We start from the raw sequence: 57,144 nt of genomic DNA on the forward strand, positions 1-57,144 counted from the left end.
ATGCCCAACATCAAGCCGCTTGGACCGACACCTAGCGAACTGAAGAAACACGTCGCCACAGTTCACGTAAGCGGTGAGTTGTCCTTGCTCGAACGCAAGATTGTGAACGTCCTTCTGCTTAACGCGTTTGACGATCTCCTCACGAAGAAGCGTCACAGCTTGCCAGTGGGCATCCTTTGCACGATGCTGGGCTTCGACAGCAAGAACCACGAAGCGTTGAAGCGCGCATTGTTGAAGGTCATGTCGACACCAATCTCGTTTGATCTTCTACACGACGGTGGCAAAACCGACTGGGAGGCATCGCCGCTCATTGCGTACGCCGGCATCAAAAATGGTCTCTGCTCATATGAGTACAGCGACTGGCTCGCGGGGAAACTTGCGAATCCCGATATTTATACCCTGATCAACATCAACGTTCAGCGTCAATTTAGCGGCGGGTACGCGCTGGCACTTTACGAGAACTGTCTCCGATTCAAACGAACGGGATCAACAGGTTGGATATCAGTGGAGACTTGGCGTCGTCTGCTTGGCGCAGATGCGAGCATGTACGATGAGTTCAAACACTTCTCAGCTGAGGTGATCAAAAAGGCAGTGAAAGAGATCAATCAAGTCTCGAACATTGTTGTCACACCGGAGTACAAGCGAGAGGCAAGGCGTGTGGTTCAGATTCGCTTTCTCGTCGAAGATAATCCTCAGAAGTCAATGTACGACAATGGGGAAGACGCAGAACAAAAAGCTATTCGGGAATCCGAAGCATTCAGACGCCTGACGCTCCTCGGTGTCGGAGACAGACTCGCGGTGAGCTGGATCCAACAGGAGCCGGATCGCGCGTTACAGACAGCGATTTACGTAGAAGGGAAAGCAAAGAACAAGCAGATTCGTGGGAGCGCTGGAGGCTATGCACGGACCGTATTCGAGAAGGGCACTCGAATAGACGCAGGAGGAGCCAATGCCAGCGTGCCAACGGTAGTTGCTGCAACGCCTCAATCTGCCGAAGCTTCGGCCGAAGAGCGCGCCAAGCAGACGACCGCGAAGATCAAATCCCTGTCTCTGGAGGAAAAACAAAAATTTGCAGCGGAATATATGGCCGAAGGCGGTAAGGGCAACACTTACCAGCCGGAAACTGGGACATTCAAAAACGCGTTGGAGCGTACCGCTTACACCTCATGGCTGCGCTCAAAGATCACTGCTTTGGAAGAGTGACGTCCCAAGAAGCCGTTGTGGAAGTTCACGCCGCAAACTCAAAAATTCGGGACGTAGACGCGAAGATAGTCTTCGTCCGGCTTTGATACGACGCGTACCTGATCTGAGAGAGTAGTCCGCGGATGGTCCCGCCGGCTTGCAATGCTACCAAGATCGAGCGTAAATGAGGATCATGCGAACCGCGTTATGCCGACGGTGCATAACGACAGGGCTGGCCACGGATCACACGTACCCTACCTCGAAAAGGTAGCCAAATTTGGGAGCCTTGTCGACTTCCTGCGCACAGACCGGGTTCCGGCGATCGGACCATTGCTGAGCGGCAATGGCCCCGGCGACTCGACACGCATGGGCGTTGGTGTCAGGTCGAACTGAGCGTTAGCAGGCTCATAACCAATGACACCTGGTCGGCATCCGCTGCGATGACGGCATTAACAATCTGTTCAATTTCGCCTGCCCGCGGCGCGATGCTCGCAAAATCGGCCGAATCGATACGAAGGTACTTCTTGCCTCTCACGACGCTAATCCGCACAGACCTACGTAGGGCCGGTTTGCCGGTTGTGAGGACTGCAAGGGCATCTGTCACCGTGGTCCCATGAGAAACGCTCTTCGCTCTCTCGGAAATCACGTTTTCGCCAAGCTCTCTTATCAGTCGACGTATTGTTTCCTCTTCAGCGGCCGACAGGTGCTTGTCGACAAAAAACCTGAGTACGCTTTCCGGTAGCCGAGAAATCGCCAACATTCGTGACACTTGCGCGGCCGACACGCTTAGTCCCGTGGCTAATTCCTTTTGGTTCCGCCACAGGCCGCGCGCGATCATGATTGAATAAAACTTCGCCATAACGATGACCGGCGGCTTCGACACGAGCAGTTGCTTGTGTACGGCCACAGCCGTTTTCTGGTTCGGAATCTCGCGGGCGCTGAAATCGAAGTTCATCCTCTAGATCCATAACTAGTCGCGACAGTCGGCGAGTGATTGCCAGTTATCAAAGCCATACGCACGCTTCGGTCAACCAACAGTCACGCACATCCGCTTCAGAAGCGCATCGACGCAATCGCGAAGTTCAGCTGATGCTTGCCCGCTTGGCTTTGAGACTATGATGGGATGAGCCCCCAGTCCCGCGAGACCTTCCGAGAATTCGTCGTTACGTCGGATCGAGCGCTCAAGCCACGCGTCACGGTGGGCCTGCGTGATCGTCGACAACTGCCCCATAACGTGCACAGGATTCGGATCGAAGAAGTTGCCGACGAGGATGAGATCTGGTGTCCGGTGAAACCGATCTTTCGTTTCAGTCAACACTTCGGAGAGATACGACAGAGCCTTGGTAGAAGACTTCGCGATCGAGACGGGCGAGATCACGTAGTCGGATGCTAGCAGGGCGCACGACGGCACTGTCAAGTTGACGAGCGCAGGGTAAGTGTCATTCTCAAGCGTAGGTATCCTTACCAGAGGAGTCGTTCAGCGCCGGAGACAGTCCAGCCATACCATGTGGCGAGGCGTTCTTTCAATATGGCACGGTGACATTCCGCGTTCATCCGATGTCTGGGTAACGCGAAGTGCTGCCGGATCGGACCGAAGCATGAGAGAAACGCCTGCGTGCGACGCGCGTCACGAAAGCCGCACATTTGGCGCTCGCGCCTGCGGGTTGGCTGATGGCTATTCTCCGCGCGGTTGTTTATGCGTGCAGCTGCTTTGACGAAAACGTGCTTGACCTGCGCGAGTTCGGGGATGTCAGCCTTCGCTGCCGGATAACTGCGCAGTTGATCCGTAACGATCTTGCGCGGCACCGGGTTTGATCGCAGCAGTCGTCGAAAGAAGCGCCTGGCCGCGGCCTTGTCGCGCCGCTTTTGTACCAGCACGTCGAGTTCTGCGCCATGCTCGTCAACGGCGCGCCACAGCAGATACGGCTCGCCGCGCAGTGTCACGAACATCTCGTCAAGGTGCCACGCTCGTCCCGGCCTGCGCCGAACTGCCTTGGCGCACCTGGCGAATCCGGCACCGAATTTGTCACACCAGCAACGGATCGTTTCGTACGTGACCACGACGCCGCGCTCGAGCAACAACTCCTCGATGTCGCGCAGGCTCAGGCTGAACCGGAAATACCAGCGAACCGCGCAGCTGATAACGACGGCAGGGAAGCGGTGGCCGTGATAAGGCGATTTCGTTTTGTTCATCGCTTCATTTTACCGCCGCCTGTCTATCAACTTGACACAGCCACAAGCAGTCGTTCTAGACCGCCGCAACCGCTTCATCGTCTGCTACGACGGGCGCTGCATTGCAGACCGATGGGGGCGTGAAAAGAGCGCCTGTTAGAGCAACGGCGCCAGCGGAAAGCCGGTCTCGCAATTCGGACCGGCTCCGACCCGTGGCGCTGCTGAAACAGCAGCTTCACCACTGATGATGCACGTGAGGCGCTATCTTCTCCAGATAAAGCGCGCGAAGTACAGCCATGGCCGAATCACTCAGGGGCGGCAATTCGCTTGCCTCACTGTTGCCCCTGGCTTGCGCCGCGTTCTTCGCCCCAGGGATGACGGTCGTCACGCCCTGGTTCATGAGAATCCAGCGCAGCGCAAACTGCGCCATCGTCGTATTCTGCGGAAGGAGTGAGCGAATTTCGTCGACGGCGTCCAGAGCGATTTCATACGGAACGCCCGCAAAGGTCTCGCCCTTGTCGAAGGACTCACCGTTCCGATTGAAAAGGCGATGATCATTGGCGGCAAACGTCGTCTCGCGCGTCATCTTTCCGGTGAGCAGACCGGATGCGAGCGGCACACGGACGATCACGGCGACGCCCCGTTCATGCGCTTCCTGGATGAACCGGGTCGGCCTCTGTCTAAAAATGTTGTAGATGATCTGCACCGACTTCACGCCCGGATATTCGATCGCCTTCAGCCCTTCTTCGACTTTCTCGACGGACACTCCGTAGCAGCGGATCTTTCCCGATACGACCATACGGTCCAGTGCATCGAAAACTTCAGGCCGGTAATAGACCTCCGTCGGCGGGCAGTGAAGCTGCACCAGGTCGAGGCACTCAACGTCCAGGTTCTTTAAAGACCGGTCCACGAAAGCATTCAGATTCGCCGCCGTGTAGCCGTCCGCCAGATGCGGGTCAAGCCTGCGACCAGCCTTGGTCGCAACAAAGGGGCGTGTCCCCGTTCGTTCCTTGAGCACGTCCGCGATGATCCGCTCCGAACGGCCATCGCCATAGACATCGGCCGTATCGATGAACGTCGTGCCGTTGTCGAGTGCCGCGTGCAGGGCTGACTTTGCATCGCTCTCTGCGACGTCGCCCCATGAGCCGCCAATTGCCCAAGCGCCGAATCCGATTTCAAAGACACTGCTTTCGGTATTCCCGAACTTTCGCTGTTTCATGCTGATTCTTCCTTCATGGCATCAGTTGTCCGCCGTTGACCTCGATGATTTGCCCGGTGATGTATCCCGACATCGCGCGCGACGCGAGGAACAGGAATGCGCCGACGCATTCCTCCGGCAATCCTTCTCTGCCCATCGGCACCGTCGCTGTCTGCGACGCGCGGATGTGCGGTGGCGTGTATTTGTCGTGAAAGGGCGTTTGTATCAGTCCCGGCGATACCGCGTTGACCCGGATGCCGTCGTCAACGAATTCCTTCGCATGGCCACGAGTCAAGCTGCTGACAAAGCTTTTCGACGCTGCGTAAAGCACCGCGCCCGCGCCGCCGCCCGTTCGCGCCGCGATGGACGTCGTATTGATGATGTAGCCGCCGGCCGCTTTCAGGAACGGATAGGCCGCAGACGTTGCTTCCCAGACCGATCTCGCGTTGAGACTGACGACCTGTTCAAAATGGCTCGCCGATGCGCTGACGGAGGCCAGCCGTCCCAGCATGCCGCCGGCGTTATTAATGAGCCCATCAAGCCCGCCTAGCTTGTCCGCCGCTTCTTGCACGACGCGCGCTGCCTCGCCCGCCTCGCTCACGTCACCCTGAATCAGGCGGATACGGTCCGGCAATTCCGCGCGCAGCGCTTGTGCAGCCGCTTCGCTTTCGTGGAAATGCGCGACCACGTGGGCACCCTGTGCCGCGAACGCCCGAACAACAGCCGCGCCGATTCCGGTCGACCCCCCGGTAATGAGAACTTTCGTGTCCTTCAGGTCGCCAATCTGCATCTGCTCAAGTCCAGGCATGGGATGTCCTCCGAACGGATCTGTCTAAGCGCGGCGCGCTACCGCACGCCACAGGCATCAAATCGGGAAAATAATGACATAGCGTAGAATGAAGCAGGTTCACTGAAGCGATGAATCGCATTCACCATGTCAAAGAACGACCGCATCGACTTCGCCGACCTGAAGCTGTTTCTCGCCATAGTCAGATGCGGAAGCTTCAGGCTCGCCGCCATTGAAGCAGGACAGACGCCCTCGGCTGTTAGTCACGCAATGCGGCGGCTGGAAGATCGGCTCGGTGCGAAGCTGCTGAACCGCACGAGCAGGGCGGTGTCGCCTACGGAGACGGGGCTCGATCTCGCTTCGCGGTTGCAGGACGGGTTCAACCAGATCGGCTCCGCACTTGAAACCTTCGAAGCGCCTGGAACGGCGAGGCTAGGATCTCTTCGCCTGAATGTTTTCGCAGATGCGGCTCACCTGCTGATCGCACCGGCATTGCCGGAATTCGCACGAGTCTGTCCCGGGGTGCAGCTCACAGTGGTTGTCGACAATCGTCCGATCGATATCGTCGCGGAAGGCTACGACGCTGGAATTCGCTACGGTCATCATGTTCCGGAAGACATGATCGCAGTGCCCCTCACTCGCCGGCAGCGATGGGTGATGGTTGCGTCGCCCGCGTATCTGAAGAAGCACGGTACGCCTCGCCAACTCGGCGAACTCGTGAACCACCATTGCCTACAACTTCTGCTCGGCGACAATTCCAGCTACCGCTGGGAAGTCGACGTTGCCGGGAAAAAAAGGGCTATCCGGGTGCCAGGAGCCATTACGATCAACGACACCGTGACGACGATCAGCGCGTGCAAAGCCGGAATGGGGATAGCGTACGTTCTGGAGGCCCGGATCGCTGACGAGCTTGCGCGCCGTACTCTGAAAGTGGTCCTCGAAGAGCATGCCTGCGCGGAGGATCCCTTGCATATCTACTACAGTAGTCGTCGCTACAACCATCCCGCCTTGCTTCGACTGATAAACATCATTCGCGAACTGCAGTCGCTTCCGAAAATTGCAAAGGCGCGTGGTTGAGCCGGGAATGCAGTGCTCGTGGCAGCGGCGCGCGTCTGCAAACGCCGGGAGGGTGCCACAGGTCAGTTCGACTACTGGCGTGCGGTGTCGTGCGATCGCATTTTGCCGTAAAGCGCGACGCGGGCGCACCGCTTGACCATGCGCTACGCGTACAAACGAACTTGCCGGCCGCACCGCCGATGTAGGCAAGCGCCAGGGCCGTTCCCGTCAGTTGTGGCGATACGCCTTTTGCCTTGAGCAGAAATGGCAGGAACGTGAGGAGCCCCATGCGCACGGCAGTATCGAGCCCGCCGATGGCGAACAGCGGACAGGCTGCCGGTTGATGCGCAGCGACGGTTGCTTTCAGCGCCGTTGCCCATTCGGCCGCCCGCCGGCGATCACCCGTTCCAGCGACATCTTCAGGTGACGCTGCATGCTCGCCTGAGCCTGGATCGGATCATGCGCTTCGAGCGCTTCGAGGATCAAGCGATGCTCATCAGGCACCGCGCCCCATGTGCTCTCGTTTTCGAAATGGCCGCGCAGCTTTTCGGACAGCGGGCTGTGTCGTGCATCGAACAGTGAACTAACGGTGCGCACCAGCACCTCGTTGCCGGTCATCTGCGCGATCGCGAGATGAAATGCGCGGTCGGCGGCGACGGGAATCCGTCCCGCCGAGACTTCGCGCTGCATTTCGTCGTATAGCGCGCGCAGGTGCTTCAGGTCCTTCGCTTTGCAAAACGGTGCGACGCTCGCCGCGATCGAGCCTTCAATCACACAGCGCGCACGCATGATGTCGAGCAGGCTGTCGCCGAGTTCGGCGCGCGACAAGGGCTCCTTGCCGTGCGTCTGCGGCGTTGCGCACACATAGACGCCGGAGCCCATGCGGATTTCGACCAGCCCTTCCAGTTCCAGTGCAACCAGCGCCTCGCGCACCGACGGGCGCGACACCGCAAGCGCTGTCGCGAGTGCGCGCTCCGAAGGCAAACGGCTGTTTGGCGCGAACTCCGGCTGCGCGATCAGATCGCGCAGCTTCTCCGCGATCTGCAGATAGAGGCGGCGAGGGTCGGCGGGTTTGTCTGTCACAAGCTTTCCTGACGAGGTGGCGCGGGTATTCGCCGTTGGGCGAGCGCCGATTGTAGATCGAAGGGTGCTGCCCGCAAACGAGCGACGCGGCGCGACAGCGGACGTTCGTCCAACCCGGGATTTCCCGAATTTTCCGATAATTGGCTTGACCACTTACCGGTGGCATTTTAATTTGTCATATCTGGTAAGGCCAGATGGATTCTGGTGTGCGGCGCGGCTACCGCACGGCGAAGTTCATCGTGCTGCTGCGCGCGCCCGGCGGAGGCGCCACGCCGTTGACACTGCTGCCGTGTGAGCGGGTGCCGTGGAACGGCGATGCGCTGCGCGCCGCAATCGCATAAGTCGCCCGCATTGCGCGCGATCAGGGAACCGGTCCCATATTCGATCACGGAGGAGACATGCCATGCGCAAAATGCGTTGGGTGGTGATTTTTCTAAGCTTTCTGGCGATTGCGGTGAACTACATCGATCGTGCGAACCTGGCGGTTGCGGCGCCGGAGATCGAAAAGGCGCTGGGCATCGGACCGGCGGAGATGGGCTTCATCCTGAGCGGCTTTTTCTGGACCTACGCGTTGATGCAGATGCCGTTTGGCTGGTTCGTCGATCGCGTCGGCGCACGTATCGCGTTGCCGCTCGCCGTTGGCTGGTGGTCCGTGTTTACCGCGTTGACCGCGGCGACAAGCAGCGTTGCGGGGATGTTCGGCTGCCGGCTGCTGCTCGGCGTCGGCGAGGCGGGCGCGTATCCGTCGTGCGCGAAGCTCGTGAGCCAGTGGTTCCCTGCCAAGGAGCGCGCGCTCGCGACGAGTATCTTCGATAGCGGCTCACGTGTCGGCTCCGCGCTGTCGATTCCCGTCGTCGCGCTGATCATCAGCTCGGTCGGCTGGAAAGCCGCGTTCGTCATCACGGGTGCGCTTGGCGCGGTATGGATTCTCGGCTGGTTCGTGATCTACCGGAACCCCGAGCCGCGCGATACGGGCAGCTCGAAAGCGGCCGCCAACGCGCCCGGCGTCACCAGACAGCGCCAACGCGTCACGTGGGGCTCGCTGTTTCGCCACCGCACGCTGTGGGGAATGATGCTCGGCTTCTTTTGCCTGAATTTCGTGATCTATTTTTTCATCACGTGGTTTCCGAGCTATCTCGTGCAGACGCGCGGCTTCTCGCTGAAATCGCTCGGCACGCTCGGGATGATTCCGGCGCTGATCTCGATCCCGGGCGGCTGGCTCGGCGGTTATGTGTCGGATGCGCTGTTCCGGCGCGGCTGGAGCCTGACGACTGCGCGCAAGACCTGCATGGTCGGCGGCATGTTGTTGTCGTCGGTGATCACGCTGTCGGCATTCACGGCGAACGTTTATCTGATGCTCGCGTTCTTCGGCATCGCGTACGGCAGTCTCGCGTTTGCCGCGGCCAGCATCTGGTCGCTGCCGGGCGACGTCGCGCCGACGCCGGACCATGTCGCATCGATCGGCGGCATTCAGAACTTTGCGTCGAACCTCGCCGGCATCGTGATCACGACATTCACCGGCGTGATGGTCGCCATGACCAAGGGCTCGTTCACGATTCCCCTTGTCGTGGCCGGTGGCTTCTGTTTTCTGGGCGCGTTCAGCTATCTGGTGATCGTGGGCCGCATCGAACCGCTGTCCATTGCTTCCGATTCCGAAGAAGCGTCGACGCGGGTGACCTCAACGATCTGACGTAGCGGGCAGCCGCCCCGCAATTCATTCCATTCGAGGCTTTCTCATGTTGACTCAAGCTGGCAGCGCGCCCCAGGTGATTCGTCTGCATCCGAACGACGATGTGATCATCGCGACCCGGCAACTGTTGCCCGGCACGCGCATCGACGCAGAAGGACTGGTCGTGACAGGACTCGTTCCGCCCGGCCACAAGATCGCTACGCGCGATATTGCGAAGGGCGAGCCGGTCAAGCGCTACAACCAGATCATCGGTGAGGCGCGCGAAGCGATCGCGCGCGGCCAGCACGTTCACGTGCACAACCTCGGCATGTCCGAATTCTCGCGCGATCATGCGTTCGGCGTCGACACGCATCCGACCGACTACGTCGCCGAGCCCGCGCACTTCATGGGCATTCGCCGCGACGACGGCCGCGTCGCGACCCGCAATTACATCGGCATCCTGACGAGTGTGAACTGTTCGGCCACGGTCGCGCGCGCGATCGCCGATCACTTCAGGCGCGACGTGCGCCCCGAAGCGCTCGCCGACTTCCCGAACGTGGACGGCGTCGTCGCGTTGACACACGGACTCGGCTGCGGAATCGACATGCAGGGAGAGGGCATCGCCGTATTGCGTCGCACGTTGGCCGGCTACGCGGTGCATCCGAACTTCGCGTCGGTGATGTTCGTCGGACTCGGCTGCGAGACCAATCAGATCGACGGCGTGCTGGAAGCGGCCGGGCCGGCCGGCAAAGAGATGAAGCTGCGCAGCTTCACGATTCAGGACAGCGGCGGCACTCGCAAGACGATCGAGCGCGGCGTCGCGCTGGTCAAGGAAATGCTCGCCGACGCGAACCGCGTTGAACGCGTGCGGGTGCCTGCGTCGCATCTGTGCGTCGGTCTTCAGTGCGGCGGTTCGGACGGGTATTCGGGCATTTCCGCGAATCCCGCGCTAGGCGCGGCGGTCGACCGGCTGGTGCAGCACGGCGGCACCGCAATCCTCTCGGAGACGCCGGAGATCTACGGCGCTGAGCACCTGCTGACGCGCCGCGCTACGAGCCAGGCGGTGGGCGACAAGCTGCTCGCGCGGATCGCGTGGTGGCAGGACTACTGCACGCGCAATGGCGGCGCGCTCGACAACAATCCGTCGGCCGGCAACAAGGCGGGCGGCCTGACGACAATCCTCGAAAAATCCCTCGGTGCGGTCGCGAAGGGCGGCACGACGAATCTCGTCGAGGTCTACGAGTATGCGCAGCCTGTCGACGCAAAGGGCTTCGTATTCATGGACTCGCCCGGCTACGATCCCGTGTCGGCGACGGGGCAGGTCGCCTCGGGCGCGAACCTGATCTGCTTCACGACGGGGCGAGGCTCCGCATATGGATGCGCGCCGTCGCCTTCGCTGAAGCTCGCGACCAACACCGCGCTGTGGGAGCGGCAGGAGGAGGACATCGATCTCAACTGCGGCGGCGTTGTCGACGGCACCGCCAGCATCGACGAGCTGGGCAAAGCGATTTTCCGGATGATGCTCGACTGCGCATCCGGCACACGCTCCAAAAGCGAGCTGCATGGCTACGGGCAAAGCGAGTTCGTGCCCTGGCAGGTCGGCGTGGTGACCTGAGAAACGATGCGCGGTACAGAGACGAATAGAAGAGGAGAACCGAATTGAAACGCCGCCTTTATTCAGGTCGCGACGTGAACCGCGCGCACAGCATCGACGATCTGCGCGCGATGGCACGCAGGCGGCTGCCGAATTTCTGTTTCGAATACATCGAAGGCGGCGCTGAGGACGAGGCGACGCTGCGCCGCAATCGGGACGTGTTCGACGAAATCGCGTTTTTGCCGCGCACGCTCGTCAATGTCGAACACCGCAACCAGAGCAGCACGCTGCTCGGTCAGCGCACGGCGTCGCCGTTCATGATCGGCCCGACCGGCTACAGCGGACTGATGTTCCGCGAGGGCGATGTGCAGCTCGCGAGCGCGGCGGCGGCGGCCGGCATTCCGTTCGTGCTGAGCAACGCGTCGACGGTTGCGCTCGAAGATGTCGTGCAACGCGCGGGCGGCCGGGTGTGGATGCAGGTCTACATGTATCGCACGCGCGAGTTCGTCGCAAAGCTCGCGCAACGCTCGCTTGCGGCCGGAATTGAAGCGCTGGTCGTCACGACGGACAGCGCGGTGTTCGGCAAACGCGAATGGGATCTGCGCAACTACATCAAGCCGTTGATGCTCGACTGGCGCAACAGGTTCGACGTGCTGGGCCACCCGCGCTGGATGAGCAACGTGCTTTGGCCAAGCGGGATGCCGCGCTTTGCGAATCTCGGCGACCTGTTACCGCCGGGGCAGACCAGCGTGAAGGGTGCGACGATTACGCTGGGTCAGCAGCTCGATCCGTCGCTGTGCTGGGACGACATCCGCTGGCTGCGTGATCTGTGGCCCAAGCGCCTGGTCGTGAAGGGCGTGCTGGGCGCGCCGGACGCACTGCGGGCGATCGAGGCCGGCGTCGACGGGATCGTGCTGTCGAATCACGGCGGCCGGCAGCTCGACGGCGCGGTGTCCGCGATGGACGTACTGCCCGAAGTCGTCGATCAGGTGCGCGGACAGCTCGCTGTAATGCTCGACGGCGGGTTCCGCCGTGGCTCCGACATCCTGAAGGCCATGGCGCTGGGCGCCGATGCCGTGCTGCTCGGACGGGCGACGACCTACGGCCTGGGCGCGGCCGGCGAGTCGGGCGCCGCGCGCGCGATCCAGATATTGCAAACGGAAGTGGATCGCGGGCTGGGTCTGCTCGGGTGCAGCGATATTGCCGCGCTGGATCGCAGCTATCTTCGCTGGCGGTTGCTGAGCGCAGCGCAATCGCGGGTGCACGCTGGCAGCGCGCACGATCATGCGATGTCACTCGCGTAACGGCCAGGACACGGCCAGGACACGGCGAGGACGCGGCCAGGCGGCGACGAAAAACGATTAGCGTGCTTGCCGGCACACCTGCTGCAACGCCATTCGTTACCGGTAACTGATTCGAATTGCACACGCTAACACCAGTCGCTATACTGGGCTCCGCAATCGGTGGCCTGACCAAAATCGATTGGCCTGACCGCAGCACGAATCAACGCAGACTGGCGAACGGCGCGTTGTCGATCAAGTCATGGCGCGCGAAGAAGAACGAAAGGAGATGACACGATGTTCCGTAAGGGAATGAAGATCAGGGCCGCGCTCGCGCTCGCCGCATGCATGGTCGGGAGCGCGGCGCACGCGCAGGTCGCTTCGGGCGACACGTCGCAAAAGAAGATCGCGTTATCGAACAGCTTCGCCGGCAATGCCTGGCGGCAGTCGATGCTCAAAAGTTGGAACGCGATTGCCCAGCAAGCGGTGAGCGACAGGAAGATTGCCGCCGCGCCCGCGTTCACAACCGCGGAAAATCAGGTGACCGAACAGGCGCAGCAGGTGCAGAACCTGATACTGCAAGGCTATAACGCGATCGTGATCGACGCCGTATCGCCCACCGCGCTCAACGGTACGATCAAGAAGGCATGCGCGGCGGGCATCGTCGTCGTGTCGTTCGACGGCGTCGTCGACGAACCGTGCGCGTATCGCGTGAACTTCGATTTCAAGGGCTGGGCAGAGCAGGGCGTCGATTATCTGGCGAACCGGTTGAACGGCAAAGGCAACATTCTCGAAGTGCGCGGCGTGGCCGGCATTTCCGTCGACAACCTGATGCATGAGGGGGTGCTCGACGGACTCAAGAAACATCCCGGCCTCAAGCTCGTCGGCTCGGTGAACGGCGACTGGACGCAATCGGTCGCGCAAAAGGCCGTCGCGGGCATTCTCCCGACGCTGCCGCAAGTCGACGGCGTCGCGACCGAAGGCGAGATGTCGTTCGGCATCGCGCAGGCGTTCAAGGCGGCCAATCGTCCCACGCCGCCCATGATCATCGGCAGCACCTATCCGGAACTCGAATGGTGGAGCGAGCAGACGAAAACGGGTTACCAGTCGCGCTCGCTGTCGAACCCGCCGGGCGCGGTCTCGTTCGCGTTCTGGGTCGCGCAGCAGGTTCTCGCAGGCAAGCAGATCCCGAAGGACGTGACCATCAACGTACCGCTGCTCGCAATCTCGCAACAGGAGTTGCCGGCGAAGCTCGCCGCGATGCCGAAGGGCGCTATCGCCGACGTCACCTACACGTTGCCGCAGACCGTGGCCTTGCTCGACAAAAAGTAAGCGCGCTCAGGCCCGATCCGGCGCGATCGGGCGCGTGCGCGACGCCACGCATGGAGGCATGTGAATGGGCGCAACATCAAGCAACGGTCAGCCGGGCGCGCTGATTCGCTTCGAAGGCATCGGCAAGACCTTCGGCCGGGTACGCGCGCTGGGCGACATCGACTTCGCGTTCATGCGCGGAGAATGCGTCGGCATCGCGGGACATAACGGCGCGGGCAAATCCACGTTAATGGCGGTGCTGGCGGGCGTCTATGCGCCGACTCAGGGACGCATCGACGTGGACGGACAACCGGCGCCGCATTACGACGCCAACGCCGCGCGGCATGCGGGCGTGCGCTGCGTGTTTCAGGAGTTGTCGCTGTGCGCGAACCTGACGGTCGCCGAGAACATGACGATTGTGCATCCGCAATTGCGCGGGGCCGGATGGCGTCGCAAGGCAACCGCATTGATGCACAAGAAGCTCGAAGAAATCTTTCCCGGCAACGGGCTGAAGGGCAATGAGCTGGTTTCCGATCTGACGCTCACGCAGCAGCAGATGGTGGAAATCGCGCGCGGCTTCACAGTGACCGATGCGCCTGTCCGCCTCGTGATTCTCGACGAGCCGACGTCGTCGCTCGATGCGCATACGGCCGATCAGCTGCTCGCATTCGTGCGTCGCGCGGCGCAATCGGGAATCACGTGCGTGCTGATCACGCACATGCTGGGTGAAATCGAGCGCGTCGCAGATCGTGTGGTCGTGATGCGCGATGGCGGAATCGTCGGCGTGCTGCCGCGCGACGCGGTGAGCCACGCGGCGATCATCCAGGCGATGGGTCAGCAGCTCGAAGCGGACAAGACGCCTTCTGCCGCGCGCGTGCGCGACGCACGCGGCGACGAGCGCGCTTTCCGCTGGAATGTCGGCGCGCATAGACGGACTTTGATCGAAGCGTCGCGCGGCGAGATCGTCGGCTTCGCGGGACTCGCAGGCCAAGGCCAGACGGAAGCGTTGCTGTCGATCTACGAGGCCGCGACGCGTCGCGGCGCAGGGCGCGTGAAAGCCGCTTTCGTCGCGGGCGATCGCGGCCGCGACGGCGTGTTTCCGGTCTGGTCGATCGCGCAGAACCTCGACGTGCGCTGGCTTTTCGGCGGCGCGAAGTCGAAGCGCGGTCTCGTCGATCGCACGGCCGGGCGCGCGCTCGTCGAAGCGTGGCGCGCGAAGATCGGCATACGCGGCGCGCCGATGAGCGCGAGCATCCTGTCGCTGTCCGGTGGCAATCAGCAGAAAGTGCTGTTCGCACGCGCGCTTGCGTCGGACGCGATGCTGATCCTGATGGACGATCCCACGCGCGGCGTGGATGTCGGGACGAAGCGCGACATCTATCAGCTCGTCCACGACGAAGCGCAAAAGGGCCGCACCTTCATCTGGTACACGACCGAAAACGATGAGCTGTCGCATTGCGACCGGACCTATGTATTCCGCTCGGCCGCCGTCACGCGCGTGCTCACAGCCGACGAATGCACGGAAGAAGCACTGCTTGCAGCAAGCTTCGAGGAGCAGGCCGCATGACTCTCGCGCACTTTTCCATTCAGAGCACGCAGGCCCGCCTGCGCGCGCTGCTTCCTGCAATCTCGCTGATCGCGGTGCTCGTGCCGATCCTGATCATGCAGCCCGCGGTGATGAGCTATTTCGGCTCCAGTCTGCTGCTCAATCTGGCGGTGCCGATCGTACTCGCGACGCTCGCGCAGCTCGCGATCATCACCGTGAACGACCTCGATCTGTCGATCGGTTCTTTCGTGAGTCTGGTGGCGTGCATCGGCGCGACGCTGCTGGTTAAGGAACCGTGGCTCGGTGTGCTCGCGCTGATCGGCTGCGTGCTCGCGTATGCAGCAGTCGGCGCGCTGATCGAGCTGCGGCAGATACCGTCGATCGTCGTCACGCTCGGTCTGTCGTTCGTGTGGAGCGGCCTTGCGATCGTGCTGCTGCCTTCGCCGGGCGGCACGACTCCCGGCTGGATCGGCACGGCGATGAACTATCAGACACCGTTCATCGCGGCGCCGATCGTGTGGTCGGTGGTGGTCGCGATCATCGGGCACGTGCTGTTGATGCGCACCTCGGCCGGCGTTCGCATCCGTGGCGCGGGCGGCAATCCGCGCGCGATGCGCCGCTTCGGCTGGTCGCTCGTGCGCAGTAAGGCGACGCTGTACGGAGTCGCGGGCATCTTCGGCGTGCTGTCGGGTCTGTCGCTGCTCGGCCTCACGACTTCCGCCGACGCGAATCTGGCGCTGCGCTACACGCTGCTGTCCATCGCGGCGGTGATACTCGGCGGCGGCGAATTCATCGGCGGGCGCGTGTCGGTGATCGGCGCGGTGCTCGGTGCAATCACACTGACGCTCGCGGCGTCGTTCCTCGCCTTCCTCAATATCTCGGCGGACTGGCAGGTCGGCATGCAAGGCGCGATCCTCGTCGTCGTGCTGTCGTTGCGCGTGCTGCTGCAACGCGGGGAGCGCCAATGAAATCGCAGCTAACCGGCAGGGCAATCGGCGCAGACGAAACCGCCTGGTCGCGCTTGCGCAGCGTTCAGGCGCCGTGGGCGTGGTCGTTCGTCGGCGCGGTGCTGGTGTGGTTCGGCATCGTCGGCGTGTTCGGCTTCGGCATAGCCGCCAATGTCGCGCAGACGGCGCTCACCTACGGCGTGTTCATGGTGCTGGTCGGTCTCGGGCAGATGCTCGTGATCACGTCGGGCGTCGGCAACATCGACCTGTCGGTGCCGTCGACCATCGCGCTCGCGGGCGTGATCGGCATGCACGTCATGGGCGGGGCGAACGGGCGAATCGTGATCGGCGTCGCGGCCGCGCTCGGTGCCGGTGGCGCGGTGGGCCTTGCGAATTACATGCTGATCAGGCTGTTGCGCATTCCGCCCATCATCGCGACGCTGTCGTCGAGTTTCATCGTCCAGTCGATCGCGATCACGCAAGGGCGGCAGCTTCCGCCGCCGCCGCCCGCGCTCGGTGCGTTCGCGACCGGCCGTTTCCTGAACGTGCCGTATATCGCGCTCCTTGCGCTTGCACTGTCGGTCGCGCTGGCGGTGCTGCTGCATCGCGCGGTGTACGGCCGCAAGCTGTCGGCGATCGGACAGAACGCACGGGCCGCGTGGCTCGCGGGCGTCGACGTGCATCGTACGCGCTGCCTCGCGTACGTGCTGTGCTCGATGATCGCGGCGCTCACGGCGCTTCTGCTCGCGGCGACCTCGGGCGGCGCGTCGCTCGACATGGGCGTCGAGTACATGCTGATTTCGATTGCCGTGGTCGTGATCGGCGGCACGCTGGTCGCCGGCGGCAAGGCGACGATCGTCGGCGTGTGGGGCGCGTCGATGTTCCTGTTTCTCACGAACGCCGCGCTCAACGCGCTCGGCGCGGATGCGGGCGTGCGATCGATCGTCTATGGCGTGCTCATCATCGCGGTGACCGTCGCGGCCGGCGGAAAGACGGTGCGGTGAAGAGGTGCCAATCGCTTTTCCGATTCACGTCAAGAACGAGAGGGGAGATGAAATCCAGCGACTACGAAGTGCATGATCCGCGTTTCAGGCTGCTGCTTCAGCCCAATGCATTCCTGAGCCGCCTGACAGATGAATGCCTGTGGGCCGAAGGGCCAGTGTATTTCCCGGCGACCGACCTGCTCATATGGAGCGACATACCGAACAACCGGATGCTGCGCTGGGCGCCGGGCATGGGCCTGGGCGTGTTCCGCGCGCCGTCGAACTACAGCAACGGCAACACGCGCGATCGTGAAGGCCGGCTCGTCAGTTGCGAGCACGGCGCGCGGCGCGTGACGCGCACCGAACACGACGGCAGCGTGACCGTGCTTGCGTCGCGCTTCGAAGGGAAGCGCCTGAATTCGCCGAACGATGTCATTGTTGATTCGAACGGCAACATCTGGTTCACCGATCCTGACTACGGAATTCTGAGCGACTACGAAGGGTATCGCGCACAGAGCGAGATCGGCCGCTGCAACGTCTACCGCATTTCGCCCGACACCACGCGGGTGGAACTGGTCAGCGACGACTTCGTGAAGCCGAACGGCCTCGCGTTCTCGCCGGACGAATCGCGCCTCTATATCGCCGATTCGGCGGCTTCTCACGACGACGAGGCGCCGCGTCATATCCGCGTGTTCGATGTAGCGGGCGAGGGTCGTTTGCGCAACGGTCGCGTGTTCATCGAAATGCGAAGCGGCGTGCCGGACGGCATGCGCGTGGACGAGCACGGCAACGTGTGGACCAGCGCGGAAGACGGCGTGCACTGCTATGCGCCGGACGGGGCGCTGCTCGGCAAGATTCTGATCCCCGAGGTCGTCGCAAATCTCACGTTCGGCGGCATCAACTGCAATCGCCTGTTTATCGCGGCGACCTCGTCCATGTATTCGCTTCACGTCGCTGTGCGCGGCGCGGGGCGGTGAAACTCACAACATCAAAACCCGGAGACGAACATGAAGATGACAGCAATCGCGGTGGCGCTGTGTCTGGCCGCGGCATCGGTGGGCGCATCGGCGCAGGTTGCAACGGGCGATACGTCGGCGATGAAGATCGCGCTGTCGAACAACTATGCTGGCAACAGTTGGCGCCAGCAGATGCTCAAGAGCTGGTCGAACGTGGCCGATCCCGCGGTGAAGCAGAAGGTCGTTGCGGCCGCGCCCAGCTTCACGACGGCTGAAAGCCAGGCGACCGAGCAGGTCCAGCAGATCCAGAATCTGATCCTGCAAGGCTACAAGGCGATTGCCGTCGATGCGGTTTCGCCGACCGCGCTTAACGGTGTAATTAAGCAGGCGTGCGGCGCGGGCGTGACGGTCGTGTCGTTCGACGGAATCGCGACCGAGCCGTGCGCATACCGCATCGCGGTCGACTTTCAGGGTATGGGCCGCATGCAGGTCGATTATCTGGCGAAGCGTTTGAACGGCAAGGGCAACCTGCTGGAAATCCGGGGGCTCGCGGGCGTCTCGGTGGACGACGAGATTCACCAGGGCGTCGTGGATGAACTGAAAAAGTATCCGGGGCTGAAAATAGTCGGCTCGGTGCATGGCGACTGGACGCAGACCGTCGCGCAAAAGCAGGTCGCGGGAATTTTGCCGACGTTGCCGAAGATCGATGGCGTCGTCACCCAGGGCGGCGACGGATTCGGCGCCGCGCAGGCGATCAAGGCCGCAGGACGGCCGACGCCGATCATCATTCTCGGCAACCGTCAGGAAGAGCTTGCATGGTGGGCCGATCAGAAGAAGAGCGGCTACGAAACGATGTCGGTGACGATTCCGCCGGGCGCGTCGACGTTCGCGTTCTGGGTCACGCAGCAGATCCTGGCCGGCAAGAAGGTGCCACACGATATCCGCATGCCGGTTCTCGAAGTGAAGCCGGGCGAACTCGATGCCGTGCTCGCAAAGACGTCAGCGGGCGCGCTTGCGAATAAGGAGTATACGCGCGACGAGGTGGTCGCGGTGGTCGATGGGAAGAAGTGAGCGCAAGGCAAGTAGCGTGAACCGGCAGATCGCGAGTCGCCCCCGCTGGCAGGACCGCGATCTGCCGCATGCATCGGAAGCAATGCCAGTCGCTATGGTCCAATCTGAAAACGGGGACACCGCATGTCGCCCGTGCCTGTGGTCACACGACGCTTGAAAGACCGGTTCGCTCACGGCTTGTGACTTACTTTGTCACTCACTTTGTGACTTGCGATAAGCCGCAAACTTCGACGTCTTGCCGACGCCGGGATTGAAGCAATTGCGCGGATCGAGCTTCTGATATAACCCGGCAAGCGTCGCGAGCAATTCGGCGAACAGTCTCCTGGTTACGTTCGCCGATGACCAGTTCAATACCGGAAACACCAGGTGCGCCACCGTCAGCAATACTTCCAGAATTGGAACAGACGGAAGCAGTAAGCTCGTCTCGCGCCAGGAGACACGCTATGGCGCATGTCGAGACACCCCGTTCTCAATAACGTTCACCTTCCCGTAGACAAAGTGGGCGAGCGGATGGTTGTCAACGCGGAACCGCTGCGTTCAATTTTCAGTTGATTTGGCACCCCTTCCTGGAAAGACGCGTCTTGAAGGAGCCCGCCAGTCGATAGACGGCGGGGCTTTTGCATTGATGCCGACGCGCAGGCTCCTCTCGAGTTCTCCGGCTATGTCTTGTATGCTGAATTTGTGTCGGAGAACAAGTTTCAGATATTGGTGTGAAATTTGTCCTGCATGTTGAACGTATTCCACACCACCTGTGCCAATCGAGCTATTTGCTTGCCACGCTTTGCGAAGCAACTGCAGGCTGCGCTCCAGGTATTCCTTGAGTATCTCCGACTGGTCCAACGCCTTACCCAGCCCGGAGATGGACATCCGCTTAAGGACCTCTACGTTCGAATCCGTGCGAACTGAGGTCGGTCCGAACGCGTAGACGCCAACGGGTTAAGCAGCGACCTGATTCAGATAGTATCGCTGCGTGAATGCTACAGGTGACAGGTAGTCAAGTCGAGCTTGCGGGCGTTGCCTGTTATAGAAGATCTCAATGTATTCGCTGATGGCTCATCGTGCGTCTTCGCGTGTGGCAAAGCGTCGATGATAGACCAGCTCACTTTTGAGCGTGCCCCAGAACGACTCAATCGGTGCGTTGTCGAAGCAGTTTCCTCGTCGGCTAATTGATGTCTGCATGTGGAACTGGCCAACGAGCTCCTGATAGGGCGGTGTCAGGTTGGTGGACAGACAACGGTGGAATGAAGCGATGAACAAGACGAAATCGCTTTATCACGGCCACCGCTTCCCTGCTGTTGTCATCAGCTGCGCCGTTCGCTGGTATTTCCGGTTCAACCTGAGCCTGCGCGACATTGAGGAGTTGTTGCTTGAGCGTGGCGTCGTGGTCACGTACGAGACGGTCCGCTGCTGGTGCGACAAGTTCGGCGCGGGATTCGCCCGGCGCGCGAAGTTGGTGCGGCGGAAGTCGGGCAGCACCTGGCACCTTGACGAGATGTTCGTGACACTGCGAGGCGAGCCGTATCTGTTGTGGCGTGCGGTCAACGAGCATGGTGCCGAGCTCGACGTGCTGGTACAAAAGCGCCGTGATAAGGCCGCCGCGAAGCGCTTCTTCAGGCGGGTGCTGCGATCAAACCCGGTGCCGCGCAAGATCGTTACCGATCAACTGCGCAGTTATCCGGCGGCGAAGGCTGACATTCCTGAACTCGCTCAGGTAAAGCACGTCTTCGTCAAAGCGGCTGCCCGCGTGGCCAACCGCGCCGAGAACAGCCACCTGCCAACCCGCAGGCGCGAACGCCAGATGTGCGGCTTTCGTGACGCGCGTCGCACGCAGGCGTTTCTCTCATGCTTCGGCCCGATCCGGCAGCACTTCGCGTTGCCCAGACATCAAATGAACGCGGCATGTCATCGCACCATACTAAAAGAACGCCTCGCCACATGGCATAAATGGGCTACCGCAACCGCAGTCGAACGAGTTAGCTGATAAGGATACCTACGCGGTATACAGACACGTAGCCTACGCACCTCAACTTGACAGTGCCAGGCGGGGTATTTGATGCCTTGTCGACGGTACCGGAAGTCGAATGTATCGAGATTGGAAGCAGTGCAATTTGGCGCGGCGTCTGGATAAAGGAAGGAACGAAAGACGGCCCCAGAAGCGTGCCAGATCGTGCACCTGTGCCAAGGGGCACGGCCTTATTGTGACCGCAGGGTGCCGACGACGCGCGGCAATTTATGGAGTTCGCTGAACGTGTGGCCGGGCATCTGCTGAAGGCAGGCGAAGCGGACAGCAAACGGTAGGAAAACAGAATGTTCGAAGAATTCACGATCAAAAAGTCCGCCGAGCAGGCCGAAGCATGGCTTCAGGCCGTAGTCACCGCGAACGGTGGACCGGCGCACGTCTCCTATCCCGAAGACTGCGAAAGAATCGTCCAGCACTTTTCGCGGGTCGGCGGCGCCGTCAGCGATGAAGAAGCGGCGATCGCGCAGCGAACAGCGCCTTGCACATCATCGCCATTGGGCGACTGAGAACCGACCATCGCACCAAGCTTACATGGCGAAGCGGGTCAGCGAGGGTCACTTCAAGCTGGAGGTTATCCGCTGCCTCAAGCGCTACATCGCCCCCCGAGTCTTTTACCTCATACGGCAGTGAAATCGCGAGATCGGCAGTATGCAAATTGCCGCTTGACACTTAGAAGGGCATCCAAGGCTGTCATCATACATTCGTTGCCTTTGGCAGGCGCTGTCGCGAAGCAGGTGTGCAGCCTTCAATGGGGACTGCGGGCGATGCGTATGACAACGCGATTTGCGAGTTGTTCTTCGGAGCACTCGAAGCAGAACTGCTCTGTCGCGAGCACTCCGCTACTTACGAGCAGGCGCGGCGGCGCATCTTCTTTTTTCTGGAAGGCTGGTACAACATCCGTCGCCTACATAGCAGCATCGGCTATTGCTCGCCCCTCGAATTCGAAAGTCTGCATGCGCAAGAACAAAAATCCACGTCTCGCCGGTTTCCCACCGGCGGACAGCGTCATGGTCGTGACAGGCGAAACCGCCGCCCGTGGACAACCCACGACTCAACGCGCAAAGGAGGATCCATATCGTATTAATCCAACTGCAGATCCGTCGACGCGGGTCAACTTCATCTATCTCTTTGCTATCGCGCCGGGGACTGAGTGGACGATGTGCACGCGTCGATGCCGATAGCATCCACGATTTCTTGCCAGATGCCGCTTCGCCGCCATTCCAGCCATCGGTTATAGCAAGTCTGAGCCGCCGGATATTCTTTTGGCAGGTTGTGCCAGCGTTCGCCCTGATTCAGGACCCATAGGATTCCATCAACTACGCCTCGTCCGTCTGCCGGCTTGCGGCCTTGTCGATTGACATTCTTCGGGGAAAGATGTTCGATAGCGGCCCATTGTTCGTCGGAGATCATACTTGGCTCCTGGCTATTTTCTTGTAATTAGGGGTCTATCAAAAACTTTTAGCAATCTTCGAGATGAGTCAAATGTGAGTCATTACGCTTGGTTCTAATCCAGTTTGCAAAGATGGGACCTTGTTGCGTCGGGATGACATGCAATATTGCCGCACGGCACTTTGACGCACTGATTCCGTGGTGGTATCCGTAGAGCGCTTTCTCCACTCGTACGACACGCTCGCGGTGTTCGTCTGAGGTGCAGCGTCTCACGTGTAGTCCGTACTGGCGTGCACGCGCAGTTTCCCAAGAAGTGGAAGCTTGCGACCGACGAAACAAAAAACAATGTGCAACGCTTTCGCGACCGAGTTGCGCTGCCTTAACCTGGGAGAAGCCAGATCCGAAGCGACCTTGCAGTTCGTCAAATCAGAGTCTGAAGGCCATTTTCTATAAATTTGCCAAAATGGGAGGACGCAGCGTGTGCGTATGTCCTCCAGCGGAACGTAGCCCTAGACAACCAATACGACTAATCCAATGCGACCAGGAACTCAAAATCAGAACAGTTCGTCACGAAGCAGGCAGACCCGCTTCGTCGCGACTGTCCTCGCGTTCTTTTCGCTCGGAGTGCTTGCAGCATGTGCATCGCTCACAGGGGGCAAGAGCGGAAATCCGCACGTTCCTGAGCCCGCGAGGCCGGTTGATTTGAGCCGCTACACGGGCCGGTGGTACGAGTTAGCGCGCTATGAAAACCGGTTCGAGAAGGGTTGTGAGAGCGTGACCGCCGAATACGCCATGCGCAATGACGGGCTGATAGCCGTAACGAACCGCTGCCGCGAAGGCGACGTCGATGGACCTGTTCGGGTGTCAGACGGTCGTGCGAAAGTCGTGCAGGATTCGGCGAATGCCAAACTTAAGGTGTCGTTCTTTGGACCTTTTTATCTTGGAAATTACTGGGTACTAGATCATGCGGATGACTATAGCTGGTCAATCGTGGGCGAGCCCAGCGGTCGGTATCTGTGGATTCTGACGCGTGCCGAGCAACCGGCCCCAGCACTTCGTACTGACCTGGTTGGTCGAGTTGCAGCGCTCGGTTACGACACGTCCATGCTAAGGCTGACGCAACACTAAACCAATCCGGCGCGGCTCCGCAGGTGTGGGTCGCCATAGGTGTGGCCAGCACCCGCACGGGGATGCTTGATACGCCGCGCCCGTGCCGGATATTCTTCACGCGTCTCTTTATTGCGTCGCTCGCCTTGAACGCTGCTCAGTCCAACGGCGTGAGGCGGCTTGCTCGCGTAGTTCTCCGCGAGAACTGCGTGCAGCGTTGCGGATCGACCTCTCGCTGCAGTCGTATCGACAAATACGCCGCTCTCAAACACTGCTGCGATGGCGGGCAGTGGCTTCAATGCGTTTTGCATCTTTTGAAGGCGCGACGCGTGGCGCCCTAAAGTCGCAGCGCAAATACCCGTTATATTGGCTGTCAGCGCTCAATCCGGCACATCGATTGGACGCACGTCAGACGTGCGCACTGTCGTCCCCGCCGATCCGAGACGCGGCCCGATCCTCCGTGATCCGCCCGCTTCGTTCTTGCGTCTCGACGCATTCCACCTAGTCTCGACAATGACCGCACCTGCCCGTGGGCCACAAACGGCCCCCAAACAATTGAAACTTCGACACGTCGCAACGGCTGCTGCACTGATAATGCTGGCCTTGCTTGTGGTATTCGGCGTGACACTGCGCTCGACTTCTTCGCGAGGTGCCGCAGAGGACCGACTGCGCAAAGCAGTTGCCGCCTCTTCAGAGCTTGAGACACTGCTCACACAACACGTGGCCGCGAACACCGACTTTGTTAGCGGCGTCCATACGGCCGGCTTCAGCTCGCGCGCCTGGCCCGTGCGACGCGCCGCGGCTGTTGCCAGCGCCTACGAACGGCTCGAAGCCGATGACCGACACACCTGAATCCGTGCGAAGCGTCAAGGAATTGCGTCGACTTAGCGCTAAGTGGCCGGAACAACTCGACGCGGCGGCTCGCAGTGTCGCCTTGGCAGGTGAGACGTCGGCCATTGACGCGAGCCTTCTTCAGAGAGCGAACGAGACTTTTAGCTCGATCATGAGCATTCTGACGACGCTGAGAACCCGCGAGCGCGATGAGATTGCCCAGATGCAATTCAATTCTCAATCTGAACTCGCGGGGCAAAAAATATTTCTGTCCGTGTTAGAGGCATCGGGTGCGCTACTCCTGGTATTGCTGCTTTACACCAGTCATCGCGCGGCCCTTGCACGGGCGAGGGCAAAGGTTGTAGCGTCCGAAGCCGAGCGGCGCTTCGAGGAGTACTTCGAAAATCATCCCGTCGCGATGCTCATCTACGACGTTGACACGTATCTGATTTTGACGGCGAACGCAGCCGCGCAACGACAATATGGCGCATCGCTGCAGCAGCTTCGAGAGATGCGTATGGATCAACTTCGTCCTGCGGAGGAGGCAGAGCCATTTCGGCGGGACCTCAAGCAGTATGTTGAGTCCGGTGTTCAGGGTGGTTCCGGAGGATTACGTCGGCACAGGCGCGCCGACGGCACGACCATCTTCGTGGATATCGCGTTTCATCTTCTCGACTATGCTGAGCGCAAGGCCTGCTTTATCTCTGCGCGAGACGTGACGGACTATGAATGCGCAAAGGAAGCGTTGCGTGTACGCAGCAGCGCCCTGGAAGCATCGAGGAACGCCGTTCTCATATCGGAGAAGTCCGCCGGTACGAACATCATCACGTACGCAAATGCGGCGTTCGAGAGCATCACCGGATTTCCCGTGCGCGAAGTCATCGGTTTGGAACAGTGGTCGGTGCTGGGCTGTGAAGTGACGTCACGCCAGGCTCGCTCCGTCCAGCTGGCAATGCACTCAGATGCGGCGGAGTCGGCCCTGCTCGAATGCCGCCGGCGCGACGGAACGCCTTACTGGAGCCAGCTACAGGTTGCGCCTGTGCTGGGCGAATCAGGACGTCCAACACATTGCGTCACCGTGTTCAACGACGTATCGGAACGCATCCGGGACCAGGAGCAGTTACGGGCCCAGGCCCATCAAGATCCACTGACCCAGCTTCCAAACCGACTTGGCCTGAACGCACGACTAAACCCGTTGCTCAGCCGTGCGCGACGCGATAACGAACGGATTGCCCTCGTTTTCCTGGATCTGGACAATTTCAAGGTCGTCAACGATTCGCTGGGACACACAGCCGGAGACGCGTTGCTGCACGAAGTCGCGCGCCGCCTGTCCAGCTGCACCGGCCCGCAGGAGTTTGCCGTAAGGTACGCGGGCGACGAGTTCGTGGTCGTGTTGTACGGTCGCGGCGACATCGACGAATTTGTGGCGGCCGCCCAAGAGATGCAGGCAGGTTTGAGCCAGGACGCCCGGATCGAAAACAGCGTGGTGAGTCCGCAAGCCAGCATCGGAATTGCCGTCTATCCCGACCACGCGCAGGACCTTGAAACATTGCTGCGCTGCGCGGACTCCGCAATGTACAGGGCAAAATTCGTCGGACCGAGCGGCCTGCAAATCTACGACGAAGCCATCGCGCGGGAAAACAGCGAACGCGTCGCCGTGGCGCACGACCTGCGAAATGCTCTCGCCAGCGGAGCGCTTTCTCTCGCCTATCAGCCGCGCCTTTCATTGGAAACGGGGCTTGCAAATGGATTCGAAGCCCTGGTTCGCTGGAACGATCCTGTACGCGGATCGGTTAGTCCAGCCATGTTCGTGCCGATTGCCGAAGAGAACGGACTCATCACGGAAATCGGCGAGTGGGTGTTGGAACAGGCTTGCCGGCAGACAAAGATATGGGCGCTACAGCATCCGGATATCGTTGTCTCGGTCAACGTGTCGCCTGTTCAGTTCTTGCGTTCCGACCTGCTGTCAGTGGTTACCGAAGTGATCCAGCGAACCGGGGTGAATCCGCGCAACATAGAAATCGAAATCACTGAAGGTGTGCTCATGGCAGTGCAATCGGTCGCTACGCTCCGCGGCTTTCGCAAAATAGGTCTGTCGGTCGCGATCGACGACTTCGGTTCCGGATATTCTAGTCTGGGATACGTTCGCAGCTTCATGGCGGACCGCCTGAAACTCGATATGTCGTTTGTTAAGGGGATCGGGCTATCGACTGCAGATGAGGTGATTGTCAAGGCTGTCATTGCCATGGGGCGCACGCTGGGCATGCAAGTCGTCGCTGAGGGTGTCGAGACTCACCGCCAACTCGAATTCCTGATCGAAAACGGCTGCGAGGAGATTCAGGGTTACTGGTACGCGCGTCCGACGGATGCCGCTCGCGCCACGGCCTTTCTCGACAACCCGCGTAAGATCGCACGAGTGAGCGACGGCAAAGACCGATGTGTTCCCCGGCGCGAGTCTGGTTAGGCACCGGCTCGCTCTTGACTGGAAAATTTGATTGTTGAACGCAGCGCCTGATAAGGTTGTCCCGGCGCACCCCTTAGCCAGGGTGGTCTATAAAACTAGCGGTGCAGTGGCTCAACGCGCCTTGCCCATTTGCCGTCCTATCAACAACGAGACTCCTCAGGCATCGACTCATGCGACGATTGCTGATCGGCTTTGTCGGATTTGCAACGATGCAAACGGTTCTACGTCCAGCATTTCTCGGTTCGGTTGTCATGTGCGCTGCTGCACGTGTGTAGCCCCGATTGGGTGTCTGTCCAATCGTCGCGGTTCAAGAATCCTGCGCGAAGCATACCGCTCAGCCTATAAAGAATCGACATCGCTTCACATAATCGCGCAACTAACTGTCTGGCGGCCAACCAGGCAATTCCGCTTCGCCAGAAGACCCGCCGACAGGAAAGCGAGCCCTTTGGGGCGACGGGGCTCGTCAGCCAACTCGCCGGTCGCCGGACCGACGCGTGTCGGTAGGGGCGTCCGGTCCGCCAGCATCGGGGACGTTATTGCTCAAAGGGAGACTGACCGATGAACAAACGCGAACGGATTAATGCCGTTGCGGCTACCGTGGGCGAAAACAAGGCCAGCATGGATGAAGCCACCGATGCCATCCTCGACGCCGTGACGGCCGCAGTGACGCGCGGCGAAACCATCCAGCTGATCGGATTCGGCTCGTTTTCTACGGCGGCGCGCACCGAGCGTACTGGGCGCAATCCTTCTACCGGCGAGACCATTACGATTCCGGCGGCGAAAACCGTCAAGCTCACGGCGGGCAAGGCGTTCAAGGACGCAGTCAATGGCCGGTGATGTTGACCGGATACATCGGATGAGCCGGCTGATGTGACGGTGAGCAAATCGAATGATCGTTTTCGGCCATGCGGCATGCTCTGTTACCGGACTCCACGTAATGTCGACTGTTCCGAAGGATGCAGGTTATCCCTGACTCCCGGTGCGTGTTGAAGCCCTCCGCCGGTATCGGTCGTGGGGCATTTTTTTCGCGGCGAGAATTTCTCAGGGGAGGCTTGGAAGGGATACCGGGTCGAAGCATGTCTAAGCCCGCTGCGACCGCGCAGCATACTGTTCATGGATCTGGCCGACGAGTGGCACGCAATAATCAAGACGCCCGCCAGTCGTAAAAAGTAATGCCACGGCTTTCTCGGTGGAACTACTCATGTCCATGCCCGGCATGGACGCCCCTTACTGCGCGAATGCTATTCCGGTGGTGAGACCAAGGTAGCCATTACGCAGACGGCGAGAGTTCGTTTAACAAAACGGTCTTTCATGTTCATTCTCTGCTGCTTGCCATTTAGCGGCGTTGCTGGGAACGGTGCTCGGCCAGAGATGCATCACTACCGTGAGCGTCATGTTCGTGACTGTTACCGTCAGCTGAGTGCTCGTCACGCTTCATCATGCGCATCATCTCAACACCGCCTGTAAGGAAAAGACGGTCGTCAAAACGATGAAGACGATGCCGAAAACGATATTCAGGACGGTGGTGTAATTAAGGGTGATGGCGGCATCGAGGACGGCGGTGCGACGCTCGTGTGGTACCCACCCCAACAGTTGAAACAACCCCTCGACAATGAGGGCAGCCACGACCATTGCGATGTAAAACGTCGCGGTCATGAAGACGGTCATCCTGCCGCCGTAATATTTCCGATAGATGTTTATGATTGGGAGGATGATGAGGTCGCCAAATATGAACGATGCAACGCCTTCGAAGCTGATGCCTCCCTTCCATAGAACCGCCGCCAACGGCACATTTCCGACGGAACAGGTGAACGATGCGATAGCGATGAGAGGGCCAACGAACGCACCCCAAACCATCGCGAGCGTGGGGTGGTTTGCCAGGAAGAATGTCCGCCAGAAGCTATCTGGCACCCATGCCGCGACGGCACCGGCAACAAGTAATCCCACACCAATGTCCCGCCACAGCATGGTCCAGTTCATCACGTAACTGTGGCTGATTGCCTTCCAGCCGTCTCGTGATGTCAGGCGCTCTTTCCAGGTACCTTCCTGCTTACTCATCGACATGGCAGCATGCCCCTCCATGCTGCCCGCCTCACCTTTGTTCGCCTGGTCGATAGCGCATCGCTTCAGGGAGCGCGGCAGATAGAACCGAAACAGTAGCGCCAGCACGACAATCATGACGGGACCGCCAATAAATTCGGCGGCGGCAAACTGCCATGCGATGAGTACCCACATGAGCACGCCTAACTCCAGTACCAGATTGGTAGCGGCGAACTGAAAAGCCATTGTGGCAGTGAAGTCAGCACCTTTACGAATCATGGAGCGCGCCATGGCAACGGCTGCATAGGAGCAGGATGACGATGCAGCACCGAACAGGCTTACAAGGGTTAATGAACGTGGCGAGTCATCCGGCAAGAGCCTGGACATCTCGGCCTTCGATACCGTGACTTCAATGACGGCGGAGAACAGGAAGCCGAGGCTGAGCCCCCAGAAAATCTGCCACAACATTGTGAAAGACATCCAGAGGGCGTGACCTGTTGCGCTGAAAATCTGCATTGGAACCCCTATGGCGCGAGCACGTGCGAGCGCGCCGTCGTCACCTTTACAGCGTTTTGACGTCCCGAATGGTCTGCCTGGCCGATGGAGCAAGGCCGGCCGCCGTCATCGCTCCGACTAGTGAGAGGCGTTCTCAACATGCTGCTGCGTGCGAACCTGAATCGCTACATCGCCAGCACCCAGCATGCCTGGCGTCGAAGGCCACGAACCCACCATCATAGAGTTAGGCACTGACACGCCCGTCACAGAGCGTGCGAACAGTGCGGCATTCATTCAGTCACTGTCTGATACGGCCACGCTCGCCCTGGTTATCATTTTCGTCACTGGTGCATACAATGGCTGGCGCTGTGTGAATACACCAAGGAGCCTGCTCACGTCGGCATATGGGCAAGCGTTGCTGCTCAAGTTGGTGCTCGTGCCCATCGGTGCCACGCTCGATAGGCATAATCGGGTCATCGAGATGCCGAGTCTCCTTGTTTCTCAGGAGGGCGTGCTCGAAAACAGCCCTCAACGGCTGAACCGTTTGCCGCCGTGTTGCATGTCGAGTCCCTTATGCTCATTGCGGGGCTGGTCGCGGCAGCAGCCCTTGCGTCGAGTCCGCTACCTGGGACCACTTGAAGCGCGGGAACGTCGCTATCGGGCAGTCGCCGCTTCAAACGAGCCGGAAGCGGTAGCACCCGACGAGTACTCACAAAATGCAAGGTGTCAAATGGATGCTCGACAGGAACCGTCTGCGCGGTCCATGACGTTGCAACTCACGTGGTGGATTGCTTCCGTCATTGTCGCGCTCAGCGTTGCGGCGACCGGTGCGTCCTTTGCTGCCGCGTATCACGAGGCGAACAGGCTGCAAGATGGCCATCTCCGCGAAATCGGTGCGCTCATTGATACTGGGAAACTTGTGCTCAGAGCCCCCATGGCAGTGTGGGAAGGCAGCAGTCGCGATTCAGGCGTGAGACTCGTCATTTCGAGTTTGGGTAAGTCCTCACCCGGCATGAGCGCACCGATTGTCATTCCGGACACGCTTTCCGACGGACTGCACGACCTTGACGCCGAGGGCGGGAATTGGCGTGTCAGTGTACGGACATTGCGTACTGGCGAGCGAATCGCTGTGGCGGAACGTTCAATGGTGCGCGACGAAATAGCAAGGGACGGCGCTCGGAGAACGCTGTTTCCAATGCTCGCCCTCACCCCCGTTCTGGTGGCGGTGGTTGCATTTCTGGTCCACAAAATGTTGTCGCCTGTGGCGCGTCTTGCCAGCGCTGTGGACAAACAGGACGATGCAACGCTCGAGGCGTTGTCGGAGCAGGGCATTCCAAAGGAATTGCTGCCCTTTGTCAGTTCGATAAACCGACTTATCGCAATAGCACGGTTTGATTTGCTACTTCTCCCGCATCCGGGACTTTGCGGCGCTATCTGATGAGAGAAGGTTGTGTTCCGCACCTACGCGAGTTGACGTTTTTATTCCCGATTCGATGGTAAATAAAAGCGTAACCGGAATGCCGCTTTAGCCCGTGGTTGCGGTGCCAAGGTAGTGACAGATTCATTACGGTCTATGCGTGACGCCTTCGTGACATCACGTTTCTGCTTTCAAAAAAAAATTGTGTAAGCACTGGAAAAATCTCGGTCTCGTTTCACAAGCAAAGAAACCGATCTCCTACACGCGACGACGGTTAAAAAATTGTCCCTTGGTTCCTTCGTAGAGGCGCGACCGGTCATGCTCGACAAGATTGATAAGCAGCTGCTTGCACACATTCAGGAAGATAGCTCCCGATCGGTGTCGGACATCGCACAGGCAATTCCACTCTCAACGACTCCATGCTGGCGCCGGCTGCAACGCCTGCAGAAAGACGGCTATATCCGCAAGCAGGTCGCGCTGCTCGATGCGAACCTGTTGAATCTCGCAGTGACCGTCTTTGTGGAGATCCGCGTTCCCGCACATTCGCCAAGTTGGCTCGCGAAATTTTCAGAATTCACGCGGAGCAGTAACGAAATCGTCGAGGTCTATCGGCTTAGCGGCCACGCGGACTATCTGCTGAAGGCGGTGGTGCCCGACGTCGCAGCGTTCGACAGCCTATATAAACTCTTGATCGCCCGACTAGATCTTGCTGACGTGCGGTCCGCCTTTGCGATGGAAACGATCAAGTGCACCACGGCACTGCCTCTTGATTACGCAGACAGATGACACTGCTGGGTGGCGTCCTATGACGGTCCAAGTACCGGAAAAAAATTTTCCGCGAACCGACAAAACGACACAAACGTTGGAAACTCTTTTCAGTTTTGTCTTTATATGCTTGGCTCGAATTGATCATGTGTTGATCCAGATTCGAACCGAATTGTGCATCTCAAATGAAAACATACTACGGGCGGCAAAGTGAACCTGATCGTGGCGAAAGCGACAAGCCGCGAACATTGTTGATGATACCGCGCCCAGAACACATGGCAGCCGCTAAGCAAGTGGGGATAGCGCGGCACGAAGCCACACAGACGCGCTCCCTGTGGCGTCGGGTTACGGCGCTTTTGGTCGCCCTCTCCATGCATGTCGTTGCCATCTATTTCGTCACGGCTCAACGGGTCAATGTGGGGCTATCGAGCCGCGGGGGCGGTAATTCGACGCCCATTAGCGTATCGCTCATCGCGCCCCCCGCGCCCCCCGCGCCCCCCGTCGTTGCTCCGAAGTCCATAGCGAAGCCGAAGCACGACACCGCACCGAAGATTTTGGCGACGCGGCGCGCTTCGGTTCACACGGTTCTTGAGCACGATAGCGAGCGGCTGACGACGCCGCTGGCAGCACCACCGCAGACAACGCCAGAAGCTGTGCCAGCCACTTCCGCGCAGACGATACAGGTAGCACACTCAACGCCGAGCAACGCCGGCCCCGACGACAGCAAATTTCTTAACCTTCCCAAAACGATTGGAGACGCGGCGTTACGAGAGTTGGCATGTCGCATTCCGAGCCCAAATTATCCCGCGCGGGCAAAGCGTCTTGGTGAGAGCGGCATCGTTAGGCTTCGCATCCAGATCGGAACAGATGGCCGCCTCTCGGGCGTGAGTGTTGCGCGCAGCAGCGGCTTTCCCGAACTTGATGCGGCTGCTCTCGATGCTGTGTCAGGCGGTGTGTGTGAACCCTTTCGCCAGAACGGCGTGCCAGTCGTCGTGACGGCAGAACAGCCGGTCGGCTTTGATCTCGACCACTAGCGTTTCGGTCTTAATTCTCGTTCTCGGAGTGAGCTGATGCAACACTATGGAATTAGCAACGTCTGGCTCAGTGGCGATGCCGTCACACGCGCCATTGTTATCGTGCTCGCCGCGATGTCCGTCCTCTCATGGGCCGTTATTCTTGCCAAGGGTGCGGGACTCACTCGACTGCGGCGGCAAACCGCCTTGGCGGAGCGCCGGTTCTGGACGGCGCCGAGCTATGAAGAGGGAATCACGCTCCTCGGAGCGCAGATCGATAATCCTTATCTTGAACTTGCCCTCGCCGGACGGGAGGCAAGTGAACAGGTGTTTGACGAGCGGCAACTGCTGATCGGCAGCCTTAACCGAAACGACTGGATTTCTCGATGCCTCAAAGTTTCGCTCGATGACTTTATTGCGCGGTTGCAACGTGGGACGGCGATCCTTGCTTCAGTGGGAAGCACAGCGCCGTTTGTAGGGCTGTTCGGCACGGTTTGGGGCATCTACCACGCTCTTATGGCGATAGGTCTTTCGGGTGAAGCAAGTCTTGATCACGTGGCAGCACCTGTGGGTGAGTCGCTGATTATGACCGCCTTCGGTCTGTTTGTGGCGATTCCGGCTGTGCTCGGACATAACGCTGTTTCCAGAGGTAACAAAGCGGTCGTCCACAAAGTCGTGAGGTTTATGCACGAGCTGCATGGGTACTTCGTGGTAGGTGGAAAGGCTACTGGGAAAACCGCCGCGGAGCGCAGACCCCACTCCGTCTTAAAACAGGTTGCCGTCACCAGCGAACAAGACGCTTTGTAAGCGTCATAGCCAGCCCGAGGAGGTTGAATGTCGATTCTCACGGATAACGAACACGGCGACGGTCTCGTCGGCGACATCAATATGACGCCGCTGATTGATGTGATGCTGGTCTTGCTCATTATCTTCATTGTGACCCTGCCGGTCATGAATCACGCTTTGAAGCTGGATCTTCCGAAGGAAGTTGCCGCAAAAGATTCTACGAAAGATGACGCTGTGGACATTTCGGTCGACATCTCCGGTGCGATATTCTGGAATAAAGTTGCTCTAACCGATTCGCAACTCGCAAATAAAGCAACAGAGGCAGCTTCTAGTGCGCAGCCTCCCACGGTTCGAATCTATGCTGACCGTCACGTTGAATACGAGCGCGTGTTGCATGTGATGTCGATCGCTCAGGCAGCAGGTTTGACGAACCTCGAGTTTGTGACTGCACCCACGTCGATGCAGGCAGGACGGCAGAACTAAGACAAGAAGAGATTCGAATAACAAAGAAGAGCAACATACGTCTGAATGCACTATATATAGGATAACGAATGAAAAAGGCAGGGGTTAGAAAGTTCAAGTTTACGAAGTTGAGTATCCATCTGTTTCTTGCTTTTCATGCTTCACTACTTGTTGGGATTGCGAATGCCCAGAGTACTACCGCGGCGAGTTCAGTCATTCAATATGACGTAGCGGCGGGTCCGCTCGACCGCGTACTAGTCGCGATCGCCTCAGTAAATCGAAAACCAATCTCGTTCGATGAAAAATTGGCTAGTCGTTACTCTAGCCCTGGGGTCAAGGGCTCAATGACTGTTGAGCAAGCTATCGATCATGCACTCATCGGAACCGCTCTCGAGAGAGCAACCACGCCGGACGGTGCTTTGACGGTAAAGGAAAAGCAAGTCCGGGAACAGAAAAATGCTGGGTCCGCGGAAGGTACTGCACCCGTCTTGCCAGCGATTACAGTGCATGATTCAACGACGAAGTCGGACGTCACGAGCTTTACAGCCCCAACGACCTCCTCGGCGACCCTAACCGATACGCCTGCCAGCGAAACGCCAATGTCAGTACAAAGTGTCACGCAGGGCGTCATGAGAAGCCAACAGGCGACCACCGTGACTGACACGCTCCGCAATGTGAGCGGCGTGTCGGTGGTGGGAAGCGGGATTGGACAGGCAACCGTAGAAATTCGTGGATTTACAGCGCCCGTCTCCACAGACGGATTAGTCACCAACTCAGCGGAGGGCAACGGTTACACGAGCGGCCTCGACATCCCACTGATTGGCGTTGAGCGGGTGGATGTTGTCAAGGGCGCAGACTCGATCATCGCGGGTGGGACTAACCCAGGGGGCGTGGTTAATGTGATTCGCAAGCAGCCTCAGGCAGATCCGGTCTACGAGCTTCAGACCCAGGTTGGCTCTTATGGTGAGGCACTTTTGGGTGCCGATGCAGGTGGAGCGCTGTCGAAGAACATGAACTTGAACTATCGATTTGTTATTAACGGCGAGCGAACGGGCGAATCCTATGGTGGCGCGGTTGGTGAGCGGAGTCTATATATCGCCCCCTCGATTGGCTATCAGACCGCACAGACAAACTTCGTGGTCGGCCTTGAACAAAACACGGAGCACGAAGCCGCGCCATATTATTCGGTATTTCTTGATGGGAAGATCGCGCCAATTAACCACTCGATAGGCACCGAAGACGATCATTTGCGCGTAAATTCGACAAATGTTTACTACAACCTCTCCCAGCAGATCGTGCAGGGTTGGACTTTGAAAAGTAAGGCAGCCTACAACACAGAGGTCGAAAGCTTTGGCGTGACTGAAACAAGCGGCTCCTTCCTTGATGACGAGGGCGATGCAGTCTTCGTGCCTTTGTCCGGGTCCATACGGCAGCGAGCGTGGAGTTTGCAGAATAGCGTGGAGGGCAAGTTCTCGACTGGTCCTGTCTCTCATGATCTGGTGTTTGGTTTCAACTATCAACGCACGCTCGTTAATGCGGGGGCAGGTGTTGATGCCGCAGGCGTTGCCATTGCGAACATCTACACGTATTGGCCAACTGAAGACATCGTTCCCGTGGGTGAATACACGCAGCAGAACGGCTACTCAAACCAGTTCTACCTGCAGGATCAGATGAAATACGGGCGATTTCGTCTCCTGAGCAGCATTTCGCATGGCCAGTCATGGAGCCAAACCTCCACTAGCAGCTCGACGAACAGTGCGTGGAGCCCGAATGTCGGGCTGCTCTATCAGCTGACTGATGACATTGCCACATACGCGAGCTATCAAAAAACCTTCACGCCGCAGGGCAACATTCTCTTGGTGGGCGGCGCCGCGGCTTCAGCTGAGACCGGGGTAAATACCGAAGTGGGTGTCAAGGGTGAATTCCTTGACGACAAGTTAACGGCTTCCGCCGCGTTATATAGGACGCAGCTAAAAAACAGAGCAATTGCGGATGGAGCCGTCCCAGGCTACAACATGATCGACCCGGTCGGCGTCGTTTCAAAGGGCGTGGAAATTGACGTAAGCGGTCAAATCTCTCCCGGGCTGAAGGTCGTAGCTAACTATAGCTACAACGCGCAGACTCAGCCATCGGGACCCGATATCAGATCGGCGTACACCGATCCTCGTCATAGACTGTTTGTCTGGGGGGAGTATGCGTTTCAATCGGCCATGCTGTCGGGGTTCGGCATCAACGGTGGCGTAACGATCAGAAGTTCCTATACGACGGGTCAAAGCACATCGACCAGCCCAATCTATCGGATCGGTGGGCAGGCAATTGTGGATGCCGGTGTATTTTATCGGAAGAGAAAATGGGTTACATCATTCGGCGTGCGTAATTTGTTTGATCGGGCGCAGATCGGGCCCGGCGCGTTGGACAGCTATGTCCCAATTCTCCCTGGCCGCACTTTCCTGCTGACGAGTATTTACCAGTTCTAGCCAGCCCATGTAGCCCTGTAGAGGCCGTCGGAGCCACGTGCGCCGGCCTCGGATCGCCTCGAGCAAAGCACGATGACTGTTCAAATCAACGAAACCCCATTTAAAACAGGTGCATTCAAGGGGTGGCGCGCATTGATAACGCCATATTGGATGTCGGCGGACAAGAAAGTAGCGCTTTGCCTGCTCGCGGGCCTGGTCTTTCTAACCCTTTCACAGACGTATGCCCGCCTCGGTCTGACCGTCTGGATGGGGCGCTATCAACAAGCAGTGGTCAAGTACGATCGCGATGGGCTACCGCTGTTGCTCGCTGCGTTCATCGGTCTGCTGTTTCTCCTGGTTTCCATCGGCGTGCTCCGGAATTTTTTGAATACCACGCTTGCGCTGCGTTGGCGAACTTGGCTGACCCGGCGCCTCCTTGACGACTGGCTGTCTCATACAGGTTTCTATCGAATAGAGCAGGCGCAACTCGTTGATAACCCCGACCAGCGGATCACAGAGGATATTGACCAGTTCGTAATGACAACCCTGACCCTGAGCTTCGGTCTGTTCGAGACGATAGCGTCTGCGGCTGTGTTTCTTAAGGTGCTGTGGGCGAAGTCCGGGAATATCAGCATCGGATTGTTCGGGGGCTACATGAATCTACCACATTACATGGTGTGGTTTGCCGCTATCTACTCGGTACTCACGTCGGTAGTTGTGCAGGTCTTAGGCCGTCGTCTGAAATCCTTGACGTTTCGCAGGCAGCAGGCCGAGGCAAGTTTCCGTTTCATGATGGCTGGTGTGCGGGCGCATGCAGAGCAGATCGCCCTGCTGGGCGGTAGTCGGGAAGAGGTCGAGCGCCTGACCGAAGCGTATGGTGCTGTGCGCCAAAATATTTGGCAAACGATTCTTTTCAACCTTCGTTTCGAGCCTGTCACGCTGGCCCTAGCACTTGTATCGACGGTTGTTGCAGAATTCGTGCTATTGCCAAGGTATCTCGCTCATGGGATCTCGTATGGCGATATGGTTCAGCTGTCATCGTCCTTTGGTCTTGCCGTGGGTTCACTGCAGTGGTTTGCGGTGAATTTCACGAATGTGCAGCAATACCGCGTTATCGTCACCCGGCTACAGGGACTAAAGGAGGCGATAGGAGGCGGCGTCACCTCGCGAGGGCCACGATATGTGCGGCAGCCGAAAGCGTTAATCTCCACGCATTCACTCACGCTCGCGACGCCACAAGGCCACGAGTTGGCACGCAATATCGATCTGTTGGTTCGGCCTGGACAGCGTTGGGTCGTGACTGGGCCGTCTGGATCCGGAAAAAGCACATTACTGCGTTGTCTGGCAGGAATTTGGCATTACGGATCAGGAGTCGTCACGATGCCGGTCGGCTCAAAGGTTTTTATTCTGCCTCAACGCAGCTATTTGCCTAACGGGAGTCTAAAAGGGGCGCTTTGCTACCCGCAGCCCGCAGATGCGTTTAATGACGACATATGCGATGCGATGCTTGCCGATTGCGGGCTCGCTCATCTCCGTACCGCGCTACATTCGACGGATCGATGGGACGCACGTTTGTCGCCCGGCGAACAGCAGCGACTGGGATTTGCCCGCGCACTGCTCCAGCGGCCGGACTTTTTGATGCTCGATGAGTCCACGAGTGCGCTTGACGAAGAGAACGAGCGCCGAATGTATGAACTCATCGTTGAGCGCCTTCCGAAGGCAGCTGTCATCAGTGTTTCACATCATCGGGCCCTTTACTCGTTTCATACGCACAGCATCGAAATGAGCGCCGTTGGTCCTCCGCGCGTCTCACTTATGGGATGCGGCCCCGGTCATTACCTTATGGAGCAAATCTAATGAGATCCAATTACCTCTCGGCAACTGACGAAACGTTCGAGGACATAGTTCTAAAGTCGGACGTACCCGTTTTGCTCGATTTCTGGGCGCCTTGGTGCAGTCCATGCCTCGCACTCGGCCGTGTACTCGATGTGCTGTTGCCAGATTACGAGGGAAAAGTCGTGCTGGTAAAGGTCAACTCCGACCAGAATCCGAAGCTCTGTGAGAAGCATAAGGTACGAGGCATACCGCGATTGAGCCTTTACCGGAATGGCACGGAGGTCGAACTCATCGAAGAGCGTACGCAGGGCCGCCTCGAAAGATTTTTCGACGAGCGCTTTGGCTAAACGGTCACGGAGCAAAGATACATTCATTCAAAAACGAGGGATTGATATGTTTTCAGCATTTCCCGCTACCGAGCGAGAAACAAGGTCGGAACTGCAGTTCCGTTTGGCAAATAATCTCCGACGTACTCTTCCGTCCGCGATGGCCCGTCGCGCCGAAAAGCGCGCGCTATATGAGCAACTCTTTACGGAACATGTCAAGTCGGGTAAGCCGCCGAAGGAGTTTCACAGGATGCGTCCCAATATGAATGTGCCGGACCCGGACACATTAGTGCTCTATTGCCTCTTCGACGCCGACTTGTCTCCGGACGAGCAAGTCAGTGCCACCGGCATTCCCCTGTCGGCGTTAGCGCTCTACAGTGCTCTGTTCGAGGCCATGGTGACAGATGGATATCTTCGAGAAAGACGTCAACTAAGCAAAGAGGGTTTGCTGACGGAGGTCGAATTTGCGATTCAATGGATCGAAGCGCTACGCCCCGGCCAAGATGTTTCCATATTGACGACGCGTTTCGTCCTTACTCTGTTGACCGACGCTCAGTACGGGGTACTTCGACTTGCGATGAACTCCCGCGTCGCGGATTTGCTTACGGCGGTCAGCCAACTGCATGTGCGGGTGTTGGCTGGTGGGATGGTGAGCCGGAACGAATGGAAGGATCTTCGGCGAACCCTTGCTCAACAAGCGGATGAGTTGCGCGACTCCGGAGACTTGAACGATTTAGATGAAATGTTGCTGTCTTTTGCAGAAAGCGCCGCGACCGACTGCACGACCTTCTGTGGTATCGGTGAGGAGCTGGTGGTAAATTTCGCGAGGATGCAGGGGTTGCACGAAACGCCACAGATCCAATATTCTGACGATGAGGAGGCGCTCGCAAGACGGTTGGAGGACCTCAGGGGGACGGATATAAACACTTATCGCAATCTTTCAGAATCGGAACTCGCGAAAGCCATCATTGCGAAAAAGGAGGATTACGCGATTGGCGTCATCGATAAGCTAGGAAGAGAAGAGCGTCGACTCGCGAAGGTTTGGCTGGACCTCGCGCATTCACAATAATGCGCGAGCGTTGAGGCGCGACGGCACTGAGACTCGAATCTCGCAAAGGCGGAGCTTGGTGTCCTGTTGCCGGCGCAGCAGTGGCACCCTTGCATGGATATCTCCTGCGGACCTATCCTTACAACTTCCATTTGGTTGCACGCATCAATTTTAAAGTGTTACCTTTTCGCCCAACCGTAGATTTGACGGTGTCGGAAGAGGTACAGGCGTCAGCGCTGTGATGGTCGGGGCATGGGTAACATATGGAAAGTGGCAACAAGGGGCAGAAAAACCGCGGTCAGTCGTCGGGCGATCGCGCGCGGCTACTCAGTGATGAGTTCCGGCGTAGCTACCAATGGCTTAAGAATCGGCTGCGGCGCAAGGTGGGATGTCAGTCGACGGCTGAAGATCTGAGTTCTGAGGCCTTCGTCCAGTTTGTTCAGATACCTGACATTCATGCTATCCAGGAGCCCCGTGCCTTACTGACTACCATTTCGCAACGACTGGTTTTCGAATTTTGGCGCCGTCGAGACCTAGAGCAAGCATATTTGCGTGAGCTTGCAACCATCCCGGATCAGGCTTCCCCTTCGGAACACGATACATTCGAGATGGTGCAATTGCTCTTCGAACTCGACCGAAGGCTATCTGGCTTGCCGATCAAGGTAAGTCAGGCCTTCATGCTGAGCCAGCTCGATGGAATGACGTACGCCGACATCGCACAGCAATTGGATGTGTCCGTTAGCATGGTGGGTCAATACATGACGAAAGCTCTCAAACACCTGATGAACATTGCGTAATCATGGCCGATCATGATACGGAAACGCTTATGCTTGAAGAGGCCGTTCAATGGGCCGTGCGTCTGGCCTCGGGAACTGCGACCGACGATGACTATCGTGCTTTTTCTCGCTGGAGAGACGCTAATTCACAGCATCGAACAGCGTGGGAAAGCGTCGAGCATCGATTGAACGTCTTTGCCGCCGCACGGGAGCACGGCGGTGCTGCGGCGCGTCGGGTGCTCACTTCAACACGAATGTCGCGCCGCAAGCTCCTACGGGATTCGATGACGGTTCTCGGTGTATTCGGCGTGTTGGGTGGTGCTGGAAAGGTGCTCGGCGTCTTTGATTCAATGACTGCCGACTTTGCGACAGATATCGGCAAGCGGCGGCAGATTGTACTCGAAGATAGCTCCTTGCTCACATTGGACGGCGGGTCTGCCGTAGACATCGATTTCGATGGCGGCGAGCGTGCGGTAAGGCTGATTAAAGGACGTCTTTTTGTAAGTGTTGCACACGACGTAAATCGCCCCTTTATTATTTACACTCGAGACGGGGCTTGCAAGTCGCTTGGAACCGAGTTCGGCGTCGGGCTCGGTGCCGAAGGCACCCGGCTGGCGGTGACGCGGTCGGCCGTGCAAGCGCAGGCGGCGTCGGGAGGCGCGCTGAATGTGAAGGCGGGGCAGGTAGCAACCCTTCTCCGTTCGGGAAGAATAAATCTCGAGCCGTTACAGGCGGATGCCGAGTCGACGTGGGTCAAAGGCTTTATCACGGCGGTTGACCGTCCGTTAAGCGAAATAGTCGAAGCGCTGAACCGATATCTGCCGGGCCTCATCGTTCTATCCGAAGATGCCGCTTCACTCAGAATCAGTGGTCTGTTTTTGTTGGACGATGCGCAGTCATCGATCCGACAGATTGCCCAAACCCTGCCTGTCGTTGTGACTTATCATACCGCCTACTTGATCCGGATATCCCTCGATAGCGTGGGTCGCTCAAGCTCCACATAGCTGAGGAAGCCGCTTTAGGAATGCTTCTATCAGCGCGAGATCGCTGGTCGTCGAAATGTATCGTGCCGTCTTATCGACGTAAATCTGGACCGCTCCTTCGAGACCATCAAGTACGGCCGGAAATTGTGGCGTCGCGTCGATCAGAAACCGTAGCGCGGTGCGCGTGGCGCTATCCATCGTTACAGCGAAGTCGTCAATAAGCGACCTGACCATATAGAATTGCCGTTGCCTGACCAAATTGGCCACCTCTGCGAGGCTCCAAGATTCATCGTATGCTCTGAAGTCGAATTCGGATGCGTCGTCATGTCGAATCGTCGCGAGCTGTTCCAGCGCCTCAGCACACCGGTCTGGAATGCGGCAAATAATGTGGTATCCGATCCTGAACAAGCGTACAACTCCTGCGTCGTTGTCCAAGGTCATCCGAAAGCCAGCAACCGATTCACAGGGTTCCCCAGCATCACCTAGGAGCCAGCACGCGCCAAGATTCGCAACGGCAATTGCGAACTTTCCGGCCTCGTCCTCCCGGAAGGGGTGTCCCTGAATTTGAACATCCGCCATGACGATATTTGCCAAGTAGGTGAGTTCTCGCAATCGTTGTGACGACGCAGATGCCGAAGAAGGGGCGCAGAAAACCTCTTTGAGAGCGCGGATCAGTAACTCGCCTGTAGCAACTTCATCGCCGCAAATTCCCGACTGCGTAAGTTCTAAGAGCAGATGGTTTCGTTGCTCCAAGATTCCCGCATCGTGCAGCATGGCGTCGATGATGTCAAAGTCTCTTTTAGTGCCAATCAGTTCGATTCCGCCGTCGGAATGCTTGGCGCCTCTGAGCGGCAGTTCTTCGGTCGTCGAGCCGGGAATTCGATACGATAGGTCATGAATTGACGAGGGCAGGTAGGTTCGCTCCCGAACGCCTGTTTGAGCGGCGAAGAATTCGGCCGTCTCGAGATCGTAAGATTGCTCATCGCGCAGTTGAGCGAGACTGCGCGACCGTGCCGACGCGAGAAAGGCGCAGGCATGGACAGGGTCAACGTAGCCGTCGGCGTCACGCTCGGATGAGCGCGAGAACGTAATGTCTGCGTCAAGCCCGTTTGCGAGGTGAGCGTCGCTCGCGTGATGCGCTGCAAAGGTCTGTTCGCTCTCGCAACGCGAGAGCAACCGACGACTGAAATCGGGTTCGAACTGCCACAAAGCGAAAAACATCTCCTGCAGTACTTGCCAGTCCCCGTCTAACCGAGCTTCCATACGAAATTCGCCGAGCACCCAGTCGGCGTCGGATATATTTGTCGCATCTAGCATACGTACGTCAATCAGGCGGGTGATGATGGCAACGAGTAGATCTTCCTCTATGTCGAGTAGCCTTAGGGTGGTGGCTCGCTCGCCTTCGACAAGCCAGACCCGAACCCAGGAAATAAAGCGCGCGGCGTCCAAAAGCTCGGGGCCGCCTGTCGTCGGTCGTGTCCACAACGCAACCGACAACACCTTGCGCATTGTCTGAGCGTCGACGATGGACATAAACTCTGCACAGTCCTCGACACCGATATGGTCGATCAGTCTGCATAGAGTACGGGGCGCCATCTGTTTGATATATGCAGGCAGGCTTTCAATCTGCAACAGGTCGTGCAGCGAAAGGTCCGAGATGCGGCTTGAGTGGGCAACCTTCTTCATCGTTTGTCGTTCGCAACGAAATGGCGGGATGCGAAGTGTGCCGATACGTAAATCGGAGTCGTATTGGAAGATATCCCGATTGTGTCGACGCTCTGCAATAGGTAATATAATCACATCGATTTTCATTCGTTGTAATCGTTGTGCTTTCGATATCGAAAGTTGCTTCGATCTTCAGGAAAATTTCTGGTTGACAGCATGAATGAACTGAACCTTTAGACGCAAGCGGCAAATGAACCTTTGATCATTTGCGATCCGGTGCGGTGTGCGGCAATGTGGCGTACAAGGATTAAGCTTCGTCTGACAGCGCGTTGATCGAACTGACTCCAATCACAGGTTTCGCAGGCCTACCCGTACAGTGGCCGCGACAGCGCTACGACGAGCGAAACGTGCGGGATGAGGACGCCATCAAGTGCAGCCTCAATCATCGGATACGCGGCCGCAAAAGCGTCGACGCGACTTAAGACCATTACCTGTAATGTACGCGAGGCGGCCGCACCGAATGTGCTCCCGTATCACAAGTCGCGAGTAGTGGACACTATGTGTGCGAACTCAAAACTCACGCATATCAGCAGTCCAAAATCTGCGCCATAGTGAAGTGAGCGACTTCGTGGCATCGCAACGACGAATTCCCTCGGATCCGCATCGCGTTTTTTTACTTCTCGTTCGTCCAAAATTAGAATTTTTTTGTTGAGCGTTGATTAGCGAATCATTATTTTGGAAGCCTTTTGCTCTTGCCTTTTCCTAGAATCTCGTTTTCTATTTCCGTCTGACTCAATTACAGGTGGCTATTTACGCAGTGCCGCAGGATTTTGGGTTCAAGACGGAACGATCCAATATCCAGTTCATGATCTTACGGCGGCAAGCATGCGTCAGACCTGTCACTCACATTGTCGCGGTCGGATCCAACCGTTCACACCCGTGAGCGACCGGCTTCTGGGTCGATATTGATCGATAAGATGATTGTTGATGCGCGTGCGCCGATCCAGAAAAATAATCCGCCTGTTCTTCGGGACCAGCTTGACGCTCGAATAGCGAACTCATGACAACTTGCTCAACGAGATCGACCGTGAAAAAAAGCAGCCAATCCAATTCCCTCGCAAGGAGAAAACAACAGCGCTGTTCGGCGAAAGCCGATCTGCTGCCGTTGCCATCGTATATCGTTGATCGACTGTCTCTCGAATATCACATTATGCTGGAGGCGCTGTCTTCCGGCCATGGCACGCTCTACTCTCTGCAGCTTATGACGCGGGTAGGGATGGCGACAGCGATTCTGTCAGATAGCGGCTATGGCTTGCTACGCAACGGGTTTTGGGAACTCTACGATGCGACTTCACGCGCCTATGGCGGTCCATTGAACGATGGCCACTATAGATTCGACGAGTCGGCGTATGCGTTGTTTTGCAGAGTCTTGACGGTACATGATCAGCAGATGCGGCGAGCCCCAGTGGCCGAGATTGAAAAATTGGCGAAGCGCCTCGAGGTGTCAAGCTGACTCCGTTCTGGATCCAGTTCGTTCTTGAACTGACAATTGCTTCTTCAGGGGTTTCTTGTTGACGCCTTGAATCTGGGATGCTTTCTTGGCGAGTTCGACGTCGATTGTGCTCTTCGCATTGGCAGTTGTTTCTCTTCCTTGCGTACAGGAACGATCCGAGGACTCGCGGCACAATCAACTGTCTGGAGGAGTATTGGCGATCTGCCCAACATCGCCGCTGCAGCTTTGGCGACATAAATTGCCATGTGCGGATATTGACTCGAAAAAAACCTGATCGACGATACCTCCCTCGGATATTTGTTGCCTGTCTAGGCATAGACCACGCGCCAGCGCAGGGGTCACTCATGTGTCCGGTCTCGCTGCCGTAGATGTCTCCCCCCAGAAAGTGCCCAACAAACGCTAGCCCGGAGCCTACCGTCTCCAGTCCGGTGCCATCGTTCTGGGCGGTGCTCCGGCTCCGCTCACTACAATGCCGCAAGCTCGTCATGCGCAATGGGCGACTCTCGCGTCGATCGCCGATTCGATGGAATACTTCGAGGGAGGGCGAGCGGCACGGGAAACGAATAAAAAGAGCTCACCGTCTGTATCGCATTCAAAGCGGACGGTGAGTGGAATGCCGGCGCGCGAGCGTCGCGTTCGTCGTTTTGCGATCTATCCACAACTTTCCATTCGCGCGGACGGGGCGCCGTTACCGTTTCGTCTCCTCGGATATCGGCGCGAGGCCCTCGGAACTGTGCATGATGATAACTAGAGAATAATGCGGGAAAAGTACTTCGAGACGCTAGGACATAATTGTCCAGCATATTTCGTTCAATGATCTCCCTGCATAGGTCTCGAATTGGCTCGCTCCCACGGGCGCCATATCCATTGGTGAAATCCACGATTGGCCGCTTTCGCCGCGAAGCATTTTCACGCCTCATCTGCCCCTGTTTCGCGTCTTCCCTCACGGCGAGGGGTCCTTGACGACTCCGGAGTTGGCGCCGATCGACGGACAGCCGCTCGTTCTGTGTTTCCTCCCAAGAAAGGGTGCTTGAGTAATCGTCGATTATCAACATGCGGGAAATGCTTCACGATGGGACCAATATCAGACGAGGAATACGGAGGCAAAATGACGAGTCCGTTGTCAGGCGTGCGCATACTGGAACTTGGTCAATTGATTGCAGGTCCTTTCGCGGCGAAAATGCTGGGGGAATTCGGTGCCGAGGTGGTTAAGATCGAACCACCGGAAAAGGGCGATCCGCTTCGTAAATGGCGGCTGTTACATGATGACACGTCCGTATGGTGGGCTGCACAGTCGCGTAACAAGCAGTCACTCACGCTGGATCTCCGGGCACCGGAGGGACAAGAAGTCGTTCGCAAGCTGGTTGCACAGTGTGATGTCGTCATTGAGAATTTCCGACCAGGTACGCTGGAGGGATGGGGGCTCGGCTGGGACGTACTTCGCGAAATCAATCCGGGTCTCGTCATGCTGCGCGTCTCCGGTTACGGGCAGAGTGGACCCTACCGGGATCGGCCCGGTTTCGGCGTTGTTGCGGAAGCGATGGGCGGATTGCGTCACTTGAGTGGCGAGCCAGGCCGCACCCCCGTGCGGGTCGGCATTTCCATCGGAGATTCTCTTTCGGCTTTGCACGGTGTAATCGGCGTTCTACTGGCATTGCGACATCGCGAACAAAATGGTGGAGTTGGTCAGGTTGTGGATGTGGCGCTATATGAGTCGGTATTCAACATGATGGAAAGCATGTTGCCAGAATACACGGTCTTCGGGACCGTCCGGCAGCCAGCCGGCAGCTCGTTGCCCGGCATCGCGCCGACCAACGCGTACCGCTGTCGCGATGGCAAGTACGCCTTAATCGCTGGCAATGGCGACAGCATCTACCGTCGGCTGATGGAGTTGATCGGACGCCAGGATTTGGGCAACGATCCGGCACTGGCTCAGAACGATGGCCGCGTAAAGCAGGTTGAGAAGATCGACACGGCCATCAGCGAATGGACTCAAAATTACGACCTCGAAGACGTGCTTTCGGCGCTGAACGAAGCCCGCATTCCAGCGGGAAAAATCTATGACATTGCCGATATTGCGTCTGACCCGCATTATCAAGCGCGCGGCATGATTCTCGATTCGGTGCTTCCTGATGGCACACGCGTCCAGTTGCCGGGTATCGTGCCGAAGCTGACGGAAACACCTGGGACGGTGCGAGCACCGGCGCCTGCCCTCGGACAACACACCGAAGCAATCCTCGACAGGCTTGGTATCGACGAGGAAATCCGCGCCGATTGGCGTGCACGAAACATTATCTGACGGAGAGGATCATGCCCGAGTCGAAAAAGCGCCTGTACATCCAGGAAGTTGCAACGCGCGATGGTTTCCAAAACGAAGCGCTATTTGTCGATACCGACCAGAAAATCTCGCTTGTCAACGAGCTTAGCCAGTGTGGATATGCAAAAATCGAGGTGACTTCGTTCACGTCGCCAAAGGCGATTCCGGCGTTGCGTGACGCCGAGGCGGTGATGCATCAGATCACAATGAATTCCGGCGTGGAATACACGGTCTTGGTTCCGAACGTCCGCGGCGCCGAGCGCGCGCTGTCCTGCGGAGTCGACGAGGTCAACCTCGTAATGTCGGTGAGCGAAAGTCACAACGTTGCCAACCTGCGTATGTCACGTGATCAGTCGTTTGCGCAGTTACGGGACGTTATTTCTGTTGTCAAGCAGACTGACGTCGCAATTAACGTATCGCTTTCGACGGCACTAGGGTGCCCAATGGAAGGGAATGTACCTGTCGAAGAAGTCATCCGGTGGATGCACTGTTTCGCGGAACTTGGCGTACGTGGCGTTACGCTGTGCGACACAACGGGCATGGCTTTCCCCTCCCAAGTTCGGGCCCTGTGCCGCAAGGCGCGCGCGACGTTCCCCGACCTCGAACTGACGTTGCACTTCCACAATACCCGTGGGATGGCTCTCGCGAACACGCTCGCGGCTCTTGAGGCCGGAATTGACCGGTTCGATGCGTCGCTGGGTGGCCTGGGTGGCTGCCCGTACGCGCCCGGCGCTACCGGGAACGTGTGTACAGAAGACCTTGTGCACATGCTCGAACTGGACGGGTACGACACCGGCGTCGACCTGTCGGGAATCCTTTCGGCCGCTGCGCGCCTCCCTGGCCTCATAGGCCACGATGTACCAAGTCAGTTGCTTAAGGCCGGGCGACGACTGGATTTGCATCCCATGCCCACCCTCGCCGCGGACGGCAAACCCGAGCAACGCGCCGTTTGTCACTGACTGGAGCTCGACTTGCCCCATCCAACGGGCCGCGCAAAACGCGGCCTTTTGCTTTCCTGTGCGTGTCTCCATACTTCGGCTTCACGCCGTGCGCCTCCGTCACGGTGTAAGCTATGGGTGGTTAGTTCCCACTTGTCGCTTCGCACCTATGGTCAATCCCAGTCACTTCGACCTTCAATCGCTGCGAGTATTCGCTCTCGTTGCCGAACACGGAAGCCTGACGAAGGCTGCTGAGCACGGTCGCCTTACGTTATCCGCGGTTAGCAAGCGTATCACGGACCTTGAGAGTGTTACCGACTGCACGTTGCTAGTTCGACGCGCGAGGGGCGTCGAATTGACTGCAGCCGGGCGCGGACTGCATGAGCATGCACTCCGCGTTCTTGCTCAGGTAAATAGCATGGCTAACGAGATGAGTGACTTCGCGGTCGGCATTCGCGGTCATGTACGGGTATGGGCCAATACTTCCGCTATCGTCCAGTTTTTACCGGTGGATCTGGCCAGCTTTCTGAATGCCAATCGTGGTGTGAAAGTAAGTCTCGAAGAGCGCCTCAGCGGCGAGATCGTTCGTGCCGTAATCTCCGGTGAAGCCGAACTTGGTATCTTTGCTGACAACGTGCCTGCGCCAAACGTTGAACGTAGACTCTACCGGCGAGACCAGCTAGTACTTGTGGTGCCGCAAGGACATCCGTTTTCAGAGCGCGATGTCATAAGATTCGTGGATACGCTTGATGAAGATTACGTCGGTCTGAACGCCGGAAGTTCGCTGCTTTCGCGCATGAGAGATGCAGCGCTTGCCGCAGAGCGTCTTCTGCGGCTTCGTATTCAGGTATCTAGCTTCGACGGGATCTGCAGAATGATCGAATCGGGACTCGGCATAGGGGTGCTGCCAAGCCGCGCACTAAGGGACGAAGTACTGGATGCGGGCCTGCGTGCGGTAGCGTTATCGGATGAATGGGCGAATCGAACGCTGTGGATTGGAACGAAGAATAGTAGTGTGCTTGCTCCCGAGGCCGTCCGTCTCTTTGATTTTCTTTCCCAGTCTGACGACAAGGCGGTCTCTGCCACACCGTCAGACGCCTGATGCGACACCTATTCCGTATCGGGGCCTTGCGTGAGATGATGCTTGAACGTTCGCTCGTCCAATACCCGCTCCCATCGCGAAACCACGATAGTGGCGATACCGTTCCCTATAACGTTTATGAGCGCTCCACCTTCCGAGATAAACCGATACACGCCCAGCACAAGGACTAGTCCAGCGACCGGAAAACCCGGCACTGAACCCAAGGTCGCCGCGAGCACGATGAATGCCCCCCCACTAACACTCGCCGCGCCCTTGGACGTGAGCAGCAAGATGAGGAGGAGGGACAACTGCTGCCATATGGAGAGAGGTGTGTCGGTAGCCTGCGCGATGAAAATTGCAAGCACGGTCATATTTATACAACTGCCATCGAGGTTGAACGAGTAGCCTGCCGGTACGACAAGGCCAACTACCGATCTGTCGCATCCGAGCTTTTCCAGTTTATCCATGAGGCGGGGTAGAGCGGACTCGGATGAGGAGGTGCCAAGTACAAGGAGCAATTCGTCACGGATGTAGCGCAAAAATGAAAAGAGGCTGAAGCCGGCAAGACGGCAGACCGTTCCGAGAATTACGACGACGAAGACGACGCCTGTCGCGTAATAGGTGGCGAGAAGCTGTGCGTAGGAACCGAGTGAGCTTACGCCGTAGCGACCAATGGTGAAAGCGATGGCGCCGAAGGCCCCGAGAGGTGAGACATACATGACAATTTTAACCATGTTAAAAAATGTCCGTGATCCGATATCAATAACGGTGAGCATCGGCCTGCCGCGATCCCCCAGCATCTGAAGAGCAAACGCAAACATGATCGAGATAAAGAGTACTTGAAGAATGTCCCCTTCAGCGAAGGCTCCGAAAACGGTCGATGGAATGATGTGTGAAAGATAGCCGACGATCGTCTGGTCATGTGCAGCCTTTGTGTATGCAGCAATTGCCGAAGCATCGATCGTGCGTGGATCTATATGCATGCCACTTCCCGGTTTCATGAGGTTCACAAAGACAAGGCCGATCACCAGTGCAAGCGTCGTCATCGCCTCGAAGTAGATCAAGGCCTTAACTCCGACGCGACCCACGGCCTTGATGTCGCGCATGCTCGCAATTCCATGCACCACTGTGCAGAAAATCAGCGGAGCGACCATCAACTTGATCAATTTCAGGAAATTGTCTCCGAGCGGCTTCATTGCGATTCCCGCATTCGGATAAAAATGGCCGAGTGCGACCCCAATGCAAACTGCGATAAGAACCTGCACATACAAATGCTGGAACCAACGCTTTTGCGGTGTTCGTTGGCCCACGGCGACGTGGGCCTGGTTTGGTGTCGTGTTCATAACGTCTCCGGATATTATCGGTATTTAGGAAGGGCGAGCACATGCCTCGCCGCACACCGGACCCTGCGTCATTCGCTTGACGCTCGGCTCGATGGGGCTGCGTGGCGAATCAAGGATTTTGTAGCCTGCTCGTCATACGGTCGGAGCCTGCGTGTGCGCGCTTGCCGCGTGTAATAAAGAACAAAATCACAATGGCGAGTACGCCAATGGCAGCTATAAGTTGCATTCCAGCATCAAAGCGGCCAGTCGCGTCCTTCAGGATCCCAACCGCGTACGGGTTAATGAACCCTGAGAGATTGCCGAGGGAGTTGATTAATGCTATTCCAGCCGCAGCGGTAGCTGAAGAAAGAAGGCGAGGGACCAAAGTCCAGAACACGGGCAATGAGGAAAACACTCCCAAGCTTGCGACGCACAGAAGGAGCAGTTTCGTGATGGGTGCCGTGACCAATGTCGATCCGGAAAGTCCGGCGACTGCCAGAGATAGTGGTATGAGCAGGTGCGCGCGCCTCTCACCTGTCCGGTCTGAGTGCTTGCTCCAAAGAACCATGCCTACTGCCCCGGCCAGGAACGGTAGGGCGCTGACGTATCCCACCTGTCGAATCGTTAGATCAAACCCCTTGACAATCTGTGGCAGAAAAAAGCTTAGGCCATAGTTGAATCCCGTGATACCAAAATAGGCGAGAGCAGTAAGAAGCACCACGGGACTGCGAGCGAGATTCAGCACCCCGTGCTTCATCATCGGTGTTTGAGATGCACGTTCTGCTTCCAGCGTTGATGACAACCAGTTCCGTTCGTCATCGGTTAGCCATTCGGCCTGTTTCGGCGAGTCGCGAAGGGTTTTCCAGACCAAAACGGCGAGAATGAGCGACGGAAACGCTTCGATCAGAAACATGAGTTGCCAGCCGGCGAGACCAAAGACTCCATCCAGGGACATCAAATAACCCGAAAGCGGCGACCCGACTACGCTTGCAATCGGCATCGCAGCCATGAAACCGCCAATGACGCGTGCCCGATACGTAGCGGGAACCCACAGCGTCAAAAAAAATACTATGCCGGGAAAAAAACCGGCTTCCGCAGCGCCGAGTAGAATCCGGATGGCATAAAACGACGATGCACCTTGCACGAACGCGGTAGCCGCAGAGAATAGGCTCCATGTGAACATGATTCGGGCGATCCAACGACGAGCTCCGAAGCGCTCAAGAAGGATGTTTGATGGGACTTCAAACACGAAATAGCTGACGAAAAAGAGTCCGGCAGCAAGGCCAAACGTCGACGCAGAAATGCCAAGATCGCGATTCATCGTCAATGCGGCAAATCCGACATTGACGCGATCCAAGAACGCGACGACAAAACATAGCGTGAGCAGCGGAATAAACCTGCGCAGGATTTTGCGCATCGTCCGGGCTTCAATGTCGAGCATCATCGTCTCCTGTGATTTGTTAAGGATAAGTTGACCCGGCGTACGCTGCGCCAGGCATGTTTATCGGATGCGACGGCTGCGGTGAGGAAGTGCCACGCCAGGGATTGGGGACCGGAAACTGCGGACGCAGTCATCGAGTAGACAACCAAGATAAGCCGTACGCATATCCCGGCCGCCAAACGCAATGCTTGAAACGTTTCCCAAACGGGAATTACCTGGTGTCTGCATGTCCGCGTGTTCGAGCGAGCTTTCACGTATGCCGGCGGCTATTCGTCCGACGTGCGCGGGATCGCTGTCTTCGACAATTACCTGAACTGTGCGATCGGGTCGCACGAGCAGCACCTTGTTGCTTGCGATACACGTCACCCATAGCCCACCGGCGACATCGAAGGCCAGACCATCGGGAAGATCGGCCTCGGAAAGTTGTACCAACGTTTCGCGCTTTCCCAAACGAGGCTTGGCCGCCGACCCAGTCAGAGGATAGCGGCTGATCCTCTGCGCGTACGTTTCGTTGACGTAGACCCAGCGTCGGTCGGGGCTGAAAGCAATTTCGTTGGTGTAGCCGAGGCCATCAGCAACGATGCGCGCCCCGTCGCCGTCGATCACTCCGATGAATCCATCTCGGACGTGGTGATTCCACGACTTGCTACGCGGCACGTTTCGGGTGCTGACTGTGAACCACAGCACATCATGCTCGTCGACCATTACGAAATTGCTCGGCGGTAGGCTAGTCCCGTCGACCGAATCGAGGACGGTCTCCAGATGTCCATGACGATCGAGCGAGAAAATCCCGCCATATTGGTTTCCTAGATCGGCGAAAAGCATCTTTCCGTTCGGTGCAAGCGCGATCCCATTGGGCACATACTTTCTAGCTGTGTCGCAATGTGCCAGGTGGTGAGACACTTCTCCTACTGAACTAATGATCGAATAGCCGCCTTGACCATGTGCGGTTACGAGCGACCCATCGTCGAGCGCTAAGACGCATTCCGGCCGTACGAGGCCACGCGCGACGACCTTGAGGTCGTCAAAAGGAATATGAAAGTCTCCAGGGACGGAATGGATCGTCATGGCCATGTCCTCTTTATGGTTGCGAAATGCCTATGCTGCGATCTTGAGATAGAAAGCTGCTGTTGATAATCGCAGTTTCTTCAAGCATCCTTGCCGGACGGGAAAGGGTGCCGGTGTGTGTTCCCGAATCGAGGCTCGGAAGCGGATAAGGTCTGTGTGAGTCGCGCGTCGCGTGGGTTTTTGAAGAAAAAAAGGCCGCATCAATCGATGCGGCCAACCATGTCAGCCTCACATGGGCCAGGCGCTCTCACACACCTTGGCAAATCGACCGGTCTGATAACCGGAAAAGCGAAATCGTGTCAATTACGGGGTCTTGGTTACAACGTTTTGTGGGGCGCCCTGCACAAATGCGGAGACATTGTCGATCAGTTGATCTGCGAGTCCCTGAATGGCCTCTTCACTTGCCCACGCTACATGGGGTGTTAGGATAAAACCGGGATGGTCCAAAATCGCTGTGAACGGGTGGTCCTCGGGCAGTGGCTCTTCGGTGACGACATCAAAACCTGCTCCGGATATCTGATTGGAGTGCAGCGCACGGACGAGCGCTGACTCGTTGACGAGACCGCCGCGAGCTGTGTTTATAAGGATGGGTTTGCGAGTCATGGCTGCGAACTCTGCATCCGAAATAAGATCGCGGGTGCTACTGGTAAGCGGACAATGTAACGTAATGATGTCCGACTCCCGCAAAACCTGGTCGAAAGGTGTGTACAGCGGGCCCATGTCGGTCCGACCCTTATACGCGGAAAACAGTACGCGGAGACCTAGTGCTCGTGCGATGTTCGCCGTGGCGGTGCCGAGCGCGCCGTCACCCACGATTCCAATTGTCGATCCGGCGAGATCGCGGATCGGAAAGTCAAAAAAGCAGAATTGACCGGATTCGGCCCACCGGCCGGCACGCACTGCCTCGCGATAAGCAGCAAGGCTCCTCCTGAGTGCGAAGATTAAGGCGAACGTGTGTTCAGGAACGGTATGTGTAGCGTAGTTTCTTACGTTGGAGACGATGATGTTTCGCTCGTCACAGACCGCCAAGTCCACATTGTCAGTGCCGGTAGCCGCGACGGCGACCAACTTCAATCGTGTCGCCTGAGACAAGTCGGCTGCTGTTAACCTCACCTTGTTCGTGATAACGACATCCGCGTCGCGGATTCTTGCGCTCACATCTTCGGCTGCAGTTCGCTCGAACAGCTCGAACTCATGCGAGAAAGGCAGTTCTTTAAGTCTAATGGATGGAGGGATCGTCGCGCGGTCGAGAAACACAACCTTTAACGCGGATGAGGAGTTCGACATCATAGGTCCTTTTTTACTGTCACCTGTCCACCGCCGGTGCACCGGTTGCTGGTGGTACCAGGAACACGTGTTGTGCCCTGACTTTGATAGTTTAGAGATCAGGTGGTGAAAATCTGATCCGTCTGCGCAACCGAACGAGAATGCGGGGCGAATCGCAATCGGGCCAACTGCTCCATGGTGGTGCTGATAAAAAGGCGAGCGTTCCGGATGGCCGAATCAAGGGTTACCGGCCCAGGAGCGATTGAGAAGCATCCGGTGAATCGAAGGTCGAGTTCATGCAGTGCGTTGAGGTCAATGCTTCCGGAGACGAGCGTCGTAGGCACGCCCGCGTTGCTTGCACGAATCGCCGCAATCGATGGGGCTTTGCCGCCTATCGACTGCAAGTCGGATCGTCCTTCGCCGGTGACGTGCCATTGAGCGCCCACGATGAGAGTGTCGAAATTCTGTGCGTCGAGTACGACGCTAGCGCCGTTTCGTGCTGACCCGCCAAGAAGCATCAAAGCAAACCCTAGCCCGCCAGCAGCTCCCGCCCCTTCGCGTTCAGCCGCACGGATACCGAAGGCTCGTTCCGCCGCGCCTGCGTATTGAGCCACACCGTTGTCTATTGCCGCGACTTCTTCTGGCAGTCCGCCTTTCTGTGGGCCAAAGATTGCTGCTGCGCCGTTCGGTCCGTTCAAAGGATTGTGTACATCGCAGAGGAGGATGAGCTCGGTCTCGGTCAACCGGACGTCAAAGTTTGAGAGGTCGACCCGCCGAACCCGGTGGAGGTTTACCGGTAGTGGGGCTACCGTGTCGCCGTTTGAATCGTTAAGCCGGGCGCCTAAGGCGACTAGCATTCCAGCGCCGCCGTCCGAAGTGCTACTACCTCCTAATGCTACATATATCCTTCTGACGTCCCTCGCCAGAAGCGCTTTGATGCTGTCGCCAACGCCAAACGTGGTTCGCATTCCAAAGGGCACGCTCATTCCGTCGGGATCTGTGATGCCCACGATTGATGCTACTTCGACAACACCGGTGCCATCCGCAAGTATTGCAACGCGCGCGGTTATGGACCGTCCCGAAGCGGACCGCACGCGCACTGAGAAGTCTTTGCCTTCCGTCCCAAGTAGGGCATCGATCGTCCCTTCCCCTCCGTCGGCGATCGGAAGTTCGACGATGTTCGCGTCTGGCACAGCACGTCGGATACCATCGGACATCGCTTGAGCGACTTCTCTTGCACTCAGCGAGCCCTTAAAGGAGTCTGGTGTCAAGACGATTTTCGGTCTGAGCGGCGAGTTTGGATGCTGATACGTTTGCTGTTCCGAGTCCATGGATAGGTTCGTCTCCGTTGGCCTCCTAGGCGATATCCGCCGCCGGTCAGCCGCAACTCCTCTAAAGCGGTGGTTCGCGGAAGGCTCGTGTTACCGAGGCCGCGTCTGCTGGAGAGGCCTCGGCAATATGCGGCTCCGCCGCCGATCGCTAGAAGGGCGACGAAGTTCGGCGCCGCGAAGTTCTGTAGTACGCTATTTTCCGATCGAGTCGACGATTTGAAAATTGAATAACGCTCAACGACCCTTTCCTGAACGGATAACCTTAGATGAGCACATCTGCCTGCGCCTGATTACGATCTGCGGAGTGCAGCGGCACCAGTGTCTGGAGTGAGGTCGTGCTGACAAAGGTAGGCGGGTCGATATTCATGAACCACGAAGCGAGGCGGATGTCCGCATCTTCCAGTTCGTGCTCGTAAAGCACGGACGCGATCGGTATCGCCCCGAGCAGACGAACTTCGTATCTCCTCCACGCCTGAAGAGTTACCTCATACGTAAGAAGGTTAAGGCGCCTCGCATGTTGGACAAAGACCGATGCGGTGCAAATGCGAGGTATTCGGTAAGACGTTGCACTTGCACCGTTGATCCTTGCTCGTTCACGGATTCCGGTAGATCGTGTTGTTCAGGTAATCCAATTGGCCATCCTTCTCAGCTTGAACAAGTTCCGCATAGACTTGGGCGCGCGTCTTTCGGGTGTTCGCCTCGTTTTGCGGCGAGGCCCATGCGCTTGGTTGCGAGCCTGCGACCGAAGCCGACGTATCGGCAGCCGTCGGGTTGGCTTGGGCAAATGCCGAGGTGGTGATGACCATGCCAAGCAAAGCGGCGATCTTGATGACTTTCATGAAAACTCCTTATTCTCGAGGTTGGAGGATCCGGGCGCCGTGCGCTCAGCCAAGCTTGTCCCGGTAAGAAGGAGAATAAGGAGGTGGGGGCAACGCGAACGGTACCGCGAAGTTACGATTTTTTTAATGCTAAAGGGAGAGCAAAAGTCGGACGCGAGTTGGTTTCGCGTTAGATTGAGGCTGGGTTCGCGAAACAATGATTGGCGCATCGTCACGCAGATTTGACAATCGCGGAACAAGCTAAAGGAGCAGCGTCGTGAGCCACCCGCGCATATTAACTGTTGAAGATGATCCAATTTCCGCGGGAGAAATCGTCGATAGCTTGGGCGGCTGCGGCCTCTCTGTGGACTGGGTGGCCGACGGGCAGGAGGGCGTGGTGCGCGCCATGTCGGGTGACTACGACGCGATTACGCTCGACCGCATGCTCCCGGGCATTGATGGGCTGACCATTCTCAAGATGATACGTGCCGCCGGTGTCGAGACGCCGGTCATGATGCTGAGCTCGTTGGGCGGCGTAGACGAACGGGTTCGTGGACTGCGGGCGGGTGGCGACGACTACCTCACGAAGCCCTTCAGTTCGGACGAGTTGATCGTCAGAATTGAAGTTATGCTCAGACGCGGCAAGCAGGCTGGACGCGTCGAGGATGGCTGGCTGACCGTGGGGGCGCTTGAAATCCATTTTGAGTCGCGGCGCGTCAAGCTGGACGGACGCTTTCTTGAGTTACAGCCCACCGAATACAAGATTCTCGAGTACATGATGCGCAACGCGGGCATCACCGTCACACGGACGATCCTGTTCGAGGAGATTTGGGGCTACCATTTCAATCCAGGCACCAATCTCATTGCGGTGCACGTTGCGCGGCTCAGAAAGAAAATCGAGCGTGAGGGGGAACCACCCCTCATCCGGACCGTACGCGGATCCGGTTACGTGCTCGGATAGTCGCGCACAGGTTTCCTCATCGCACACCGCAGTCAGTTTCACAGCAGGGGTCAACAGACTCGAATGCACATGGTTGAATGGTCGGGCTTGCGCCCGATCTTCCGGTCCTTCACGCATCAGCACGAAAATCCAGAGTAGTGCATGGTAATGAACGGGGAGCCGAACGCAGTATCCGCGCCGACACGCTGGAGAGCAAGCCAGGCAAGGTGACGGGAAAGCCCGCCGATATTGGAAAATGCTTTCCGACGATGCCGTTCGCGCGTAAAGCCTTGATGTTTGCTTCGGCGCGAAGAGTAGAGTGTGGTACGTTCAGCGCGATGGCTTCGTAGGTGGCTTGGGTCAGCTGGGCGAGTGCTCCCAGGTACATGTGCGCA

The 57,144-nt window shown here is 58.0% G+C and carries 53 protein-coding genes and 3 pseudogenes (1 of these 56 only partly in view); 34 read left to right on the top strand and 22 right to left on the bottom strand.

Annotated elements, in window-relative coordinates:
* Positions 1-1,203, top strand: a complete 1,203-nt coding sequence (locus C2L66_RS38635; protein WP_060611316.1) for a replication initiation protein — start codon at positions 1-3, stop codon at positions 1,201-1,203.
* Positions 1,204-1,561: 358 nt separating this feature from the next.
* On the opposite strand, the gene C2L66_RS38640 is transcribed toward C2L66_RS38635, so the two are convergent.
* The 5 genes from C2L66_RS38640 to C2L66_RS38660 all read right to left on the bottom strand — a co-directional run bounded on the left by C2L66_RS38640 (position 1,562) and on the right by C2L66_RS38660 (position 5,360).
* Complete coding sequence (locus tag C2L66_RS38640; protein ID WP_060611318.1) at positions 1,562-2,137, bottom strand: hypothetical protein; 576 nt, start codon at positions 2,135-2,137, stop codon at positions 1,562-1,564.
* A gap of 72 nt (positions 2,138-2,209) precedes the next feature.
* Positions 2,210-2,560, bottom strand: coding sequence for an ARMT1-like domain-containing protein (locus C2L66_RS38645; RefSeq protein ID WP_103323746.1), 351 nt, complete (start codon positions 2,558-2,560; stop codon positions 2,210-2,212).
* Positions 2,561-2,643: 83 nt separating this feature from the next.
* On the bottom strand, positions 2,644-3,375 hold the full coding sequence (locus C2L66_RS38650) for an IS6 family transposase (protein ID WP_060611322.1): 732 nt from the start codon (positions 3,373-3,375) through the stop codon (positions 2,644-2,646).
* A gap of 214 nt (positions 3,376-3,589) precedes the next feature.
* Positions 3,590-4,573 (bottom strand): aldo/keto reductase, encoded by a 984-nt coding sequence (locus C2L66_RS38655; RefSeq protein ID WP_060611323.1) that lies wholly within the window; start codon positions 4,571-4,573, stop codon positions 3,590-3,592.
* Between the two features lie 13 nt (positions 4,574-4,586).
* Positions 4,587-5,360 carry an SDR family NAD(P)-dependent oxidoreductase gene (locus C2L66_RS38660; RefSeq protein WP_103323747.1) on the bottom strand — a complete coding sequence of 258 codons (774 nt, stop codon included), beginning with the start codon at positions 5,358-5,360 and terminating at the stop codon, positions 4,587-4,589.
* 126 nt (positions 5,361-5,486) lie between these two features.
* On the opposite strand from C2L66_RS38660, the gene C2L66_RS38665 reads away from it, so the two are divergent.
* A complete protein-coding gene (locus tag C2L66_RS38665) occupies positions 5,487-6,416 on the top strand; it encodes a LysR family transcriptional regulator (RefSeq protein WP_060611324.1) in 930 nt (309 codons plus the stop codon).
* Positions 6,417-6,567: 151 nt separating this feature from the next.
* Here the strand turns inward: C2L66_RS38665 and C2L66_RS42040 are convergent.
* Both C2L66_RS42040 and C2L66_RS38675 read right to left on the bottom strand, forming a co-directional pair.
* Positions 6,568-6,720 (bottom strand): annotated as a pseudogene (locus tag C2L66_RS42040) (MFS transporter); the annotation flags it as partial.
* 38 nt (positions 6,721-6,758) lie between these two features.
* Positions 6,759-7,478, bottom strand: coding sequence for a FadR/GntR family transcriptional regulator (locus C2L66_RS38675; protein WP_060611325.1), 720 nt, complete (start codon positions 7,476-7,478; stop codon positions 6,759-6,761).
* Between the two features lie 194 nt (positions 7,479-7,672).
* Here C2L66_RS38675 and C2L66_RS41070 point away from each other — a divergent pair, with 194 nt between their 5' ends.
* From C2L66_RS41070 to C2L66_RS38720, 10 genes are all read left to right on the top strand, one after another.
* Entirely contained in the window at positions 7,673-7,819 is a 147-nt protein-coding gene (locus C2L66_RS41070) for a hypothetical protein (RefSeq protein WP_158512216.1), read from the top strand.
* Positions 7,820-7,881: 62 nt separating this feature from the next.
* Complete coding sequence (locus C2L66_RS38680; RefSeq protein WP_103323748.1) at positions 7,882-9,168, top strand: MFS transporter; 1,287 nt, start codon at positions 7,882-7,884, stop codon at positions 9,166-9,168.
* A gap of 46 nt (positions 9,169-9,214) precedes the next feature.
* Entirely contained in the window at positions 9,215-10,762 is a 1,548-nt protein-coding gene (locus C2L66_RS38685; protein WP_103323749.1) for a UxaA family hydrolase, read from the top strand.
* 44 nt (positions 10,763-10,806) lie between these two features.
* Positions 10,807-12,045 (top strand): alpha-hydroxy acid oxidase, encoded by a 1,239-nt coding sequence (locus C2L66_RS38690; RefSeq protein ID WP_103323750.1) that lies wholly within the window; start codon positions 10,807-10,809, stop codon positions 12,043-12,045.
* A 273-nt stretch (positions 12,046-12,318) separates the two neighbouring features.
* Positions 12,319-13,353, top strand: coding sequence for an ABC transporter substrate-binding protein (locus C2L66_RS38695; RefSeq protein WP_103323751.1), 1,035 nt, complete (start codon positions 12,319-12,321; stop codon positions 13,351-13,353).
* A gap of 64 nt (positions 13,354-13,417) precedes the next feature.
* Positions 13,418-14,899, top strand: coding sequence for a sugar ABC transporter ATP-binding protein (locus C2L66_RS38700; protein ID WP_103323752.1), 1,482 nt, complete (start codon positions 13,418-13,420; stop codon positions 14,897-14,899).
* Complete coding sequence (locus tag C2L66_RS38705) at positions 14,896-15,846, top strand: ABC transporter permease (protein WP_060610771.1); 951 nt, start codon at positions 14,896-14,898, stop codon at positions 15,844-15,846. Before C2L66_RS38700 ends, C2L66_RS38705 begins: the two co-directional genes overlap by 4 nt.
* Positions 15,843-16,829, top strand: coding sequence for an ABC transporter permease (locus C2L66_RS38710; RefSeq protein WP_060610773.1), 987 nt, complete (start codon positions 15,843-15,845; stop codon positions 16,827-16,829). Before C2L66_RS38705 ends, C2L66_RS38710 begins: the two co-directional genes overlap by 4 nt.
* A gap of 47 nt (positions 16,830-16,876) precedes the next feature.
* On the top strand, positions 16,877-17,785 hold the full coding sequence (locus C2L66_RS38715; protein WP_060610775.1) for an SMP-30/gluconolactonase/LRE family protein: 909 nt from the start codon (positions 16,877-16,879) through the stop codon (positions 17,783-17,785).
* A gap of 30 nt (positions 17,786-17,815) precedes the next feature.
* Positions 17,816-18,835 carry an ABC transporter substrate-binding protein gene (locus tag C2L66_RS38720; protein WP_060610779.1) on the top strand — a complete coding sequence of 340 codons (1,020 nt, stop codon included), beginning with the start codon at positions 17,816-17,818 and terminating at the stop codon, positions 18,833-18,835.
* Positions 18,836-19,027: 192 nt separating this feature from the next.
* Here C2L66_RS38720 and C2L66_RS38725 read toward each other — a convergent pair whose 3' ends face one another.
* The 3 genes and pseudogenes from C2L66_RS38725 to C2L66_RS38730 all read right to left on the bottom strand — a co-directional run.
* Positions 19,028-19,210, bottom strand: a complete 183-nt coding sequence (locus tag C2L66_RS38725; protein ID WP_224101060.1) for a hypothetical protein — start codon at positions 19,208-19,210, stop codon at positions 19,028-19,030.
* Positions 19,211-19,372: 162 nt separating this feature from the next.
* Positions 19,373-19,702, bottom strand: a complete 330-nt coding sequence (locus C2L66_RS41075) for a hypothetical protein (RefSeq protein WP_148654664.1) — start codon at positions 19,700-19,702, stop codon at positions 19,373-19,375.
* 69 nt (positions 19,703-19,771) lie between these two features.
* Positions 19,772-20,041: pseudogene (locus C2L66_RS38730) on the bottom strand (IS3 family transposase); the annotation flags it as partial.
* Between the two features lie 43 nt (positions 20,042-20,084).
* Here C2L66_RS38730 and C2L66_RS38735 point away from each other — a divergent pair.
* Complete coding sequence (locus C2L66_RS38735; protein WP_060610784.1) at positions 20,085-20,816, top strand: IS6 family transposase; 732 nt, start codon at positions 20,085-20,087, stop codon at positions 20,814-20,816.
* 212 nt (positions 20,817-21,028) lie between these two features.
* Here C2L66_RS38735 and C2L66_RS41525 read toward each other — a convergent pair whose 3' ends face one another.
* Positions 21,029-21,232 carry a hypothetical protein gene (locus C2L66_RS41525; RefSeq protein ID WP_211301922.1) on the bottom strand — a complete coding sequence of 68 codons (204 nt, stop codon included), beginning with the start codon at positions 21,230-21,232 and terminating at the stop codon, positions 21,029-21,031.
* Positions 21,233-21,303: 71 nt separating this feature from the next.
* Between C2L66_RS41525 and C2L66_RS38750 the strand changes: the two are divergent.
* Positions 21,304-21,485 (top strand): annotated as a pseudogene (locus tag C2L66_RS38750) (IS110 family transposase); the annotation flags it as partial.
* A gap of 106 nt (positions 21,486-21,591) precedes the next feature.
* Entirely contained in the window at positions 21,592-21,939 is a 348-nt protein-coding gene (locus C2L66_RS42465) for an integrase core domain-containing protein (RefSeq protein ID WP_103323753.1), read from the top strand.
* Between the two features lie 47 nt (positions 21,940-21,986).
* Here the strand turns inward: C2L66_RS42465 and C2L66_RS38760 are convergent, their stop codons facing one another.
* Positions 21,987-22,265: a transposase gene (locus tag C2L66_RS38760; protein ID WP_082670577.1), complete on the bottom strand. Its 279-nt coding sequence runs from the start codon at positions 22,263-22,265 to the stop codon at positions 21,987-21,989.
* A 513-nt stretch (positions 22,266-22,778) separates the two neighbouring features.
* Here C2L66_RS38760 and C2L66_RS38765 point away from each other — a divergent pair.
* The 3 genes from C2L66_RS38765 to C2L66_RS38775 all read left to right on the top strand — a co-directional run bounded on the left by C2L66_RS38765 (position 22,779) and on the right by C2L66_RS38775 (position 27,483).
* The gene (locus C2L66_RS38765; protein ID WP_082670578.1) at positions 22,779-23,372 is read left to right on the top strand and encodes a lipocalin family protein; all 594 of its coding nucleotides are present in this window, start codon (positions 22,779-22,781) and stop codon (positions 23,370-23,372) included.
* 814 nt (positions 23,373-24,186) lie between these two features.
* Positions 24,187-26,646, top strand: a complete 2,460-nt coding sequence (locus C2L66_RS42335; RefSeq protein ID WP_060610792.1) for a putative bifunctional diguanylate cyclase/phosphodiesterase — start codon at positions 24,187-24,189, stop codon at positions 26,644-26,646.
* A 558-nt stretch (positions 26,647-27,204) separates the two neighbouring features.
* Positions 27,205-27,483: an HU family DNA-binding protein gene (locus C2L66_RS38775; RefSeq protein WP_103323754.1), complete on the top strand. Its 279-nt coding sequence runs from the start codon at positions 27,205-27,207 to the stop codon at positions 27,481-27,483.
* A gap of 609 nt (positions 27,484-28,092) precedes the next feature.
* Here the strand turns inward: C2L66_RS38775 and C2L66_RS38780 are convergent.
* The gene (locus C2L66_RS38780; protein WP_233445139.1) at positions 28,093-29,202 is read right to left on the bottom strand and encodes a permease; all 1,110 of its coding nucleotides are present in this window, start codon (positions 29,200-29,202) and stop codon (positions 28,093-28,095) included.
* Between the two features lie 184 nt (positions 29,203-29,386).
* Between C2L66_RS38780 and C2L66_RS42060 the strand changes: the two genes are divergently transcribed.
* From C2L66_RS42060 to C2L66_RS38840, 11 genes are all read left to right on the top strand, one after another.
* Positions 29,387-30,619: a CopD family protein gene (locus C2L66_RS42060; protein WP_060610797.1), complete on the top strand. Its 1,233-nt coding sequence runs from the start codon at positions 29,387-29,389 to the stop codon at positions 30,617-30,619.
* Positions 30,620-30,916: 297 nt separating this feature from the next.
* Complete coding sequence (locus C2L66_RS38795; protein ID WP_060610800.1) at positions 30,917-31,384, top strand: Lrp/AsnC family transcriptional regulator; 468 nt, start codon at positions 30,917-30,919, stop codon at positions 31,382-31,384.
* 164 nt (positions 31,385-31,548) lie between these two features.
* Positions 31,549-32,397, top strand: coding sequence for an energy transducer TonB (locus C2L66_RS38800; protein ID WP_060610803.1), 849 nt, complete (start codon positions 31,549-31,551; stop codon positions 32,395-32,397).
* 36 nt (positions 32,398-32,433) lie between these two features.
* On the top strand, positions 32,434-33,183 hold the full coding sequence (locus C2L66_RS38805; protein WP_060610807.1) for a MotA/TolQ/ExbB proton channel family protein: 750 nt from the start codon (positions 32,434-32,436) through the stop codon (positions 33,181-33,183).
* 27 nt (positions 33,184-33,210) lie between these two features.
* Positions 33,211-33,645 carry an ExbD/TolR family protein gene (locus tag C2L66_RS38810; protein WP_060610809.1) on the top strand — a complete coding sequence of 145 codons (435 nt, stop codon included), beginning with the start codon at positions 33,211-33,213 and terminating at the stop codon, positions 33,643-33,645.
* A 68-nt stretch (positions 33,646-33,713) separates the two neighbouring features.
* Positions 33,714-36,101, top strand: a complete 2,388-nt coding sequence (locus C2L66_RS38815) for a TonB-dependent siderophore receptor (protein ID WP_060610812.1) — start codon at positions 33,714-33,716, stop codon at positions 36,099-36,101.
* A 72-nt stretch (positions 36,102-36,173) separates the two neighbouring features.
* Positions 36,174-37,937, top strand: a complete 1,764-nt coding sequence (locus C2L66_RS38820; RefSeq protein WP_082670580.1) for an ABC transporter ATP-binding protein/permease — start codon at positions 36,174-36,176, stop codon at positions 37,935-37,937.
* Positions 37,937-38,263, top strand: a complete 327-nt coding sequence (locus C2L66_RS38825; RefSeq protein WP_082670581.1) for a thioredoxin family protein — start codon at positions 37,937-37,939, stop codon at positions 38,261-38,263. Before C2L66_RS38820 ends, C2L66_RS38825 begins: the two co-directional genes overlap by 1 nt.
* Positions 38,264-38,309: 46 nt before the next feature.
* A complete protein-coding gene (locus C2L66_RS38830; RefSeq protein ID WP_148654665.1) occupies positions 38,310-39,311 on the top strand; it encodes a hypothetical protein in 1,002 nt (333 codons plus the stop codon).
* Positions 39,312-39,553: 242 nt separating this feature from the next.
* Entirely contained in the window at positions 39,554-40,087 is a 534-nt protein-coding gene (locus C2L66_RS38835) for a sigma-70 family RNA polymerase sigma factor (RefSeq protein WP_060610825.1), read from the top strand.
* A 2-nt stretch (positions 40,088-40,089) separates the two neighbouring features.
* Positions 40,090-41,070, top strand: a complete 981-nt coding sequence (locus C2L66_RS38840; protein WP_082670582.1) for a FecR domain-containing protein — start codon at positions 40,090-40,092, stop codon at positions 41,068-41,070.
* Here the strand turns inward: C2L66_RS38840 and C2L66_RS38845 are convergent.
* Positions 41,056-42,861: a DUF6178 family protein gene (locus C2L66_RS38845; RefSeq protein WP_148654666.1), complete on the bottom strand. Its 1,806-nt coding sequence runs from the start codon at positions 42,859-42,861 to the stop codon at positions 41,056-41,058. The two genes, C2L66_RS38840 and C2L66_RS38845, sit on opposite strands and share 15 nt — an antisense overlap.
* 940 nt (positions 42,862-43,801) lie before the next feature.
* On the opposite strand from C2L66_RS38845, the gene C2L66_RS38850 reads away from it, so the two are divergent.
* The 4 genes from C2L66_RS38850 to C2L66_RS38865 all read left to right on the top strand — a co-directional run bounded on the left by C2L66_RS38850 (position 43,802) and on the right by C2L66_RS38865 (position 48,584).
* Positions 43,802-44,227: a Fis family transcriptional regulator gene (locus C2L66_RS38850; protein ID WP_148654667.1), complete on the top strand. Its 426-nt coding sequence runs from the start codon at positions 43,802-43,804 to the stop codon at positions 44,225-44,227.
* Between the two features lie 1,108 nt (positions 44,228-45,335).
* A complete protein-coding gene (locus C2L66_RS38855; RefSeq protein WP_060611326.1) occupies positions 45,336-46,526 on the top strand; it encodes a CaiB/BaiF CoA transferase family protein in 1,191 nt (396 codons plus the stop codon).
* Between the two features lie 11 nt (positions 46,527-46,537).
* Entirely contained in the window at positions 46,538-47,503 is a 966-nt protein-coding gene (locus tag C2L66_RS38860; RefSeq protein WP_060610836.1) for a hydroxymethylglutaryl-CoA lyase, read from the top strand.
* 148 nt (positions 47,504-47,651) lie between these two features.
* Positions 47,652-48,584 carry a LysR family transcriptional regulator gene (locus C2L66_RS38865; protein WP_060610838.1) on the top strand — a complete coding sequence of 311 codons (933 nt, stop codon included), beginning with the start codon at positions 47,652-47,654 and terminating at the stop codon, positions 48,582-48,584.
* 8 nt (positions 48,585-48,592) lie between these two features.
* Here the strand turns inward: C2L66_RS38865 and C2L66_RS38870 are convergent, their stop codons facing one another.
* The 7 genes from C2L66_RS38870 to C2L66_RS38895 form a co-directional block, all read right to left on the bottom strand.
* Positions 48,593-49,906 (bottom strand): dicarboxylate/amino acid:cation symporter, encoded by a 1,314-nt coding sequence (locus tag C2L66_RS38870; RefSeq protein ID WP_060610841.1) that lies wholly within the window; start codon positions 49,904-49,906, stop codon positions 48,593-48,595.
* Positions 49,907-50,015: 109 nt separating this feature from the next.
* Positions 50,016-51,326 (bottom strand): MFS transporter, encoded by a 1,311-nt coding sequence (locus C2L66_RS38875; protein ID WP_060611327.1) that lies wholly within the window; start codon positions 51,324-51,326, stop codon positions 50,016-50,018.
* Between the two features lie 60 nt (positions 51,327-51,386).
* Positions 51,387-52,394, bottom strand: a complete 1,008-nt coding sequence (locus C2L66_RS38880) for an SMP-30/gluconolactonase/LRE family protein (RefSeq protein WP_060611328.1) — start codon at positions 52,392-52,394, stop codon at positions 51,387-51,389.
* Positions 52,395-52,697: 303 nt separating this feature from the next.
* A complete protein-coding gene (locus C2L66_RS38885; RefSeq protein ID WP_060611329.1) occupies positions 52,698-53,681 on the bottom strand; it encodes a D-2-hydroxyacid dehydrogenase in 984 nt (327 codons plus the stop codon).
* Between the two features lie 98 nt (positions 53,682-53,779).
* Positions 53,780-54,991 (bottom strand): glycerate kinase, encoded by a 1,212-nt coding sequence (locus C2L66_RS38890; RefSeq protein WP_060610844.1) that lies wholly within the window; start codon positions 54,989-54,991, stop codon positions 53,780-53,782.
* 262 nt (positions 54,992-55,253) lie between these two features.
* Complete coding sequence (locus tag C2L66_RS41080) at positions 55,254-55,412, bottom strand: hypothetical protein (protein ID WP_158512203.1); 159 nt, start codon at positions 55,410-55,412, stop codon at positions 55,254-55,256.
* 172 nt (positions 55,413-55,584) lie between these two features.
* Positions 55,585-55,830: a DUF4148 domain-containing protein gene (locus C2L66_RS38895; protein WP_060610848.1), complete on the bottom strand. Its 246-nt coding sequence runs from the start codon at positions 55,828-55,830 to the stop codon at positions 55,585-55,587.
* 256 nt (positions 55,831-56,086) lie between these two features.
* Here C2L66_RS38895 and C2L66_RS38900 point away from each other — a divergent pair, with 256 nt between their 5' ends.
* Positions 56,087-56,770 carry a response regulator transcription factor gene (locus C2L66_RS38900; RefSeq protein WP_060610850.1) on the top strand — a complete coding sequence of 228 codons (684 nt, stop codon included), beginning with the start codon at positions 56,087-56,089 and terminating at the stop codon, positions 56,768-56,770.
* Between the two features lie 109 nt (positions 56,771-56,879).
* Here the strand turns inward: C2L66_RS38900 and C2L66_RS41085 are convergent, their stop codons facing one another.
* Positions 56,880-57,144, bottom strand: partial view of a hypothetical protein gene (locus C2L66_RS41085; RefSeq protein ID WP_148654668.1) — the 3' portion only. The gene runs 32 nt beyond the window's last position; the window shows 265 of its 297 coding nt (coding positions 33-297); the start codon falls outside the window, past its right edge; the stop codon is at positions 56,880-56,882.

Source organism: Paraburkholderia caribensis (genome assembly GCF_002902945.1).
GTDB classification, from domain to species: domain Bacteria; phylum Pseudomonadota; class Gammaproteobacteria; order Burkholderiales; family Burkholderiaceae; genus Paraburkholderia; species Paraburkholderia caribensis.

Bases quoted from the DNA above. Each gene is read 5' to 3' on its own strand.
- C2L66_RS38635 (WP_060611316.1), top strand. From the start codon at position 1: ATGCCCAACATCAAGCCGCTTGGACCGACACCTAGCGAACTGAAGAAA.
- C2L66_RS38640 (WP_060611318.1), bottom strand. From the start codon at position 2,137: ATGAACTTCGATTTCAGCGCCCGCGAGATTCCGAACCAGAAAACGGCT.
- C2L66_RS38650 (WP_060611322.1), bottom strand. From the start codon at position 3,375: ATGAACAAAACGAAATCGCCTTATCACGGCCACCGCTTCCCTGCCGTC.
- C2L66_RS38655 (WP_060611323.1), bottom strand. From the start codon at position 4,573: ATGAAACAGCGAAAGTTCGGGAATACCGAAAGCAGTGTCTTTGAAATC.
- C2L66_RS38660 (WP_103323747.1), bottom strand. From the start codon at position 5,360: ATGCCTGGACTTGAGCAGATGCAGATTGGCGACCTGAAGGACACGAAA.
- C2L66_RS38665 (WP_060611324.1), top strand. From the start codon at position 5,487: ATGTCAAAGAACGACCGCATCGACTTCGCCGACCTGAAGCTGTTTCTC.
- C2L66_RS41070 (WP_158512216.1), top strand. From the start codon at position 7,673: ATGGATTCTGGTGTGCGGCGCGGCTACCGCACGGCGAAGTTCATCGTG.
- C2L66_RS38680 (WP_103323748.1), top strand. From the start codon at position 7,882: ATGCGCAAAATGCGTTGGGTGGTGATTTTTCTAAGCTTTCTGGCGATT.
- C2L66_RS38685 (WP_103323749.1), top strand. From the start codon at position 9,215: ATGTTGACTCAAGCTGGCAGCGCGCCCCAGGTGATTCGTCTGCATCCG.
- C2L66_RS38695 (WP_103323751.1), top strand. From the start codon at position 12,319: ATGTTCCGTAAGGGAATGAAGATCAGGGCCGCGCTCGCGCTCGCCGCA.
- C2L66_RS38700 (WP_103323752.1), top strand. From the start codon at position 13,418: ATGGGCGCAACATCAAGCAACGGTCAGCCGGGCGCGCTGATTCGCTTC.
- C2L66_RS38705 (WP_060610771.1), top strand. From the start codon at position 14,896: ATGACTCTCGCGCACTTTTCCATTCAGAGCACGCAGGCCCGCCTGCGC.
- C2L66_RS38710 (WP_060610773.1), top strand. From the start codon at position 15,843: ATGAAATCGCAGCTAACCGGCAGGGCAATCGGCGCAGACGAAACCGCC.
- C2L66_RS38715 (WP_060610775.1), top strand. From the start codon at position 16,877: ATGAAATCCAGCGACTACGAAGTGCATGATCCGCGTTTCAGGCTGCTG.
- C2L66_RS38720 (WP_060610779.1), top strand. From the start codon at position 17,816: ATGAAGATGACAGCAATCGCGGTGGCGCTGTGTCTGGCCGCGGCATCG.
- C2L66_RS41075 (WP_148654664.1), bottom strand. From the start codon at position 19,702: ATGTCCATCTCCGGGCTGGGTAAGGCGTTGGACCAGTCGGAGATACTC.
- C2L66_RS38735 (WP_060610784.1), top strand. From the start codon at position 20,085: ATGAACAAGACGAAATCGCTTTATCACGGCCACCGCTTCCCTGCTGTT.
- C2L66_RS38760 (WP_082670577.1), bottom strand. From the start codon at position 22,265: ATGATCTCCGACGAACAATGGGCCGCTATCGAACATCTTTCCCCGAAG.
- C2L66_RS38765 (WP_082670578.1), top strand. From the start codon at position 22,779: ATGCGACCAGGAACTCAAAATCAGAACAGTTCGTCACGAAGCAGGCAG.
- C2L66_RS42335 (WP_060610792.1), top strand. From the start codon at position 24,187: ATGACCGACACACCTGAATCCGTGCGAAGCGTCAAGGAATTGCGTCGA.
- C2L66_RS38775 (WP_103323754.1), top strand. From the start codon at position 27,205: ATGAACAAACGCGAACGGATTAATGCCGTTGCGGCTACCGTGGGCGAA.
- C2L66_RS38780 (WP_233445139.1), bottom strand. From the start codon at position 29,202: ATGCAGATTTTCAGCGCAACAGGTCACGCCCTCTGGATGTCTTTCACA.
- C2L66_RS42060 (WP_060610797.1), top strand. From the start codon at position 29,387: ATGCCTGGCGTCGAAGGCCACGAACCCACCATCATAGAGTTAGGCACT.
- C2L66_RS38795 (WP_060610800.1), top strand. From the start codon at position 30,917: ATGCTCGACAAGATTGATAAGCAGCTGCTTGCACACATTCAGGAAGAT.
- C2L66_RS38800 (WP_060610803.1), top strand. From the start codon at position 31,549: ATGAAAACATACTACGGGCGGCAAAGTGAACCTGATCGTGGCGAAAGC.
- C2L66_RS38805 (WP_060610807.1), top strand. From the start codon at position 32,434: ATGCAACACTATGGAATTAGCAACGTCTGGCTCAGTGGCGATGCCGTC.
- C2L66_RS38810 (WP_060610809.1), top strand. From the start codon at position 33,211: ATGTCGATTCTCACGGATAACGAACACGGCGACGGTCTCGTCGGCGAC.
- C2L66_RS38815 (WP_060610812.1), top strand. From the start codon at position 33,714: ATGAAAAAGGCAGGGGTTAGAAAGTTCAAGTTTACGAAGTTGAGTATC.
- C2L66_RS38820 (WP_082670580.1), top strand. From the start codon at position 36,174: ATGACTGTTCAAATCAACGAAACCCCATTTAAAACAGGTGCATTCAAG.
- C2L66_RS38825 (WP_082670581.1), top strand. From the start codon at position 37,937: ATGAGATCCAATTACCTCTCGGCAACTGACGAAACGTTCGAGGACATA.
- C2L66_RS38830 (WP_148654665.1), top strand. From the start codon at position 38,310: ATGTTTTCAGCATTTCCCGCTACCGAGCGAGAAACAAGGTCGGAACTG.
- C2L66_RS38835 (WP_060610825.1), top strand. From the start codon at position 39,554: ATGGAAAGTGGCAACAAGGGGCAGAAAAACCGCGGTCAGTCGTCGGGC.
- C2L66_RS38840 (WP_082670582.1), top strand. From the start codon at position 40,090: ATGGCCGATCATGATACGGAAACGCTTATGCTTGAAGAGGCCGTTCAA.
- C2L66_RS38845 (WP_148654666.1), bottom strand. From the start codon at position 42,861: ATGAAAATCGATGTGATTATATTACCTATTGCAGAGCGTCGACACAAT.
- C2L66_RS38855 (WP_060611326.1), top strand. From the start codon at position 45,336: ATGACGAGTCCGTTGTCAGGCGTGCGCATACTGGAACTTGGTCAATTG.
- C2L66_RS38860 (WP_060610836.1), top strand. From the start codon at position 46,538: ATGCCCGAGTCGAAAAAGCGCCTGTACATCCAGGAAGTTGCAACGCGC.
- C2L66_RS38865 (WP_060610838.1), top strand. From the start codon at position 47,652: ATGGTCAATCCCAGTCACTTCGACCTTCAATCGCTGCGAGTATTCGCT.
- C2L66_RS38870 (WP_060610841.1), bottom strand. From the start codon at position 49,906: ATGAACACGACACCAAACCAGGCCCACGTCGCCGTGGGCCAACGAACA.
- C2L66_RS38875 (WP_060611327.1), bottom strand. From the start codon at position 51,326: ATGCTCGACATTGAAGCCCGGACGATGCGCAAAATCCTGCGCAGGTTT.
- C2L66_RS38880 (WP_060611328.1), bottom strand. From the start codon at position 52,394: ATGACGATCCATTCCGTCCCTGGAGACTTTCATATTCCTTTTGACGAC.
- C2L66_RS38885 (WP_060611329.1), bottom strand. From the start codon at position 53,681: ATGTCGAACTCCTCATCCGCGTTAAAGGTTGTGTTTCTCGACCGCGCG.
- C2L66_RS38890 (WP_060610844.1), bottom strand. From the start codon at position 54,991: ATGGACTCGGAACAGCAAACGTATCAGCATCCAAACTCGCCGCTCAGA.
- C2L66_RS38895 (WP_060610848.1), bottom strand. From the start codon at position 55,830: ATGAAAGTCATCAAGATCGCCGCTTTGCTTGGCATGGTCATCACCACC.